This is a genomic window from Burkholderia sp. JPY481 (assembly GCF_038900515.1).
GTDB classification, from domain to species: domain Bacteria; phylum Pseudomonadota; class Gammaproteobacteria; order Burkholderiales; family Burkholderiaceae; genus Paraburkholderia; species Paraburkholderia youngii.
Genome location: NZ_JAYMRT010000033.1, coordinates 1 through 45,471, shown reverse-complemented (window position 1 = coordinate 45,471; position 45,471 = coordinate 1). Strand labels below are relative to the sequence as shown.

Sequence of the window (45,471 nt, the reverse complement as noted above, 5' to 3'; positions counted from 1 at the left end):
AATCCCCATAACCGCCTCGGTACACCCCGCGGTTTCCTCCCTCGAGCGTTGTCCAACGCCTGCCCGCATACGCCGTCGCTTACTCACGCGGCAGCAGACATGGGCAGGCGTCGAACAACGCTTAACGGTTACAGCCGGTCGACGCTCGCTGGTCCACGGGCAGATGGCAGGACCGAAGCGGCCGCGGGGGTGTCGACTTTCCGGAAAGCGCGGACAGCAGCTCTTGGCCGGACTCAAAAGGTCAAATCTGGTTCGAGAAACGCCAAACCTCAAATTCAGTTTCTGGCGGTCTTTCCCTGGCTCCAATCATCCCAGGGCGGATCATTGCCGAACGCTTCGGCAAGATAATCGACGAACCGCCGCACTTTGAACGGTATCCGGTGAGCGCTCGGATAGACCGTCTGCACTACCAGCTCGGTGGCGCGGTATGCCGGCAGCAGCGCGACGAGTTCCCCATTGCGCAGATGCTCCCCAAAGACGAATGTCGGGCCGTACACAATACCGGCGCCCGCGAGCGCGGCCGACAGCAGCATCTGCATGTTGTTGGCCGACACCCGCACGGGTCCTTCGATAATATGTGCACGCCCCTTCGCATCGAACAACGTCCAGTCCCCGGCGGATACCGCTTCGCTGAACGCGAGTCTGGGCGCCTGAAGCAGATCCCGCGGCTTGCGCGGTGTTCCATGCCGATCGACGTACGCGCGCGATGCGCATATAACCATCCGGCAAGGGGCGACCCGGCGTGTTACCAGCGCCGGATTCTCCAGTCGCCCGATCCGGATAGCGACGTCGATGCCCGCATCGAGCAGATCGACATAACGATCCCCGAGCACGACCTCGACATTCGCCTGCGGATGGTCCTCGACGTAGCGCGCAACGACTTGTCCGAGATGCATCGCACCGAACGTGACGGGCGCGGCGACGCGCAGAACGCCCCTGGCCGTGCCGTGTGAATCGCTAGCCTCCCGATTGGCTTCGGCGTACGTCTCGAGAATTTGCTTGCAACGCTCGTAGTAAGCCTGGCCCGGGTCCGTCAGGCTCAGCCGCCGCGTCGTGCGTTGAAGCAGTCGCACATTCAGCCGTGCCTCGATCTCACTTACATGCTTGCCCGCCATCGCGGGCGAAAGCCCGAAACGCCGCGCGGCAGCCGCGAAGCTGCCTTCTTCCACGGCCACAACGAACACGCCAAGACTGGTCAGTCGATCCATATCGTCACCTGATTCGATATCAGGATTATCGACTGTCGCCAAAATTCGAGCAATTATCAAATCACATGCACGACTCTACGATGCTCCTTCCAACCAGCGAGGAGTAGGAAATGGACATCGAAACGAACGGTACACGGATTCACGTCACGCAGCGAGGCAGCGGAGAGCTTGCGCTGGTCTTCCTGCACTACTATGGCGGATCGTCGCGCACATGGGACAAGGTAGCGCAGGCGCTGCCGGACCGATACCGCATCGTGGCCACGGACCATCGCGGCTGGGGCGACTCCGATGCACCCGCGCATGGCTACCGTATCGAGGATCTGGCGAACGACGCCGAGGGCGTGATCGAGGCGCTGGGTTTGAAGCGCTTCGTGCTTGTCGGTCATTCGATGGGCGGCAAGGTCGCGCAACTCATTGCTTCGCGTCGGCCTGAGGGACTCGAAGGTCTGGTGCTGGTCGCGCCGTCGCCGCCCTCGCCCATGCTTCTCTCCGAGGAGGAACGCGTGACATTGTCGGGCGCTTACCAGTCACGCGAATCGGTCGAGTTCGTGATCGACAACGTCCTCACCGCGAGACCGCTCGATGCCGCGTGCCGCGAACAGGTCATCGAAGACAGCCTGAAGGCCGCACCGCAAGCGAAGGCTGCGTGGCCCGAGATCGCGATGCGCGAAGATATCTCCGCAGCGGTGACGTCCATCGTCGTGCCGACCATCGTCATCTCGGGAGAGCGGGATCAGGTGGATCGGGTCGCCACGTTACAGGCTGAACTGTTGCCTCGCGTTCCGCATGCGGCGATGCACATCCTTCCCGGCATCGGGCACCTGTCGCCACTCGAATCACCAGCGGAGGTTGCGCAACACATCGCAAATTTTGTCGCTGCGATTGAAGACAAGTCTGTAGTGTGCAACGCGCCTGCGGACGTCCCGGCCGCCTTCGATACGGCGATGAACGCCAACGATCTCGATGCAGTGCTCCGCCTATTCAGCAATAACGCCACAATGCGAATGACGAACGGTGACCTCGTGGAAAACCCAGGCGACCTACGTCGGTCGCTTGCGGAGTTGCTAGCGATGCGACCGCATGTTCGAAATACCGTGCGCCTCGTACTGTCGAGCGGCGAGATTGCGCTCGTTCTGCTGGACTGGACCCTCAGCATCCCGCGACCCGACGGCCAGAAGCACGTAGAACACGGGACTGCGACCCAAGTCATGGAGAAGGGCCCCGATGGTGGCTGGCGGCTCAGAATCTCGAATCCACATGGGGTGAATTGATGGCGTGTTTCGGGCACTGCTTGTAGGCGGTGACCTGCGTCCGCAAACCTCTGTAGGGCGCGGCGGTCCACGCGGTATTGCTGGAGATCCTGCCGGGACTGTAACTGCCGTTCATGTCGTAGAGCCGATGTGACCACGGCTACGTTGCGATGCGCGGGCCCATAAAGTGCGAACCTCGAACTCCCGGGGTAGCTCAAGCAGCATCGCGCATTGTCTTCACATTGGTCGAGTCCTCTTTGTCTCGTTTGGGTGGTGCGCCAAACATCCGCGCGTATTCCCGACTGAATTGCGAGGGGCTCTCATATCCCACCTCAAATGAGGCGGCCTGGACGCTCATCGACTGTGAGAGCAGCAGCCTGCGAGCCTCCAGTAGGCGCAATTGCTTCTGATATTGGAGAGGGGGAAGTCCGGTCAACGCCTTGAATTGCCGGTGGAATGCCGACGGACTTAGTTGGGCAATTTCAGCCAGATCTTCCACTCGCACTGGCTGCGAAAATTGAGCTCTTATATTTTCCATCGCGCGCAGAACGCCGTGCGAGGCATTCCCGGTCGACGCCAGCTTTGCTATTTCGGCGCCTTTCGGACCTCTTAGCAACCAATAACAAATCTCCCGCATGAGCAGCGGGTACAGAATTCTGACTGCGTCCGGGGTATCCAGCAAGCGGACGACCCGCACCGCGCAATCGGCCAGCGGGCCATCGAAGTCCGCAACGAACACGCCGCGGCTTGCGTCTCCTGCCGCCACAGGGGGCGACGACATCTCCCTTGCAACGGCGCGCATGATCATCAGGTCGAGTTCCAGAACCAGAACCAGGCAAGGATTGTCCGGACTTGCTTCGAACACTCGGCCCTGCGACGGAGTCTCAACGCCGACCACCAGCGCCTGTCCGGCCCGGTACTCCAGTTTCGCGCCACCGAAGCTGGCCCATTTGGCACCCTGTGCAACGATGCACAGTGCTGGGCGCGCCAGGAGAAATGTCGGCGGTTTGGGGTGATCGGAGCGCAGAATCAGAAGCCCGTCCACGGCCGTGCGGTATGGGCTTGTTCCTGTTTGCGTTTCGATATAACGAAGCAGTGCAACGGCCAGTTCGTTCGACATAGCTGCCCTGTATGGAGAATGCGCGTCGATCAAGCTTAGTGAGCGGAGCAGGATCAGGCAAGATTTTGGTAGGTTCGGGTATTAACTGCTCGCGGCTCCGCCCGGAGAATTGAGGTTTTCCAACTTACCGCCAGGTGCCAAATGGAAACAGACAGGGATCGTCACCCGACTTCAAAAATCGCGGTCGTCACAGGAGGCAGTCGCGGGATCGGCCGCGACACAGTTCTGCGCCTCGCGAGTCGTGGCGTCCGCTCGGTGTTCACTTATCACTCAAATCGCGTCGAGGCAGAGAGGGTCTGTGCGACGGTTGCCGAAGCGGGCGGACAGGCGTTTGCCCTCCAGTTGAACGTGGGCGATGGAAGCGCATTTGATGATTTCGTCACACATCTGCGAGAAGCACTCGGGAAGTTGGGCGCGCAACGCTTCGATTATCTGGTGAACAATGCAGGGACGTCTTCAGCGGCTACGTTCGCAGCGGGCACCGAAGCGGAGCTTGACGCTCAGTTCGCGGTGCATTTCAAAGGACCATTCCTGTTGACCCAAAAGCTGTTGCCGCTTATTAACGACGGCGGACGGATTGTGAACATTTCCTCGGGGCTGGCACGTTTCGCGTTCCCTGGGCGGGCGATCTACGGGCCGATGAAGGCAGCCGTTGAAGCGCTGACGCGCTATATGGCCCTTGAACTCGCGCCGCGCCGGATCGCGGTCAACGTCGTAGCGCCAGGCGCGATCGCGACGGACTTCAGTGGTGGCGTCGTACGGGACAATCCGCAGGTCAACAAGGCCGTCGCCGACCATACCGCTCTGGGCCGAGCGGGACTGCCGTCGGATGTAGGGCCAGTGATTGCCGGTCTTTTATCGGATGACTTTGGTTGGGTAAACGCGCAGCGCATAGAAGTGGCGGGTGGCATTCACATCTGACTCGTCTTCACTAGTCGCCGCAGCTCGAGGCCCGGCGCGAAGTCGCTGCTCAGGACACTGATGCACGACGGGATCGCTCTCGCCCCTCGGCCGCACACGATCACCGAACCGCCGTTGCAGCTAGCTGTTCGTCGCGGAGCGTGCCACCAACCATCAACGCCGCGTCGCGGGACGGCACGGTGTTCGTCGCGCCTGCAGTCCTGAACTGGCCGCACGGCCGGTGAGATTCGAAAACCGGCCGCTCGAACTGCTGCGATTGGTAGACCGATTCGGGACGCTCATCGGCCTTTGGGTGCGGCTCTAGTACGACGGCGGCTTTCACGGGGGCTTGAGGGTCCCCGAACTCATCGAGCTTTTCTCAAACCGGGAATTGCGGGCACTGGCTCTGCATTTCTTCCAAAGCCCGCAGCAGTTTGCCTGGCTCATCGATTTTCAACGCAACCTGCAGCCGGCTCGGTCCGCCTTGTTGCGCTAGCGTGACAGAAATTTCAAACCGATGTCCCTGCTCGCGGCCCGCGCGCGGTTCCGCTGCCGCCGCCTGCGCAAATCTGACGGCCAAGTGGCGACAGGCTACATTCCCCATCTGAGCGATGGCGTATGCACCGGGCTATCCCAATGCCGCTTCATTTCGTCGTCCAGCACGCACAAGGTGATCGACGCGCCGGCCATTTCCAGCGACGTCGTAAGCGATCCGACCTGCACGCGCGCGACCGCGAGACCGCGCTGGTGCAGCCACGAGCGTGTTGAATTGAACAACAGATACAGTTCCCCGAGCGGCGTTCCGCCCAGTCCATTGATCAAGACCAGCAACTCGGAGCCGTTCCCCGGCTTCAAATCGGCGATGATCGCCGTCAGCAGCTCTGCCGCGATCGCATCGGCTGTGGCAAAGCGCGCGCGGCGCCGCCCTGGCTCGCCATGAATGCCAACGCCGACCTCGATTTCATCGTCGCCGATCTTGAACGTCAGCGTGCCCGCCGCGGGCACCGTGCAACTGGAAAACGCGACGCCCATCGACGCCGTACGCTTGTTGATCCGGTCGCCGAACGCCTTGCATTGTTCGAGATTGGCGCCGCTCTCGGCGAGACTGCCCACCAGTTTCTCGACGATCACGGCACCCGCGACGCCGCGCCGCCCCGTTGTATAACTGGAGTTTTCGACGGCGACATCGTCGTTGATCAACACCATCGCATTCGGCAACTCCGACATCTCGGACGCCATTTCGAAGTTCATCAGATCGCCGGAATAGTTCTTCACGATGAAGAGCGTTCCCGCGCCCGTATCGACGGCCTTGGCGGCTGCCATCATCTGATCGGGCGTCGGCGAAGTGAATACCTGGCCGGGGCACGCGGCATCCAGCATCCCGTACCCGACGAAGCCGATATGCAAAGGCTCGTGTCCCGAGCCGCCGCCCGAGACGAGCGCAACCTTGCCTGGCTTCAGCGTATTGCGCCGCACGAACACAGGATCGTTGTCGAGCACGACGAGATCACCATGCGCGGCGGCGAATCCAGTAAGACTCTCAGTTAGAAAGTCGTCGACATGGTTGATAAATTTTTTCATGGTCTGCGCTCCTTTCACTCTCTGTCTTGCGCGAGCCGCGCGCATATCGCACTGATCATCAACTGGCTCGACCGTGCGCCGGGATCGATGTGCCCGCGCGCACGCTCGCCGAGAAACGAAGCGCGCCCCTTGGTCGCGAGCATGTCGCGCGTCGCGCGCATGCCCTCTTCGGCCGTCAGCGGCAGCGCGTCGAGCACGGCTTCGGGCGCCGCACTATCTTCGGCTAGTTCCACGAAGCGTGACGAGACGGGGATGAGCACGTCCATCATCGTCTTGCTGCCGATGCCGGCTTTGCCGCGTTGGGCTACGGCGTTGACACCGGCGGCGAAGATCCGCGCCGCGTCCTCCACGCTGATTGTGTCCACGTTCTGCGCGGCCTTTGCCATGCCATGCAGCAACGAAAAAAACAGCGGTCCCGACGAACCGCCCACGGTCGACAGCAATTTGGAAGCGGCCTGTTCCAGCGCGGGCGCAAACGCCTCGGCCTCGATATCGGCGCGCATCGCAAACAGCGCATCGACGCCCCGCAACAGGTTGAAGATATGATCGCCATCGCCAATCTGCTGATCGAGCGCGGCGATCTCATCCGTGTGTTTCTTTAGCGTCGCGTGCGCGGCCTCGATGCACGCCATGACCGTTTTCCCGTTCATGCCGGAATCCTCCTGCCGTCGGAGCGGAAATAGAGAAGGCTGCGCGGAGGCAGCGACACGCCGACTGTTTGCCCAGGCGTGAAATTGCGCTCGGTCATGGTCGTCGCGACGATGGCGGTGCCGTCGCGCTCCATGATCAGCAGATGTCGCAGCGGGGAATATTCAAGCACGCGAAGATTGATCACGTCGCGCGTATCAGGCGCGTGCAGCACGATGTCTTCAGGCCGGATCGCGACCGTCGACGTGCCGGCCGGCATCGTGGAAAGATCGAACAACATGGGTGGCAGCAGATTGATGGGCGGCGAGCCGAGACGTTGCGCAGCGCCAAGTGAAGCGGGATTGCCATACACATCGCGCGGCGCACCAATCTGCACGATGCGTCCGTGCTCGAGTATGCCGATGCGATCCGCAAGCGTGGTCGCTTCGACCTGATCGTGCGTCACGTAGATGATCGTCGCGCCGATCGTGCGATGCAGACGCTTCAGTTCGATTCGCATCTCCTCGCGCAACTTCGCATCGAGCGACGACAGCGGCTCATCCATCAGAAACACCTTGGGCTGACGCACTAGCGCGCGTCCGATGGCGACCCGCTGCATCTCGCCGCCCGATAGATGCGTCGCCAGATTGCCAAGTTTCGACTCGATGTGCAGCATCTGCGCGACCATCTGCACGCGCGCGGTGACTTCCGCCTCGCTCACGCGCCGCCGCGGGGAGCGCAGTGGAAACGCCAGGTTGCCAAACACCGTCAGATGCGGGTACAGCGAATACTGCTGAAAGACGAAGGCGACGTCTCGGTCCGCCGGATGCATGTCCTTCGCGGCGGCACCGTCGATGAATATCTCGCCTTCGTCGGGGCGTTCGAGACCAGCGATGAGCCGCAACGTGGTGGTCTTGCCCGCGCCGCTCGGCCCGAGCAACACGACGAACTCGCCCTCTTTCACGTCGAACGACACATCATCCACCGCGACGATATCGCCAAATCGCTTCGTCACCCCATGCAGGCGAATCTCAGACATAAGCGCCTCCGTTGCTGCGTCCGTTGACGGCCATCTGCCGCACAGCGCCGGGCAGCAGCACGCCGCTGGATGCGTCGTACATCAGCGTGCGCTCCTTGTGAAACGACAACCCGACCTGCGCTCCCGCCGCTCTTCCTTCGTTCTTGCCGACCCGCACGCGCACCACGCCGAGCGCCGTTTCGACGACCAGAATCTGATGCGAGCCGAGATACTCGTCGGCAATCACGCGTCCACGCAACGCACTGTGCTCGTCGATCACGACGTGCTCGGGCCGCACGCCAAGCAGCGCTTTCGCGGCGGATGCAACAGTGCGCGGCACCGACACGGCCACACCGCGGAGCGAGACCGATTCCACGCCCGCTTCGACGCCGCCGTCCACGGCCAGAAAATTCATCGGGGGGCTGCCGATAAAGCTCCCCACGAACACGGTCGCTGGGAAGTGATAGACCTCATGCGGCGACGCGGATTGCAGCACCTCGCCGCCGCTCATCACAACGATGTCGTCGGCCATCGCCATCGCTTCCCGTTGGTCGTGCGTCACGTAGACCGTCGTCGCGTGGAGCGCATTGTGCAGCTTGCGCAACTCAAGGCACATCAGTTCGCGGAAATCCGCGTCGAGCGTGCCCAGCGGCTCGTCCATCAGAAAAGCCTTCGGGTGCCGGACAATCGCGCGGCCCAACGCGACGCGTTGACGATCGCCGCCCGACAGCCCACCCGTCTTTCGGTCCAGCAGACTTTCGATGCGCAGCATATGCGCGGCCGCATCGACACGAGCCGCAATCTCGCGGCGCGAAATGCCTTCGTTCTTCAGCGGAAAGGCGATGTTGTTCCGCACAGTCATATGGGGATAGAGCGCGAACATCTGGAACACAAACGCAATGTCGCGTTGACGCGCCCGCAATCCCGTCACATCTTCGCCGTCGATCAAAATCTGGCCTGAGGTCGGCAGTTCGAGCCCGGCAATCATGCGCAACGTCGTCGTTTTGCCACAGCCGGACGGTCCCAGCAGCACGACGAAGCGGCCATTGCTCACGGTGAGATTCGTATCGTGCACCGCAGTGAAGGCGCCGAAGCGTTTATGAAGGTTGGAGAGAACGATCGTCGACATGGCTCACTCCGGGAAGTGACTGGTGACGACGAAAGCCAGCGCGCCCACCAGAATCACGGGAAACGACCAGGTGTAGAGATCGACCGTGAATGGCTGGACGAGCATCGCAATGCCGAGGCCGATAAGCACGGTCGATGCGCCCTCACAGTAACGCCGTCGGAACAGGCGGCGGCGCGGCATGGCAGGTTGGGCTTTCATTTGCGCACTGCTCCAAAGGTGATCCCGCGCAACAGATGCTTGCGCAGTACGACAGTAAAGATCAGGATGGGCAGAACGAACAGCGTCGTGGCGGCCGCGACGGCCGGCCAGTCCTGTCCGCCTTCGCCGATGATGAACGGAATGAACGGCGGCATCGTCTGTGCATCGCCGCTCGTCAGCAGCAATGCGAACGCGTACTCGTTCCATGCAAAGATCAGACAGAAAATGGCCGTCGCGGCAATGCCCGTGATCGCCTGGGGCAGCACGACCTTGACGAAAGCCTGCAACCGCGTATATCCGTCGACGAGGGCTGCTTCCTCATATTCGCGCGGGATTTCGTCCATGAATCCTTTGAGCAGCCACACCGCGAGCGACACGTTCACAGCCGTATAGAGCACGATCATGCCGAGGTAGCTATCGGAGAGGCCGAGAGCGCGATACATCAGAAAGATGGGAATCGCGACGGCGATGGGCGGCATCATCCGCGTCGACAGAATGAAGAACAGCAAGTCGTCGGCAAGCGGGATCCTGAAACGCGAGAACGCATAGGCTGCGAGCGTGCCGAGAAAAACCGCAAGGAAGGTCGAGCCGAAGCCAATCACGAGCGAATTGACGAAGCGCGGCAAGACCTTCGACGGCCCCGCAATCACCATATTGCGCTTGCGCACATCGCGGTCATACCAGGTTTGAGCGGCTGGCAAGCTCGCGATGAACTCGGGCGTCTGCCGCGAGCGGATGGTGAACAGATTCACATAGCCCTCCATCGACGGGTGGAAAACCACGACGGGCGGATAGGCAACCGCGTCTTCCTGCGTCTTGAAGCTCGTCAGGATGATCCATACGATCGGCAGGGCCGCAATCAGTGCGTAGGCGATAACGATGAAGGCGGCGAACGTCTTGCTGCGCGGCGATGCCGCCACCACCGACTGTTGAAGCGCAAGGTCTGTCATCGCTGTTTCACCCGGTTGAGTGCCTTCACATAGATATTCGCCGCGCCGAAGACCACCACGAACAGGATGATCGCCAGTGCGGACGAGTACCCCGTCTGCCACTTCTCGAACGCAGCGCGCTTGAGCGTGATCGACACAGTTTCCGTTACGGAGCCCGGGCCGCCTGATGTCAGCAGGTTCACCATGTCGAACATCTTGAAGTTCTCGATACCGCGAAAGAGGATCGCAAGCATCAGGAACGGCAGGGTCATCGGCAAGGTGATCGACCAGAATTGCCGCCACGGCGAAGCACGGTCCACTTCGGCCGCTTCGTAGATGTAGTCCGGAATCGAACGCAATCCCGCGAGACAGATCAGCATCACGTACGGCGTCCACATCCACGTATCGACCATCACGATGGTCCACGGCGCGAGCGGCACGTCGCCGATCATCTGAAACGAGTTTGGCGCAATGCCCGTGAAAAAGCTGACGATGTCGTTGAAAAGTCCCGTTTGCGGTTGCAGCAGGAAGGTCCAGAAGTTGCCGACCACAGCGGGCGAAAGCATCATCGGCAGCAGAATCAGCGTGGTCCAGAAGCTATGGCCGCGGAACTGCCGGTTGATCAGCAGCGCGAGCCCGAAACCGAGGAGCACTTCGAGCCCGACCGACCAGAACACGAAGCGCGCCGTCACCTGCATGGCGTACCAGATGTCTTCGTCGGTGAGTATGTCCGTGTAATTGTCGATGCCGACATTGCGCGCAGGCACGCTCGGCATGTTCGACTTGAAGTTCGTGAACGACAACCGCAATGCCCAGATCAACGGAAAGATGTTGATGGCGAGCAGCAGCACGATAGTCGGAAGAATGAACAGCCACGCGATAGTCCGGTCCGACAGCCCGCGCAGGCGCGCGGCAGCGCGCGTCTGCGCTTTCGTCTGCAACCCTTCCGGAGGAAAAGGCTTGTTTGCCAACATGCCTGACTCCTTGTTGTCGCTGACCGACAAGATTGATCGGCTTGCCGGTCCGCGTGTTCATGTGCAATAACGCTAGTTCTTCCCTTCAGCCTTGAAGACCTTGTTCCAGTCCTTGACGAGCAGATCGAGCGCTTCCTTCGAGGTGCCTTTATCGGCAACCACATAGTCGTGCACGCGCTTTTGCATGTCGAGCAGCAGCTCGGCATACGCGGGCTCGGCCCAGAAGTCTTTGACGATCGCCATCGACTTCAGGAATGCAGGCGCAAATGGCGCGCTCTTCGGAAAGTCCGGCGCATCTACCACTGACTTCGCAGCCGAGTAGCCGCCGAGTTGCCACCACTTCTTCTGCACATCGGGCTGCGCAAACCACTTGATGTATTCGAGCGCGTCAGCCTTGTGGTCTGAGTACGACACGACGGAAATGCCTTGCCCGCCGAGCTGTGTGAACTGTTTCGTTTCTTTGGGATTGACGAAGAAGCCGATCTTGTCGCCGCCGACATTCGGGTCCTTGTACAGTCCGGGGAAGAAGGCAAACCAGTTCATCTGCATCGCGACCTGGCCAGACTTGAACGCGTCGAGCCCTTCCTGCATATAGGCGTTCGTCATGCCCGGGGCCGTGCAACATTTGTAAAGCGCCTTGTAGAATTCGAGCCCCTTGATGGCGCCTGGTGAATTCACGAAGCCGTCCAGGCGATAAGGCTTCTTCGGGTCCTCGTATTCAAAGCCAAAGTTATAGAGCATGTTGGTCGCGCCCATCGTGATCCCTTCCGAACCGCGCTCTGTGAAGATATACACGCCATACACGGTTTTGCCGTCGATCTTTCGGCCCTGAAAGAACTCGGCTGTCTGCTTGAGCTCATCCATCGTAGTGGGCGGTTCGAGTTCGCGCTTGTACTTCTGTTTGAACTCCGCGCGCAGTTCGGGCCTTGCAAACCAGTCCTTGCGATACGTCCAGCCGACGGCGTCCGCCATTGCGGGCAGCGCCCAATAATTCGGCGTGTTCTTTGGCCATTCCGAGTAGCCGACGACGGTCGCCGGCACGAAATCGTTCATCGAAATCTTGTTCTTGTCGAAGAAGTCATTAAGCTTCACGTAGTGCCCATTGACCGCGGCACCGCCAATCCACTGACTATCTCCGATGATGAGGTCGCAAAGTTTTCCGTGCGAATTGAGTTCATTGATAAAGCGGTCCGCGTAGCTCGTCCACGGCACGAACTCGAATTTCATCGCAATGCCGGTTTTCGCCGTAAAGTCTTTCGACAATTCGACGAGTGCATTGGCGGGGTCCCATGCGGCCCAACATAACGTCAACTGCTTGCCCTGCGCGTGCGCCGCCGATCCGAAGCTCAGCCCCAGTGACGCCAGCAGCGCCGCGATTACCCTTGCTGTCGTAAGACGTAACATGTCTCTTCTCCTTGTCTCCGTCGGGTCTCCAACCTGATGACAGACAGCGCCCATGCGCCGGACGCTGTATTTAGAGCACTGGCAGACTCAGCGAGCCGTCCGCGTGTCGCGAGCTTCAGGCATGCGCATTCTCACGAAGATAAATACGGGTTTCGGGCGTCGGAATGGCGAGCACGCCGCGCACGTCGTTCAGTAAATTGATGGCGGCGAGCCCCGCGCAATGGACGATGCCGCGCACATCCTGATCGAGGATGACGTCGATCGCCCGCTCCGACAGTTGCGCCCGAGTGTCGGCCGTGCACTCGTGGCCGATCAGCACGACGCGCGTCTTGTCACCCGATTCCTGCAGCGTCGACGCGATGCCGGAAATGCCGCCGCCCGTCACATACACGCCGACCAGATCCGGATGTCCCGCCATCAGTCCTTGCACAGCAAGACCGGCGCTGTCGTCGTCCTCGGCGAAATCGGGCTCCGTGAGCCAGCGCAGGTTGCGAAAGTCCTCTTCAAGCACCTGGGAAAAACCCGTGCGACGCTCGAGCTGATCGTGCAGACGCGACGACGCCGACAACACGGCGACCGTGCCGATGCGCGAACCGACGAAGCGGCCCATCAGCAGCCCCGCCGTTCGTCCGGCAATGCGGTTATCGACACCCACGTACGCCGCGCGCGCACTCGACGGCAAATCCGAGAAGACCGTGACGGCGGGCACGTTGGCATCCGTCAAGTCCTGAATCATCCGCTCGACCCAGGGGTAATCGAGCGGCACGAGCACGAGCGCGTCGTAGTCGATCAGTTGCTGCCCGAGTGAGATTGCGTCGCGCTGGCTGGACAGGTCGCAACGGTAAAACGAGGGGACAAGGCGATGCTCGCGAAAAAAGCTGGCCGACAGTGCGATATCGCGCTCGACCTGATCGAGAAAGCGGGAGTTGATTTGCGGCAAGACGAAGGCGACCCGGAATGACGTGGCTTTCGCAGGCCGGCCGCGACTCGCGCGATCGTCACGCAAAGTGGCCAGTGCGAGATGCACGCGCTCGGCTGTTTCGGGGCGAACCCCTTGATCGTCGCGCAGCACACGATCGACCGTGGCGACGCTCACGCCAGCACGACGCGCAATCATCATACGTGTTGCCGGCATGGGTCTCCTCCGGTGCCAGGCGAAGAATCATTTTGTTAACCAAAGATAGTTTTTCACACGCGAAATGCAAGCTTTTTTGACGCGTTAAATGCGTCAAACCGGACGGTCGCCGAACGCGCTTACCGAAGACGAGCGCAAGCGCATCGCGGTGCATGAGGCGGGTCACGGTCTGGCCGCCGCGCTGCGTCGGATTTGCAGGAGGCCTCGCGTATCGGCCTCGATATGGTGTCGAAGTTCGGCTTCAACACCGATGGGGATCTGTTCAGTCTCGCGGCGCTGCCGTCGCAGTACGCGGGCCTGCAAATGAAGAGCGCAAACGAGCATGCGAACGTGCTGCCCAGGGAACTCAACGAGCTTGGCTACGGCTTGCTGCAAGCGTACGAGCCGGTACTGCGCGACATTTCAGACCCGGTGCTAGAGCACGAGACCGTACTTGGGGATACAGTCTATCGGCTCATCGCCGAGCACAAGAGCACCGTTACCGTCGCGACATTAAATTTGTCACAACGCGGCGGACGACCGACCTGTGCCAACTGGATGGAGCTGAGAAGCGGCCGCGTCAAACTCCGTTTGTCACACGGTGCGAACTGCCGGTGTCGGACCCGTCTTGGAGATTCGCCCTTTCATGTCGAAACGGCTCGATCTGGATGAACTTCGGTCATTGAGCCGCCGAAACAGACTGCCGTCGAATGCAAACTCATTGTCGGCGCGGATATCATGATTTCCCCAGCAAGGCGCCGCTCATGCGCCGTTAGCGAGAGCCGCGCCGAAGCAAGTCGCGGGCTGCAACCGGCCGCGCAAACCAGCACCGGCTCGCGGGCGCGCCGGCGCCCGCAATGGCGAGGCTCAGAATTGCTTGCCGAGCGAGACGCCCACCACGTCTTCGGACAGGTGAACATTCGCATTGCCTCCACCGAAGGCTGCGGGAATCGAGTTGTCGCCGTTCACCGTGTTCTTGAACGCATGTCCATAGAAGAGGCCGAATGATGTTTTCGCATCGGGCTTCCACGTGGCGCCCAAGGTCGCCTGATCCTGCACAACACCCGGTGCGAGGATATTCAGGAATGTTTCCGTGCTAGCCACCGGCTGGCTCGAATGACTGTAGCCTGCGCGGAGCGTGAGATGGCTCGATACATCATAGCTCGTGCCGATCTTGATCACGTTCGTATTGCGCCAGCCAAAGCCTGGGCCGTCGGACGATCCCAACGCATTGCCTGCAAACAGGTTGGCGAGCGGATTCGCGATCGAATTCACGTTGCCATACATAATGCGCTGAAAGTCGGCCGCCACCGTCCATGCCGGCGTAACCTTCCAGGAAAACCCGACACCGTAGTTCTCCGGGATGTCGAATGAGCCGCCGTCCGCGAAGAGACCTTTGTATTTGTCGAAACGGCCATGAATCTTCGATGCCCACGTCACGCCGACGGTCAGTGTCGGCGTAATCTCCCCGGTATAGCCAAGATGCACGCCAACCCCGACCGAAGTGTCGGCACCCTGATCGGTTACGTTGCCGGGCGCGACCGACATGCCAGTGAACGGCTGCAGCCCGCTTGCCGTAAAGCGTTGAAACGCGACGTTCAGGCCGATGCCGAACGCGTGCCGGTCGAGCAGTTTGTAAGCAATTGTCGGCGAGAGGAACATCTGTTCGAGATCCACGCCTGCTGACCCCGTGGCACCGAACGCTTGATAGGGATTATGGGCGTAGCCGGTGTCGAGCCCCCCGTTCGCGTACAGTGCAAGGCCCGCATACACGTTCGGCAGAAACTGATATGTAACGCCGAATTCGGGCAGCACGAAGATCGAGCGATTGTTGCCGTCGTAGTCGCCGTTAGCACCGTAACGGTTGCCGGACACGTTGGCGCCACGATCTGGCAGGAAGAGACTGATGCCGCCATCGATGCGGTTACCAACGAAGGCAATACCTGCGGGATTGGCCGCAGCGGCAAGGGCGTCCTGCGGAAAGCCGATGCCGACGCCGGCCATGCCCTGTGATGCGACGCCGTAGCCGTTGGAAAAATAGCCGTTGGTGGCCCATGCAAAGGTTGGTGCTGCCGCGACGACAGCAATGAGCGCGCGAGTGGCTTGTAGCTTCATTGTTTCCCCGAATAATATTTGGAATAGTCAGGGAGACGGAGTGTATTGATTCGATCTCGCGCCTCAAACCAAGTTTTTCACATAAGCACTAGGTTAAAAACATATAAAGTTTCTCTGCCGATGAGTTTTTCGATTCTTGCATTGACCTTCGGACCATGCAGGCTTCAGCGGAGAAAGCATGCGCCCTACTCAAGGGCTCGCCAATCCTGCAAGAGACATGGTATTCACACCAAAGGCGACGAATTCGGTGGCGGAGGCTGGCGGCTCCATCTCCGAACTCACCATGCGGCTAACGCGCAGCCGATTCACAACACTCGACCGGTTCCCGCTGATTCGCAGCACTCAAATCCATAGAGGCTCATCGCCGGGTTCTGCCGCAGCTGCTTATTGCAATGTTGCTGTCAGGGAGCTTGAAACGGCGCAACACTATCTCGTCGAATTTCGCTCTCAGCGCCGCGCGTAATGCTGTTCGATGCCGTGCGCGAGCTGTGTAACGAGTCGCTGCATCGCCACCTGAGTCCGCCATGCGACATGTGGAGTCACAATCAGATCCGTGCGCGCGCTGGTCAACAGCGGATGACCGATCGCTGGCGGCTCCTGCTCGAGGACGTCGAGCGCGGCGTTCGCGATCAGCTTGCGGTCGAGCGCCTCGATCAGCGCCCCCTCGTCGACGATGCCGCCGCGCGCGGCGTTCACGAGCGACGCGCTGCGCTTCATTCGCTCGAATTCGGCGAGACCGAAGAGATGTCGCGTTTCATCGGTAAGCGGGCAGTGCAGGCTGATTACATCCGCCTCGCGCAGCACCTCGGCGAATGCAGCGTAGCCTTCGCGCACCGCCCTGGCGTGCTTGCGTTCGGCGAAGAGCACACGCATGCCGAACGCGCCGGCCAGTTCGGCGAGTCGCTTTCCACCGTGACCGGCACCGACGATGCCGAGCGTCGACCCGTGCAGATCCGCGATCGGATGCAGTTCAGCGTAAAAAGTGGGTGACCCGCTCCAGCCTCCAGCATAGACGTCCTTCCAGTAAGGAATCAGGTTGCGGCGCAGCGCGAGCATTAGTGCGAACGCGTGCTCCGGCACGGAGATCGTCGAATAGCCCGGACATGCGACTACTTCGATGCTCCGTTGGCGGCATGCTTCCATATCCAGATGATTAACGCCCGCGGCCGGCACGCCGATCAGTTCCAGTTTCGGCAACTGCTCGAGCACTTCGCCCGACAGTGGAACCTTGTTGGTCACGACGATCTGCGCATCGCGGCAACGCTCCAGCACATGTTCCGGCGCCGTAGATGGATATTCGACCCAGCGATGCGAAAACGGAAAATCGGGTAGATCGGCCGACAGCGTCGCGCGGTCCAGAAAGACGATGGTTTTCAACAGGCTGCTCCACTTCATTAACGTTCGGACGTGCTCGTGGACACGGTGTCGAGCATGCGTTTCTTGCCCGTCTGCACGTGATTCTCGAAAGCCTCCGCAGCCGCGTCGGCTTGGCCCGCGCGCAGCGCCTCGAAAAGCTCGCGGTGTTCTTTCGCGGAACGCTGCATCTGCGTGAACGAATACACGCCTTTGTGAATATAGAGCGTCAGTTCATCTGCGACAGCCTGGTTGATCGTGATCAGCCGCGGATTCTTGGTCGCTGCCATGAGTTGACGGTGGAACTCGGTGTTCAGAGTCTGATACAGAGGGCTGTTGCGCTCGGCTACGGCGGAGTCCATCTTGTCAACGAGAAGGCTCAGCGACTGCTCCTCGTCGGTGGTCAGACGCAGAGCGGCGAGACGTCCCGCCGTGCGTGCGAGCCCTGCTCGAATCTCATAGAGATCCATCGCCTCTTCGAGCGACAGCCGCCGTACTTCGGCGCCCCGATTGGGGACGATTCGCACGAGCCCCGCCTGTTCGAGCGAGCGCAGGGCCTCGCGCGCCGAATTGCGGCCGACGCCGATCTGGTTTGCGAGCGCCTGCTCATTCACACGTTCGCCGGGGCGCAAGTCCCCCCGCTGGATCATGGCGCGCACCTGTTCGCGAATGTCGTCGAGCTTCGACGCGATTACCTCGGGCGCGCGCGCGTTCCCCTTGCCGTTCGGTTCACTGTTAAACGCGTTTTTCATGTTGATTGCCCTTTCTGTGTCATTCGATACCATTATTTTGCTTGCAGAAAACCCGTCGATACCCACGGAACCAGCACTATCACGATGAGGGCCACCGCCAAAGCCCCCAGATACGGCCAAACGCGGCGCATCGCGGTGGACGGGTCGACCTTGCTGACCGCGCACGCCGCATAAAAGCCAAGGCCAAGCGGGGGGGCGAACAGGCCCAGTCCCATCGCGAACACCACGACCATTGCGTAGTGCACGTCCGCGATGCCCATCGCACGCGCGATCGGGAACAGGAGCGGCCCGAACAGTACGATTGCCGGAATTCCTTCCAGAAAGCTGCCGAGCATCACGAACGTAATCGCGGAGATCGCCAGGAAGCCGAGCTTGCCCCCAGGCGCAGCCATCATCAACTTGGCGAGTTGCGCGGAGAAGCCTGACTGCGTGAGCGCCCATCCCATCGCGGTTGCACACCCGATGATGATCAGAATCGCGCCAGACAGCGACGCCGCTTCCACCAGAATAGGATAGAGCCGGCTCCAGTCGAAACGGCGATACAGTAGCAAACCCACCACACAGGTGTAAGCCACGCCGATTGTCGCCACCTCCGTCGCGGTCGCGATGCCTTCCACCACGGCCGCGCGGATCACGAAGGGCAGCGCGAGCGCAGGCAGCGAAATCAGGAATGCGCGGCCGACCTGGGCCCGGGAGGCCCGTTGCACGCCTTGCAGGATTTCCCCGCGGCTTCTGAACCAGACGACTGCCGCGAGTGCTACCGCGCCGACCACGGCCGGCATGAAGCCGCCTGTGAACAGCGCGGCAATCGAAACGCCGGTTACCGACCCAATCGTGATCAGCACGAGGCTGGGCGGAATGGTTTCCGACATGGCCGCCGCCGAACTGAGCATTGCGACGAGGTCGCCTTCATTCGCGCCGCGCTTTTTCATTTCCGGGAACAGGCCCGGCGCGAGCGCAGCCATGTCCGCCACCTTCGAGCCGGAGATGCCGGAGACGAGGTACATGGCGCCGATCAGCACATAGGCGAGGCCGCCACGCTTGTGCCCGATCAGCGAAGCGAGGAAACGGATCATCGCTTCGGCAAGCCCCATCGCTTCCATGAGCGCGCCGAGCAGGATGAACAGCGGGACGGCGAGCAGGATCAGGCTGGACATCCCCTGATTCATGGTGCTCACGACGATCGTCAACGGTGCGCCGGTGACGGTTGCGAGATAAGCAAACGTGCACACCCCGAAGGCGACCATGATCGGCACACCGAGACAGATGATCGTGACTACGCCGACGGCGAAAAAAAGGATCATGCTGACCGCGGTCAGTGGCGCGAGCGCTTGCCGTGCGAAATAGAGCGCAATTGCGACCCCGGCCACCAGCGCGAACGCCTTCACGCAATCGCGCAGTGACGAGCGCTCGAGCAACCGCGTAACGGCGAGCACGAGCATCAGCACAGCCGCCACGGGAATCGCGGCTGCGGGGATGGCATTCGGCAGATCGAGCGCCGGCGTGCTGATGATCCATTCGTTCATCGCCCAGTCGGTTGCCGGCCGCACCAGCAGCAGCACGAAGGTCATCACGATGAAATTTCCAAGCGTTTCCGCAAACGCGCGGTTTTGCGGGGACATTCTGGCAACCAACATCGTCAGCCGCAGATGTTCGCCGCGCCGCAACGCCACCACTGCGCCCAGCATCGACAGCCAGATGAACAGGATCGACGCGAGTTCGTCTCCCCAGATCAATGGATCCTGCAGCACGTAGCGGCAGAAAACGTTGGTGAGCAGCAGCACCACTTCGGCCACTAGCAGCAGCGCAGCGGGCACTTCGGTGATCCACTTGATGGCCAGTTCCAGTGCGCTGCCGACGCGCACGACCTTCGATGCCGCATGTCGTTGCTTCGGCGCGCCCATGTCGTGGGCGAACACCTGCTCGGGATGAACTCGGGAAGTCATGACTCGTTCTCCAGAAACTCTTCGGTGGTCCGTGCTCATGCGAGCTTCTGCGTGTACTTCTCGAGCAACGCCCAAGCTTCATCGCCGTACTTCTTGCGCCACTGGTCGTAGAAACCGGCCTTTTGCAGCGAGGCGCGGAATGGCTGGATGTCGGGCTTGTTGAACGCCATGCCGTGTGACTGCAACTTCCCGATCAGCGATGTGCTCAGTGCGGCGACGTCCGCGCGTTCAGCCACTGCGGCCGCATTCAGGTGTTTCGCCACGATCGTCTGCAAGTCAGGCGGCAGCTTGCCCCACGACCGCGCGTTGCCGAGAAACCAGAAGCCGTCCCAGATATGGCCGGTCAACGAGCAGAACTTCTGGACTTCATAGAAGCGTCCGGTTTCGATCAGCGCGAGGGGGTTTTCTTCTGCATCAACGACCTTGGTTTGCAGCGCCGAATACGCCTCGCTGAAGTTGATGCTGGTGGGCGAGGCGTCGAGCGCCTTGAACATCGAGGTCCAAAGGGGACTGACCGGCACGCGAATCTTTAAGCCTTTAAGGTCGGCCGGGCTTTGCACCGGCTTGACCGAGCTCGTGAGATGGCGAAAGCCGTTGTCCCACGGTTTCTCCATCGCGACGAGCCCGACCTTCGAGATCGCCGTGCGGATGTGGCTCCCGAGCTCGCCGTCCATTGCTGCCCATACCTGGTTGTAATCCTTGAACGCGAAGCCGATGCCGTTGATCGCCGAGACTGGCACGAGCGTCGACAGCACCACGCCACCTTGGGTCAGGAAGTCGATGGCGCCCGATCGAACCTGCGACAGCATGTCGGTATCCGTGCCCATCTGACCGTTCGGGAAAATCTGCAACTCGACACGGCCGCCAGATTCCTTCTGGATGGCGTCCGCGGCTTCTTTCGCGCGAACGTTGAGCGGATGGGACAGCGCGAGGTTGTTCGCGTACTTCAGCTTGAACTGCGCGCTCTGCGCCCGAGTGAGCGACGGCAAGGCGCCAGTCCCCATCGCCGCCACCGTGGCGGCCCCGAGCGTTTGAAGAAAGGTACGACGGGAATACGAACTCATTTTCGTCTCGCTCCATGGAAAGCAAATGGTGGATGACGCATTCGGCGGCGCCGGTGGCGTTCTTCTTGTGAACCTCGGTTACTGAAAGTGCATGCGATGAATCATATTTCGCTGACACAAACTCTAAAAGTGTTGACACTTAGATGTCAAGATGTTGATATAAGAAAAAGAGTGCATGCAAAGGAGTCCCCGGGAAAGCACCTACAAAGCCGCGAACATCCGCGATACCTGTCAGGAGGAAGCAAATGGAATTAGAGGCGCACTACCGCGAGCACGGCTTGCTGCTCGGAGGCCGCTGGCAAGCCGCGACGGCTGACAACTGCCAGCTTTCGATCAATCCGGCGACGGAACAGCGGCTGGGCTATCTGCCGCTGGCCACGCAGGCACAGGTCACCGAGGCCATCGACGCCGCGTCCGACGCCTCAGCCGCAATGCGCAAGCTCACGCCGTGGGAGCGCTCAGCGCTGCTGCGCCGGGCTGCGGCGATCGTCCGCGAACGCGTGCCGCAGCTCGCGCGAATCGTCGCGCTCGAAACAGGCAAGCCGATCGCACAGGCCAGCGGGGAAGCGAATGCTTCCGCTGAGTCGATCGACTGGTTCGCCGATGAAGCGCGCCGGGTGTTCGGTATGTCTTACGAAAGTCGCGTCAAGGGCGGACGGTATCTGGTGCATTACGAGCCGCTCGGGGTGGTCGCCGCTTTTACGCCGTGGAATTTTCCGCTGCTACTGCTGGCCCGCAAGATCGGCCCGGCGCTGGCTGCCGGCAACGCGGTCGTGATCCGGCCGTCGAACGAAGCGGCCGGGGCGACGATGGCACTGGTGCGCTGTTTCGTCGATGCCGGGTTTCCCGAGGGCGCGGTCAATCTGGTGATCGGCAAAGCCGACTCAATTACGCCGACGATCATGGCCGACCCGCGCGTGGCGAAGATCAGCTTCACCGGCTCGGTGCCTGTCGGCCGTCAGATCGTCGAAATGTCCGCGAAGACCCTCAAAAAGGTCACGATGGAACTTGGCGGCCATGCGCCCGTGATCGTGCATCGCGACGCCGACATCGGCGCCTTTGCGCACCTCGCGTCACTCGGCAAGTTCCGCAATGCGGGCCAGGCCTGTGCGTCGCCGACACGTTTTTACATCCACGAATCGATCTTCGACAAGACCGTGAAGGCGCTGGTCGAGCGCTCCAAAGCGCTTCGCGTCGGCGATCCGTTGCAGCAGGACACCGATCTCGGTCCGCTAACCACGTCGAAGCGTCGCGACGCGATCGAACGTCTGGTCGATGAAGCCGTGAGTGAAGGCGCCAGCGTGCTATGCGGTGGCCGGCGCCCCTCGCAATTCGGTCGCGGCTGGTTCTACGAGCCGACGCTCGTCGCCAACCCCGCTTCGCACATCGGCCTGATGAACGACGAGCCGTTCGGCCCGGTCGGGACCCTCACCCCGTTCGCGACGATGGACGAGGTCATCACCGAGGCGAACCGGCTGCCGTTCGCGCTCGCGGCGTATGTCTTCACGCGCTCGATGCGCAACACGCTGGAAACCACGGAGCGCTTGCAGGCCGGCGTGGTCGGCGTGAACACGTTCGTGGCGTCGACGGCGGAGACGCCATTCGGCGGCAGCAAGGACAGCGGGTTCGGACGCGAAGGCGGACCGAACGCGATCCGCGACTACATGGACACCAAATTCATCAACCTCGAACTGGCGAACGACGAGCCGCTCGACGGCACCGCCTGAATGGAATCCCTCATGAGAACCATCAAGAATCACGCGAAAGCGCAACTCGCCGCGGGTGAACTGGCACTCGGCATGGGGCTGCGCCAGGCCCGCACCGTCGACATCGCGCAGATCGCGCAGACGGCGGGCTTCGACTGGCTGTTCATCGATATGGAACACAATTCGATGGACGTCGACACGGCCGCACAGATTTGCGCCGCCGCTCTGGTGGGCGGTGTGACGCCGATCATCCGCGTGCCGGGGCACGAGCCGTTCCACGCCACTCGACTGCTCGATACCGGCGCGATGGGCATCGTGGTGCCGCACGTGAGTACGCCCGAACAGGCCGCGCGGATCGCCGATATGTGCCGCTTCCCGCCTGCCGGCGGGCGGTCGATCCCCGGCATGTTGCCGCAGGTCGGCTTCCAGGCTCTGCCGATCGCCGATGTGGTTCGCGCGATCAACGAAGAGGTGCTGGTCGTGGCGATGATCGAGACCCGCGAAGGGCTCGAGAACGTCGACGCGATCGCGGCGGTGCCCGGCATCGACGTGCTGCTGGTCGGCGCGACCGATCTTGCGGCGGATCTCGGCATCACTGGACAACTCGGCCATATGCGTGTAGCGGCCGCCGTCGACGCGGTGTGCGCCGCATGTCACCGGCACGGCAAGGTGCCGGGCGTCGGCGGGGTGTACGACGAGGCACTGATGACCGCCTACGTGCAAAAAGGCGCGCGTTTCATTCTCAGCGGCTCGGATCTTGCGTTCCTGATGACGGGGGCGAAGTCGCGTTCGGAGATGTTGCGTGCAATCCCGCTCGGCCACGCCGAACAAGACATGGCTCAACGCAAGGCGTCCTGATCGGACGAGGAGGAGACAGAGTGAATCCCGAATACGCAAGCAATCTGGTCAACCGGCGCGACCTGAAACCGTATCTGAATGCCGATCAATTCGAATTTCGAGATTCGGTGAATCGGGTGCTGACGCGCCATGCATCGCCGGAATACGTTCGTCAGTGCGACGAAGAGAAGCGCTTCCCACAGGAACTCGTGAAGATGGCCGCCGAACAGGGCTGGTTCGGCATCACGCTGCCCGAAGCGTACGGCGGCGTCGGCGGCTATCTCGACATGGCCGCTTATCTGGAGGTCGTCGCGTATCACACCATCGCGCTCGCGCGCTTCTGGAATGCCAACGTGAACATGGTGGGCGGCGCGCTGGCGCGCTTCGCTCCGGACGACATCAAGGCCGTGGTGTTGCCGAAGCTAGCCGAAGGGCGTGCCTTTCTTGCCTTCGCATTGAGCGAAAACGGCTCCGGCTCGGATGCCGCCTCACTGACGACGCGCGGCGTGGCCGACGGAAACGACTTCATTCTCGACGGCACCAAGATGTGGATTTCCGGCGCGCTGCAGGCCGACTACATTCTGACCGCGGTGCGCACCAATCCGGAAGCGAAGAAGCACGACGGGATCAGCCTCTTCCTCGTACCGAAGGAATCCAGGGGACTGACCATAAATCCGATCGATTTGCTCGGCGGCCACGCTATCCGGACCTGCGAAGTGGTGTACGACGGGGTGCGTGTCCCGAATGAAATGATCGTGGGCGGCCTGCACGTGGGTTGGAAGAAGCTCACCACGGTGCTGTCGAAGGAGCGCATCGCGTTGTCGGCGATGTGCGTGGGCGGCGCACAGGCGGCGATCGATCTTGCGCGCTGGTATGCGAACGACCGCAAACAGTTCGGACAGTCGATCATCGATTTCCAGGCCGTGTCGCATCTGCTCGCCGATATGCAGACGCGCGTGGATGCCGCTCGCCTGATGGCGTTTCGGGCGGCGAAGCTGCTCGACGAAGGCGACAGCTGCGACGTGGAGTCGTCGCAGGCGAAGTACTTCGCGTCGGACACGTACGTGCAGGTCGCGACCGACGGCATCCAGATCATGGGTGCCAATGGCTACTCCGCCGAATACGCGATGCAGCGTCATTACCGCGAAGCCAAGATGTTCCAGATCTTCGGCGGCACCAATCAAATTCAGCGCAACATCGTGGCGCGCGCGCTCAAATCGTAAGCGGAGACAGACGTGACGGCAGTTCGGACATTGGAGAAATTCGGCTTTAGCGTCGACTACGCGCAAGCCGACGTAGTGGTGGTCGGCGGTGGCGGCGCGGCGTCGCGTGCTGCCGTGTCGGCGGCACAGGCGGGTGCGAAGGTCCTCATGCTGGCCAAGGCGCCGGTCGGACAGGGTGGCAGCACGGTGCACGGCGCTAGCGAAATCATGAGCATGGGGGCATCCGGCTACGGCAGTCCCGACGATAGCGCAACCGTGCACTACGAAGACACGATGCGTCCGGCAGCCGCCTTCATCGACCGCGACCTGGTGCGCGTTCTGGCGGAGGACGCACCGAAGCGCATCGCAGACCTGATCGAACTCGGCGTGCCGTTCGACCGCGTCGCTGATGGCTATAAGCTCATCCGCAGCGACTTCGGCAGCTATGCGCGCGCGCTAGGCGTGAAGGGCAAAACCGGCAAGGCCTTCGTGGGCGCGCTTGCCGAGCAAGGCAGAAAGCTCGGTGTCGAGACCCGTCAGCCGGCGGCGTTGATCGACCTTGTGCGCGATTCGACAGGGCGCGTGAGCGGCGTGGTTGCGATGGACCTCGATTCGCGGCGGCTGCTGGTGGTCTCGGCGGGGGCCGTCGTGCTTGGCACGGGCGGCGCGCACGGTCTGTTCTCGCAGCAGGTGTCGACAGCGGAGATGACTGGCGACGGCCAGGCGATTTGCTTCCGCCACGGCGCGGAACTCGTGAACATGGAGTTCCATCAGTTCGGGCCGGCGATGGTGCACCCTTACGTGCAACTCTTCAGCAAGTCGTGCTTCATCCTGCGTCCAAAGATGCTCAATCGCGACGGTCACGAATTCCTCCCGGACTATCTGCCGACGGGCGTGACGCCCGAGGCTGCGATGGACGAGAAAGTGTTCCCGTTCACGATCTCGAACGAGTCGCGCTATATCGATATCGCGATCGCAACGGAAATCGCGCAGGGCAGGGGCACGGAACGCGGCGCGGTGCATTTCTCTTTCGCCGACATCGCCGAGGAACGGTTGGCGGCCACCATTCCGAACACCCTGCGCTGGATGCGCGCCAAGGGACTCGATCCGAAGCGTGATCTGCTCGACGTCGGGATTGCTTTTCAATGCCTGAATGGCGGTGTCCGGATGACCAACACCGACGCGATGTCGACCATCGAGGGGCTCTTCGTTATCGGCGAACTCGCGGGCGGCGTGCGCGGTCCGGATCGTCCGGGCGGCAACTCGCTTGCAGAAGGTCAGGTTTTCGGTCATCGCGCAGGCGTGGGTGCGGCCGCATTCGCACGCGGCAGCGCGGCGCCCGGCACGTCCGATGTGGCGCCGCTTGCACGGCGTCTCGAAACGGCGCTGAAGCCGAATGCGTCGTTCGACGCTCGACGTATCGCCTCCGATCTGCGTGCAGCGATGCAGGCGCATTGCCTCGTCGAGAAGACGGAAAGCGGTCTGAACATCGCGTTAGCGGCCGCTCGCGAGGCGCGCGCGGAGTTTGCCGCAGGGGGCGGGGCCAGGCCGCCGCAGGTGATCGATGCGTTGACGATCGACAACATGGCGACGACTGCCGACGTGATCGTGCAGGCGTGCATCGAGCGGCGCGAGTCGCGCAGCAGCCACTATCGCACCGACTATCCCGAGCGCGACGACGCCCGTTTCGGTCATGCATTGACCATCACGCGCGGTGAGGCCGACCCGTTCCACCTCGCCTTCGACGTGCTCGACTACCCCCGTGCCGAACTCACGGACGCATCGCATTCCCAGGTGGCAAATCATGGATAAGAAGCAAGTCGGCCCGTTGTCGGGCTACCGCATTCTCGATCTCACCGTCATGACCGCGGGTCCGGTCGGTACAGTGCTGCTTGCCGACCTCGGCGCGGACGTGATCAAGGTTGAGGAACCGAAGGCCGGTGACCTCTCGCGCAATCTCGGTAATCAATTCGTCGAAGGCGAAAGCGTGCAGTTCCTGTCGCAGAACCGTAACAAGCGCAGCATCCGCCTCGACCTGAAGTCGCCGAAAGGACGCGATGCATTTCTACGCATGGCGAAGCAGGCGGATGTCGTCGTCGAAAACTTCCGGCCGGGCACGGTGGATCGGCTCGGCATCGGCTACGAGGCCGTGAAAGCGCGCAATCCGATGATCGTCTATGCAAGCGTGTCGGCGTTCGGACAAAGCGGTCCTTACGCCGCTTGGCCCGCGAACGATCCGATCGTGCAGGCCGTGGCGGGTCTCATGGACATGACGGGCGAAGCCGGCGGCAATCCGGTTCGGCTCGGGGCGCCGTTGCCGGACTTTGGCGCGGCTGCGCTGCTCGCGTTCGGCATCTCTGCGGCGCTGTTGCATCGCGAACGGCATGGCGAGGGTCAGCGCATCGATACGTCGCTGCTGTCGGCTGCGCTTTTCAGCACCATCCCGCGCGACGGCGAGACGCTGAGAAGCGGCAAAGCGCCGGAGCGCCTCGGCAGCGGCCATCCGACGATGGTGCCGTATCGCAACTATCAGGGGTCCAATGGCCGCTATTTCTTCGCGGCCTGCTTCACCGAAAAATTCTGGCAGAACCTTTGCCGGGCGTTGGGCCGCGAAGATTTGCTGAGCGATGAACGCTTTGTCGGCAACACCGCGCGGACTGCGAATCGGCATGCGCTCGACGTGATCCTCGAACAGCAGTTTCTGCTGCACACCGCCGAATACTGGGTGGCGCATCTGAGTGCCGCGGACGTGCCATGCGCGATCGTGCAGGACTATCACACCGCGTTGACGCAGGACCCGCAGATCGCGCATAACCACTCGGTCGTCGAGATCGAACATCCGCTTGCGGGCAGGGTAACGAACATCGCGAGTCCGGTGAATTTTCACGGCAGCCCGGTGGCTTACCGCCGTGCGCCGCCTACGCTCGGACAACATACGGCTGAAGTACTTGCCGAGTTCGGTTTCGCCGAGGAGGAGATCGCAGCACTCGAAGGTCGTGAACCGGCCGCTGTCGGAGAGAAGTCATGAAATCGTACACAACGGACTACGTGATCGTCGGCGCGGGGACGGCGGGTTGCGTGCTCGCAAACCGTCTAACCGAAGACCCGAACGTCAAAGTGATTCTTGTCGAAGCCGGCGAGCGCGATCGTCACCCGTTCATCCACGTACCGGCCGGCTTCGTGCGATTGCTCGATCATCCAACCGTGACATGGCGCTATCGCACGCGGGCCGACGCCGAGACCAGCGGCCGTGCAATCCTGTTTCCGCGTGGACGCGGACTCGGCGGGTCCAGCGCGATCAACGGCCTGCTTTATGTGCGCCCGTTTGCGGAGGATATCGATAGCTGGGAGCAGTCGGGCGCCAAGGGCTGGACCTTCGGCAACTGTCTGCCGTTCTACCGCCGCTCCGAAACGTGGACCGAGGGCAACAGTCCTCAACGCGGCAAGGATGGTCCGATCCAGGTCAGCCGGGTGGAGGATCCGCCGGAGATCTGTGGTGCGGTCGTGCAAGCGGCCCAAAAAGCCGGTCTCGAGTTTGTAGATGATCCAAACAGCGATACGCGCGGTCCGTCGATCTGGTACTACCAGCAAACGCGCGACGGACGTCGCCGCTCCAGCGCAGCGCGCGGTTATCTGCGGCCCGCAATGGCGCGGCCGAATCTCACGGTGGTGACCGGCGTCCAGGTGTCTGGGCTCGAAATGAACGGCAAGCACGTGAGCGGCATCAATGCGACGACGACCGCAGGCGTTTCGATGCAGTTTCGCGCGACCCGCGAGGTCATTCTTAGCGCCGGCGTGATCGGCACGCCCAGGCTGCTCGAAATGAGTGGCATCGGCGATAAGGACGTGCTCGACAACGCGGGCATTCGAACACGCATCGCGTTACCGGGCGTCGGCAACAATTTGCAGGATCACTATGTAGTCCGGCTCGGCTATCGGGTACGGGGTGCAGGTACCGCGAACGAGCGCTCGCACGGACTCGCGCTCGCGCGCGAGATGATGCGCTACGTCGTGTCGGGGACCGGCGTACTGACCTATAGCGCGGCGATCGTCGGCGGCTTTGCGCAGACGCGGCTCGCAACGCGGCCCGACGTGCAGTTCGTGATCGCACCAGGCAGCTTCGTCGAGGGACGGATCGGAGTGCTGGAGTCGGAGCCCGGCGTCTCCTGCGGGGTCTGGCAGATGCGCCCGGAAAGCCGTGGGCACGTGCACATCACCAGCAGCGAGATCACGGCAGCGCCGACGATCGCACCGTCATACTTGAGCAGCGAACTGGACCGCAACACGATGGTGGAAGGACTCAAGATCGGCCGCCGGATCTTCGCGCAGCCCGAGGTCGCCCGCTATATCGTCGACGAAACCGTACCAGGCCGTCAGGCGGACACTGATGAGGCGTTACTGCAATACGTGCGTGACAATGGCTCGACTGTGTATCACGCGGTTGGCACGTGCCGGATGGGAGAGGACGAAATGAGCGTCGTCGATTCCGAAATGCGGGTGCGCGGAACGACCGGCCTGCGCATCGTCGACGGCTCGGTGATGCCGTCGATAACCTCGACCAACACCAATGCGACGGTGCTCATGCTGGCCGAGCGCGCAGCTGACATGATCCGTTCGCCGATGACTGCGCGCACGGCTTCGGCATATTCGAAGGAGACGGTATGAAAGTGCTGGTAGGTGTAAAGCGAGTGGTCGACTACAACGTGAAGGTCCGGATCAAGTCGGACGGCACGGGTGTCGACATTGCAAACGTGAAGATGTCGATGAATCCGTTCGACGAAATCGCGGTTGAGGAAGCGGTGCGGTTAAAGGAAGCCGGCGTGGTTAGCGAGGTGGTGGCGGTTTCTTGCGGTGTTGCTCAGGCGCAGGAGACGCTGCGTACGGCGTTGGCGATAGGCGCGGATCGTGCTGTGTTGATCGAGTCATCCGAAGACCTGCAGCCTCTCGCCGTTGCCAAACTGCTCAAGGCGCTGGTCGACAAGGAACAGCCTTCGTTGGTATTGCTGGGCAAGCAGGCCATCGACGACGACTCGAACCAGACCGGGCAGATGCTCGCCGCTTTGGCTGACCTTCCGCAAGCGACGTTCGCTTCGAAGGTCGTTGTGGCTGACGGGAAGGCGACCGTGTCGCGCGAACTGGACGGCGGAGCTGAAACGCTGTCGCTGACGCTTCCCGCCGTGGTCACAACTGATCTACGCCTGAACGAGCCGCGCTACGTGACATTGCCGAACATCATGAAGGCGAAGAAAAAGCCGCTGCAAACGATCAGGCCCGAAGACCTCGGCGTCGATGTCACGCCGCGTCTTAAAACACTGAAAGTCGCCGAGCCGCCCACGCGTTCCGCCGGGGTGACAGTGCCGGACGTAAAGACGCTGGTCGAGAAGCTGAAGACCGAAGCGAAGGTGCTTTAGATAGAACGGCAACTATGTTGCATGGGACTGGAGTAAGCGCTAAAGCGCTAACTCCAGTCGACACGGAGACAAAGCAAATGACGAATCTGGTTAGCCTCGTAATAGCAGAACACGATAATGCGTCGATCAAGGCAGCGACACTGACTACCATTGCAGCGGCGAAGAAGATCGGCGGTGAAGTTCACGTGCTGGTCGCGGGTCACAATGCGCAGCCCGTAGCCGACGCGGCAGCGAACATCGTGGGCGTTAGCAAAGTATTGCTGGCCGATGCGCCGCAACTCGAAGCGGGCCTCGCGGAAAACATCGAAGCGACGGTGCTGACGCTTGTGCAAGATGCTGCGAAGAACTATTCGCACATCCTCGCGCCGGCCACCGCCTACGGCAAGAACGTCGTGCCGCGTATCGCCGCGAAGCTCGACGTCGCTCAGATCAGCGACATCACGGCAGTCGATTCACCCGATACGTTCGAGCGCCCGATCTACGCGGGCAACGCAATTGCGACTGTGCAATCTCAAGATCCGATCAAGGTCATCACGGTACGCACGACTGGCTTCGATGCCGTCGCAGCGGAAGGCGGCAGAGCCTCGGTCGAGAAGATCGAAGCCGCAGCCGACGCAGGCATCTCGCAGTTCGTGAGCCGCGAAGTGACGAAGCTCGATCGTCCGGAACTGACGTCGGCAAACATCATCGTGTCGGGCGGCCGCGGTCTCGGCAGCGGCGAGAACTACACGAGGGTGCTGGAGCCTTTGGCAGACAAGCTCGGCGCAGCGATGGGGGCATCGCGTGCAGCCGTCGATGCGGGCTACGTGCCGAACGACTATCAGGTCGGTCAGACGGGCAAGATCGTCGCGCCGCAACTGTATATCGCGGTCGGCATTTCGGGTGCGATCCAGCACCTTGCGGGCATGAAGGACTCGAAGGTGATCGTCGCGATCAACAAGGATAAAGAAGCGCCGATTTTCAGCGTCGCGGATTACAGCCTCGTCGGTGACCTGTTCACCGTCGTGCCCGAACTCGTCGGAAGCCTATGAGGCCCTTGATGACTGGCTGCTCGCGTTCACTGGCGGAGAAACCATTGGATCTTTCAATCGGGATACACCTGGTGTTCATACCGGCCTCATCGACGCCGTTGCCTAACTGTCGGCTTTGGCCGGTGCCCTTGAGTGACGGCACAGAATGTCCGTTCCCGCTCTGATACCTGCCCTTTAATCTGCGACGGCCCGACCGGGGGAATGGGTCGTGCATGGTCGCTCGATGACAGCGAAAGCTGTCGTTCACCCGGAACCCCGAGCATCCTCAACTGAGGTACCCATTCCAGCTGCTTACAATCCTGAGAAGCTCGGCGTGGACGTTTTTGCCTGGTAGCGGTCACAGACGCTTACGGGGCCAGTCGCAAGGATGGTTGACGAGCTTTTGCCGCGATGGAAGATTTATGGTTGAAAGTTGTTGGTCCTGGAAGTTATTTGAGTAAAAAGACCGTGGCCGAGGCCCCGTTTCTACATCAGGCTCCGCCCAAAGCGGAAGTTATTTGGTTGAATTTTCGGAAGCCAATCGAGTTCTTCCACAAAATCCTCCATCCGGCGTCGCTGTTCATCTGGAACACTCCCACTGCCTGAGCAGCTTTCAGTGTGTTGCGTCCATCGGTTGAATCCGCCGAGAAGATCAGACTCCACGGTAACTCAGAAGAATGTTGGTAAGCCCTTGCAGTCCGCATAGGCCGATACTCTCAAAATACCAGGAGGTTATCCAGCGATGCTATTGGCGCAGAGTCTTGTGGCAACAGTGCTAGGATTGCCATCAGCTAAAGTCTCTTCGAAGTGGTCGGACCAGTGAGATACGCCATGCAGGATGTCAAATCAGAATACCCGTCACAAATCGCGGATGTGGTCGCCGAACGGATAGAAAGCCTGATCGTCGACGGCGTCCTGAAACCAGGTCAAGCCTTACCGTCCGAGCGGCGTCTGATGGTCAAACTGGGTGTGTCGCGCTCCGCGTTGCGAGAAGGGTTGAAGGTGTTGCGGGCGCGCCGAATCATCGACACTGCGCACGGCCGCGGGTCGTTCGTCGCAGCGCTCACCTCGCAACCCGCCCTCACGCCGATGATGCATCTTCTCGGCTCGCAGCCGAGAACCCTCTACGACATTTTCGAAGTACGCGAGATGCTCGAGGCTGAATCGGCGCGGCTTGCCGCGCTTCGGGGAACGCAGGCGGATTTCGCGCTGATCACCCGCCGCTACGAGGAAATGCTCGCCGCGAACCGGAGCGATGTGGACGAATCGACACGTGCGCGGCTCGACTATGCGTTTCATCTCGCGATCTGCGAGGCCTCGCACAACCCGGTGCTCGTGCACACGCTGAGTTCGCTCACCGATCTGTTGCTGAGCTCCGTCTTCGCCTCCGTCAACAACCTCTACCATCGCGAGGCGGAAAAGCGTGTGATCGACAGGCAGCATGCCCGGCTCTACAAGGCCGTCATCGGCAAACAGCCGGAGCCGGCTCGCAAGGCTGCCGCTACGCATATCGCCACCACGATCACCTGTCTGAGAGAAGTCGAAGCGGAGGAGCAGCGTCTGGTGCGGGCCACGCTGCGGCTCGAGGGCTGGGCGTGACGCGAGCCGCGAGCGAGCATGAGTGTGCCGTCCGCCGGGGCACCCGCGTCGGCGTTGATTCGCGCGCGAAACCACGTCCTGGCACCAAAAAATAACTGGTAGGACCACTGCTGAAACGTCTCGACAGTCTCGTACTGGCGCGAAACAATGCGCGCTAGCAAACTCAGCTGCGGCGGCAAGCCGCACAGGAATCAGGAGACTCGCGATGACCTCGCACAACCCGCCAGGCGTGTCCGCCCGGCCCGCTACGGATAGATCCCGCACCCTCGCTTCAACTGCAACGACCGGGTTCGAAAACGCGACTTACGCGAAAGTGACCTGGCGTCTGCTGCCATTTCTCTTCATCTGCTATGTCGCGGCCTATCTGGATCGCGTCAACGTGGGATTCGCCAAGCTGCAAATGCTCAGCGACCTGAAGTTCAGTGAGTCGGTGTACGGGCTTGGCGCGGGGATTTTCTTCATCGGCTATTTCGTGTTCGAAGTGCCGAGCAACATTCTGCTGCATCGCGTGGGCGCACGCTTGTGGATCAGCCGGATCATGGTGACATGGGCGTTGGTGTCGGCGGCGTCGCTGTTCGTGAAGACGCCCGCCATGTTCTATACGATGCGCTTTCTCCTCGGCGTCGCCGAGGCAGGGTTCTTTCCGGGTATCGTGCTTTATCTGACGTACTGGTATCCGTCGGTGCGTCGTGGCCGCATGAACGCGCTTTTCATGATCGGCATTCCGGTGGCTGGGGTGCTCGGCGGCCCGCTGTCGGGTTGGATCATGCAGGCGTTCAACGGCGTGCAGGGTTTGTCGAACTGGCAATGGCTATTCCTGATCGAAGCGCTTCCGTCCCTGGTGCTCGGCATTGTCACGCTGTTCGTGCTGCCAAACGGCATCCGCGCCGCGTCCTGGCTCGACGAACGGCAAAAGCAGCTTCTCGAGGACAACATTGCACGCGACGCAGATGCAGGCGCTGAGGCGTCGCTGAGCAGCGTCGTGTCCAATGGCCGCGTCTGGCGGCTCGCGGCAATCTACTTCTGTTGCATGATGGGCCTCTACGGCGTGAGCTTTTATTTGCCCACGCTGATCAAGGCGGCGGGCGTCAAGGAAGCGCTGGATGTCGGCATGCTGACTGCGGTGCCCTATGCGGTCGCCATCGTGTCGATGATTCTGGTCGCGCGCAGCTCCGACCGTCGCAACGAACGCCGCTGGCATCTCGCGATGGCGGCCGTTGCCGCCGCAGCGGGCTTTTACGCAAGTACGCTCCATGCGGGCAATCTCGCGCTCGTATTGTTCACGCTGTCGCTCGGCACCGCCGGTGTGTTGTCGATGATGCCGGTCTTCTGGACGTATCCGAGCAGCGTGTTGACCGGCACGGCCGCCGCCGCGGGAATCGCGATGATCAATTCGGTCGGCAATCTCGCCGGATTCGTCAGCCCGTCGATCATCGGATGGATGAAGGACGTGACGCACAGCACCAACGCCGGTCTGCTGGTCGTCGCGGCGGCGCTGTTCGTCGGCGCGGTGCTGGCGCTGACTCAGCGCACGCCGTCCGTATCGACATCGGCGGCGCAGCCGAGCCGGGTCTGATGCCACTCTTGCGTTGATATGTGATCGAAGGCCGTTATGTCCGATACAGCCTATTCCGCGATTTCCCCCGGGGATACGCGTAGAACATTGCTCGCGTCGCTCGGCGATATCGTCGGCGCGCGCAACGTGCTCACCAGTGATGCGCAAACGCGCCGCTACCGCACCGGCTACCGCTTTGGGAACGGCCGCGTGCTGGCGGTGGCGCGCCCCGGCACGCTGGTCGAACAATGGCAGGTGCTAGCCGCATGCGTCGCGGCGCGGGCGATCGTCATCACGCAGGCGTCGAATACCGGACTGACCGGCGGTTCGACGCCTGACGGCGACGACTACGACCGCGACGTTGTCATCGTCAGCACGACGCGCATCCGCCGCGTGCATCTGATCGCCGGCGGGCGTCAGGTCGTCTGCATCGGCGGCACGACGCTCGATCAACTTGAACGCACACTGAAACCGCTCGGACGCGAGCCGCATTCGGTGATCGGCTCGTCGTGCATCGGCGCGTCGGTGCTCGGCGGCATCAGCAACAATTCGGGCGGCTCGCTGGTGCATCGCGGACCGGCCTATACAGAAATGGCGGTGTTTGCCGCCGTCGATGCGTCGGGCACGCTGCGGCTCGTCAACCATCTGGGTATCGAACTCGGCAACACGCCCGAAGAGATTCTGTCGCGGGTCGAGAACGGCACGTTCACCGACGCGGACATTCGCAACGACGCGGCGGCTTCGGACCATGAATATGCCACCCATGTCCGCAATGTCGATGCGCCCACGCCTGCGCGCTTCAACGCCGATCCGCGACGCCTGTTCGAAGCTTCCGGTTGCGCCGGCAAGCTGATGGTATTCGCGGTGCGTCTCGACACATTTGCGGCGGAGCAGGGCGCGAAGGTGTTCTACATCGGCACGAACGACACGAGCGTGCTGACCGAGATCCGACGCCATGCGCTCGCGAACTTCGCGCACCTGCCGATTGCCGGCGAATATCTGCATCGTGACGCGTTCGATGTTGCGCGAAAATACGGGAAGGATCTGTTCGTCATCATCGACAGGTTCGGCACGGACCGGTTGCCGATGTTCTTCAATCTGAAAACACGCTGCGATGCGTTGTTCGAGCGCCTCGGCTTCATGCCGAAGCATCTGACCGATCGTGTGCTGCAATGGATCAGCAAACGTCTGCCGGATCATCTGCCTGCGCGCCTCAACGCTTATCGCGAGCAGTACGAGCATCATCTGATGCTGAAGGTGCCGGCGGCGGGCATCGAGGAAGCGCGCGCCTTCCTGTCGGAACGCTTCGCGCAATCCGGCGGCGGGTATTTCGAATGTACCGAAGAAGAAGGCCGCAAGGCATTTCTGCATCGCTTCGCGGCGGCGAGCGCGGCCGTTCGATACCGTGCGGTTCATCATCGCGAGGTCGAGGATATCGTCGCGCTCGATATCGCGCTACGACGCAACGAGCGGGACTGGTTCGAGCGGCTGCCGAATAAAATCGAACGTGCGATCGTGCTGAAGCTGTATTACGGGCACTTCCTGTGTCACGTCTTCCACCAGGACTACATTGTCGCTAAAGGCAACGACTGTGTCGCACTCGAACACGGGATGCTCGAGTTGCTCGACATTCGCGGTGCCGAGTATCCCGCCGAGCACAACGTGGGGCATCTGTACGAGGCCAAGCCGCAACTCGCAGAGTTCTACAAGAAGCTCGACCCGTGCAATTGTTTGAATCCAGGCATCGGAAAGACTTCGAAATTCGCTGCCTATCGCGACTGCACAGTTGAAGCTTGATGGCGGTCTTCGCGGACTCGGCTGTTGAATAAAAGGGGACGGTCCGCCGACTTTTTAGGCGTCCGCATATCAAGGAGACGTGAATTGCATGTCCCTGGCGGCTTCGCGTCTTCCCTAAGGTCGTTTTCGGGGACGGGCAATCATGGCCTCAGCCAGCCACGACTTATCGGCCATGCAAGCAGCATACGATAGAGCGTGACCACCAGACCTGTCATCGCCGTGCCGCCCGTTTGCCACAGCCTCGCGATTGCCGCATAAGCGATGCACGCGACGGCCACTGCCCCGAGCATATCAAGCGGAAAATGCACGCCGAGAAACACCCGTGCCCACGCGACGATGATACCCACGACGAGTGTCACGCCACCGAGCCAGCACATCCGCCCGAAAAGCAGCGGCAGCGCGATGCTGGCAAAGAGGGTGGCGTGATCGCTTGGAAACGACGAATCGGGCGCATGCGCGAGGAACGTGTGGCCAAGCCCGATCATGAACGGCCGGGGGTGCTGCCAGACCAGACCGATCAACTGGTTGACGCCGAGCGCCAGCAGCGCGACGCAGCAGGCACGCAGGGCCAGCTCGCGCCGCTGGTGGTCCCCGGAAAGCCACATCATCACCAGGATGAGCGGGACTAACCAGACCAGATAGTTTGCACAGGCGAGCGCCGCGCTGACCAGCCATCCTGGCGTTGCCGGCGTGCCGTTGATCATCAGGAAGAGCGCGTGGTTGAATGCTTCGATGGTATTCATTGCGTCGTTTTGTGCTGAAGATGAAGAATGCGCCAGCCGCCGTGTGTCTGCGGCCGCGGCGCCTGGCTACACATGGCAACCAGCACCGCAGCGAGCGCGCCCTTGGGTGTTGCGGCGAAACCTTCGCGTCGCAGGCCGGGTCTGAGTCCATTGCCGATCAGCGGATCGTCCTCAGCCAGCAGTATTCGCATCCGCCGTCATCCTGGTCCCGCCGGTTCCCTGACGCGGCGTCGCAAGCTTACCGGCCGGAAGGTTAACACTGCATTAAGAGGCGGACACCGCGCAGCGTCGCCTTCACTCTGGCTTCAGCCTCGGGTCCGTAGACTGCTTTCTGTCGCGACCACGATGTCGCCCGTTCAAGGAGAACCAATGAAGAAGCTCATTGTTGCCTGCCTGATCGCCATGTCCGCCGCAGCGGCCCACGCGGCATACACAGGACCGGGTGCCGAAGCGACGGCCACCACGGTCCAACAGCTCCGCGACGCAGGCAGGGAAGACCAGCGCACCTCGCCGCGCGGCCATATCGTGAAATCTATCGGCGACCGAAAGTACCAGTTCGCCGGCGGCACCGCAGAGATCCCGGTCAAGATCGAGCACGAACGCTGGCCGGCCGGACAGGTCAAGGTCTATGACATCAAGGTGGTGCAGTAATGGTCGCCGGCCCCCTGCACACGTCCCGGCTGTTTGCACGGGAATGGGCGACGGCGCCCTGGTCGGTCGGCGCCATCTGCCCGAGCTCACGGCGACTCGCCGCGCGTCTTGCGCGGGAGGTGCCGGCAGGCAACGGTGTGGTCATCGAACTCGGTGGCGGTACCGGCGCGGTCACGCACGCGTTGCTCGAAAACGGCGTGCCAACCGACCGGCTGATCGTCGTCGAGCGCTCCCCGACCTTTGTGCGGCATCTGCGCGGGCGATTCCCGAATGTGTCGGTCATGCACGCCGACGCTGCCCGCCTGGCCTGGTGTCTGCCACTGGACCTGCGCGTCGACGCGATCGTGTCGTGTCTGCCGTTGCGCTCGTTGCCTCATCGCGAGGTGGATGAGATCGTTGACCAGTGGCGGCAGGTCCTGCGTCCTGGCGGTGTCGTGATTCAGTTTACTTACGATATCCGGCCGGACCGGAACATCGTGAATGCCGGTGGGATGGGCGACTTTGTGATGCTGTCGAGCCGGATCATCTGGGCTAACCTGCCGCCGGCCCGTGTCGTGACGATGCAACTGTGAGCGGCACGACACGCGTCCAGCGGTCATGGCAAGAGCGCCTCGCACGTGCCTTGCCAGGGCTACCCTTCCTCCGCTTCCGGCACGACGAGCGGCGGTAGCGGGCAGTCGAGCGTATCGCAGATGGCGCGAAGCAGTTCGGCTTCGCGGACGGTGACCTGCCGATTTGCCAGGATGCAGGCCGCGCAGGCGGCGACGATCCGGCGCTTGATGGCCGGGACCGATTGATTGAGCGTTTGCAGGGCCGCGTCGAATCCGGCGAGCGAGCATTCTTCGCGAGGCGGCAAGCGGTGGGCGTGCTCGCCGCCGATGTAGCCGCGCATGCCCGTATCGAAAGCCCGGGCGGCCTGGTCGGTTTCCGGCTGGCCTTCCCAGGCCAATAGCGCCAACACCGTTGCCACCGGGTGTGCGAGGCTCTGCAGGGAGCCGCGCACTGCACGCGCCGGGCGCTGAGGGAGGAATTGGGCGTCGAGATGCCGATGCAGCACACAGCGAAGCGTGTACTCGAACAAGCTCAGCCGCTGGTCGGCGACCATCAGCATCTCGACCTGAGCGCGGAATGCATGATGCTGCCGCGGCGACATCTGCCGCAGTGCTGGCAGGCTCAGGTCCAGAAGGGGCAGCCGATGCGTGTCCGGCAGAGCCTGGACAGGGGCGATCAGCCGCAGGGTTTCGGCGAAGTCCTGAGGCTCAGCGCCGACTTTTAGCCGGGTCAGCTGGAGTTCCCGCAGGTCCGACCCCGGGTCCATGAGAAGGGCATAGACCAGGGCGCGAGCACTGAACGGTTCCTGGGCGGCGACCCGGAGCAGGTCTGGCATGCCATCGTGAAGCCCCTGCGCATAGCTGATCAGTTCCGGATCGATGCGGCCGACCCGGGATGCTGTTTCGTCGGCGAGCCCCAGGACCGGCACCGGCACCTGCGGAAGTCCCGGTAGCGTGGGAGCCCCGCCGAACGGCGGGGCATGGCTGCGCCGGGGGCCTTCAGGTTCGTCCCGATCGACACCTACCGGCCGCACCTCCGGGAACCGGCCGTCGAACTGGGGATTGAGCCGGCGAATGCGCTCGACGAGGGGCGGGTGGGTAGCCAGCAGTCCGGCGAGTCCCTCGCCAGCGAAGGCGTTGGCGAAAAACATGTGACCAGCCTCTGCGGCTTGGGGGTTGCCGATGCGTGACCCCTCGGCCAGCCCGCCGATCTTCATTAGCGCCCCGCCGATTCCGTCGGGGTTGCGCGTGAACTGGACGGCACTGGCGTCGGCCAGGTACTCGCGCTGCCGCGACACCGCCGCCATGATCAGCCGACCGAAGAACGCTCCCACGAGACCGAGCACGAACACGCCCAGGCCCAGCAGCACCATGCCGCCCTGGGAATTCTGCCTTCCCGACGAGCGTCCTCTGGAAGCGAACATGAGGCTGCGGCCGATGATGGACAACACCATGATCCCGAAGATCAGGCCGATTAGCCGGATGTTGAGTCGCATGTCGCCGTTGAGGATGTGGCTGAACTCGTGAGCCACCACGCCCTGAAGCTCGTCGCGGGTCAGGTAGTTCAGGCAGCCCTGCGAGACGGCGACCACGGCATCGCCCGGAGCGTAGCCGGCCGCGAAGGCATTGATTCCGGGCTCATCCAGAATATAAACGGGGGGTACCGGCACTCCCGCAGCGAGGGCAATCTCCTCGACGACGTTGAGCAGCCGTTTCTGCCGCGCGTCGGTGGTCGTGCGGGGTACCTCCACACCGCCCAACATCAAGGCGACAGCCTGGCCGCCGGAAGCGAGCTGGCTTACCTTGAATGCGCTGGCGCCACCGACCACAAGGCCCACCCCCAGCGCCGCGAGCAGGAGCATCTCCGGGTGCCACCAGGAGACCGGCGCGTGGGCGCCATAGGTGCTGAGCGCCACCAGCAGCCCGTAGACCAAGGCGATCAGTATCAGGATCGCCAGGACGAAATAGACCACCAGCTGAAAGGTCTTGTGTCGGGCCGAATCCTGCTGCTGAAAGAAATTGGTGGTCACGGTCAGAGCGGCTTGGGGAGCATGAGACGCACAGAGCGATCGCGGTCCCGGCCTACCGGAACGACACCTTGGGCGCTGCGCGCTCGGTCTCTGCGGTTTCCAATAGCGTCGCCTCCTTGAAGCCGAACATGCCGGCCACCGTAACCGCCGGGAAGACCTCGCGCCGGATGTTGTACTCGGTGGCGGCGTCGTTGAACGCTTGCCGGGCGAAGCCGACCTTGTTCTCGGTCGAGGTCAGCTCTTCCTGCAAGGCGAGCATGTTCTGGTTGGCCTTGAGGTCCGGGTAGGCCTCGGAGAGGGCAAAGAGCCTGCCCAAGGTGCCGCCCAGCAGAGCCTCGGCCTGGTTAAACCCTTTGATGGCCGCCGGGTCGCTGGGATTGGCCGCGACTTTCTGCTCGGCAGCCATCGCGCTGTTGCGGGCCTTGATGACGGCGTCGAGCGTCTCCCGCTCGTGGCCCATATAGCCCTTGACCGCTTCGACCAGGTTCGGAATCAGGTCGTAGCGCCGCTTGAGCTGCACATCGATCTGCGCAAAGGCGTTCTCGAAGCGCTTCCGGGCAACCACCAGCCCGTTGTAGATGCCCATTAGCCAGAGCGCGAGCAACAGCCCGATGCCCAGGAGCACGAGCAGGGTGATGATGACGGGACTCATTGGCCGTGACCTCCGACGAGAGCACTGCTGGTTTGGACCATCGCACGACTATGGAAACAGGATAAACGAAATGGCGTTCAATTCAATCGAGTCGCGATGCCGATATATGTAAAACGGCGGAGATTGATGCGCAATGCGCCAATTCCTTGCTTCCGTGATTGTTTCTTTATCTGGTGCCGCGTCCGCATCGAGAGATTATCGTTAGTTATCGGAATCGCGCCGAAAATTGTTTGAGCAGCAACTGACGGGTGAAATGACTCAACGTTTGTGGCCGGAACGAGGCCGGAAGCGGAAGCTATTTGGTCAACTTTCAGGAAGGCAATCGAGTTCCTCTACAAAGCCGCCAGTGGACGGCGTGACACCCAATCTTGCCGCTGCGGCGGAAAAGCTTTTCTGCTCAGCGACGGCAACAAAAGTGGTGATTCCGTCGAGGCGATCCTGTTCCATCACCTTTTGCAAGACCCGATTATCTGTTCTGATCGCTCCTTGCACGGTGCGGCGAAATCGAGTCAGGCTGATAAAAAGAAAATCAATTAAAGACCGTTGGCTGCGCTCTAATGGCGTTAGTCGTTTTGCCGAGGGCGGCGCGCCATTCTGTACCACGGCATCCTTGGCGGGCAAGTCAATTCTATCCTTGCGTCAATTGCTCAGTGTCAGCGCCGGGGCCATGTGTTTTAGTCAGCTCGTGCCCGCAATTGGAACCGATTCCAAAGAGGAGCGCTGACGCCGATCTATAGAAGTTGTCTGGTTGAATCCGGAGAACCTGATCGGCTTCCTGTACACATCGAGTGCCAGCGCCCGAAAACGCCGTAGAATTCCCCAAGCACAGTTCGCCCTCGTGCGATGCAACCGAGTTTGTGCGACCAGCGGTCGCCGCTTATCGGGAGACAGTCATGGCTGCGCGTTCAATTGCGTCTCTGACGCTTTCCTTCGGTCTGGTATCGATTCCGGTCAAGCTTTACTCGGCGACCGACAGCGCTTCAGGTGTGGGATTCCATCTCCTGACGCCTGACGGCGGACGGGTCAAACAGCAGTACATCTCCGAGGCGACAGGCGAGGTCGTGGCGCGAGCCGACATGAAGAAAGGCTATGAGTTTGAAAAAGGCCAGTTCGTCGTTTTCACGCCAGACGAACTGAAAGCGCTCGAGGAAGGCGCAACGCATGTCGTTGAGATTGTTTCCTTCGTGCCGGAGAAATCAGTCGACCCTCTGTATTACGACAAGGCTTATTTCATCGCGCCAGACAAGCGCGGCGGCAAACCGTACAGTCTGCTTCAGCAGGCGATGCGCGAAAGCGAACGGTGCGCGCTCGCAAAATGGTCATATAAAGGGAAGACACGCATCGTCCAGATTCGCCCGGCCGAGGACGGCATGGTGTTTCAGCAACTGTTGTTCGCGGACGAGGTTCGCTCGCTGACTGAATTGCATATCGAGCATGTAGCAGTGACGGGCACCGAGCTTCAGCTCGCGCTGCAAATAATCGACCAGGTGTCCGAAGATTCGTATGACCCAACGGCGTACGAGGATGAGGAAAAGAAGCGGATTCTGGCAGCGATTGACCAGAAGATCGCCGGCAAGCAGATCGTGTCTCCCGCCGAACCAGGCATGGAGTCGGGCGCCGAAGTGATTGACCTGATGGAAGCCCTTCGTGCGAGCCTTGGCCGCAACAAGACCAAGCAGGCCGCGCCCGCCAAAGCCGCGCCCGTAAAAAAGGCGCCCGCAGCGGCAGCCGATGAGCTCGCATCCAAACCGAGGCGACCGGCGAAGCGGGCGCCGGCCAAGGTCGAAGAAGCGGCTCCTGCCAAGGTTCGGGCGCGCAAGTGAAAAGGCGCAATGCCTCGCACGACTACTCGTTGCGCAGTCTCCAGTCGCTGCTGGGTGTCTCACGACGAGTGCTGTCCGGCCTGATAGACGCTGGATTCGTGCAACCGTCGCGCGGTCGCCGTAACGAGCTCCGGTTCACGTTCCGCGACGTCGTGTTATTGCGCACAGCTTTCCAGCTTCAGTCGGCCAAAATCGCGTCGCGAAAGATTCTGCGAGCGCTTGCGCGGCTCAAAGCGGAATTGCCTGAAGAACTTCCGCTGACCGGCATCCGCATTACGGCAGTTGGTGACTCGGTGGTCGTCAAGACCGGTGAATCACAATGGGATGCGACCTCGGGTCAGCTTCTGCTCGATCTGGAAGTGGCGCCTGTCAAGGGCGAAGTCGCGTTCCTCGACGCTGCCCCCCGCAACATCGTTGGCCGGGAAAAGCAAACCGAGGAGTGGTTCGCTCTTGCAGAGGAACTTGCCGATACCGACGTCATCGGTGCTGAGCAGGCGTATAAAAAGGTGCTCGAATTGTCGCCGACTCCGCACTACGACGCTTATAACAACCTGGGCGTCCTGCTTTGCGAAGTCGGCATGAAGTACGACGAGGCATTGTCCGTCTTTGACCGGGCGCTCGAGCATTTTCCGCAGGACGCTCTGTTGCACTTCAATCGCGCAGTCGCTCTGGAAGAACTGGAGCGCTACGACGCAGCGATGCAAGCCTATGAACGATGCATCGAGCTCAATCCCACGCATGCCGACGCTCACTTCAATATTGCACGCTTGAGCGAGATTCGAGGCGACAAGCAGGGACTTGTCAGGCACCTGAGTGCGTATCGCCGGCTAAGCAGGTGACGCGCACTCGACTGCTCCGCGGCGCAGGCACTTACGCGGCGCTATGCCTGCGGGCGGCGCGCCCGCCTCTGCGCGCGGAACCGCTCAGCTCTTCTGCCGTCAGGAAAAATTGACTGTTGTCCGCCAGCCGCGAAACCGCAAAATCGATGAAGGTTCTCACGCGCAACGGTTGCTCGGTTCGGCGGCGGTAGTAGACGTAGATCGACTCGCGCTGGGTCACATGCTGAGTGAGCAAAGGCACCAGTCGTCCGGCGCGGATGTGTGACACCGCTGAGAAGCTTCCGAGCTGCCCGATCACCAGTCCGGCTAGTACCGCTTCGGCTTCCGCGTCGACATCGTTCGAGCACACCGACGCAGCCATCTCCTTGTACACGATCTCTCCGCCGATCATGAATTCCCATGGCGCGTGCTTGCCGGTGTTCGCCCGCCGATACGCTGAGCAACGATGCGCATCGAGGTCATTGACGGTCTTCGGCACGCCGTACCGTTCGAGGTAGGCCGGTGACGCGCACACGATCAACTGAATTGGCAGAAGTCGTCGGGCAATGGCGCCCCCAGATGGCGGCGACCCGCCGCGAAAGCCGACGTCCGCGCGATCGCTGACGAGATCCGTGAAGCGATCGTCGAAACGCACGTCGATCTGCACATCGGGGTATAGCGCCGCGAACTCCAGGATCAACGGCAACAGTACCGTCCGTCCGAGTGCGGTCGGGGCGCTCACACACAGTGGTCCCGCGACTTCCTCTTTTGAACGGCGAGCATCGTCGATCGCCGAAGACAGCATGGCGAGCGCCGGCTCGACGCTGCGCAACAGTCGTTGTCCCTCGTCGGTCAGGCTCAGCTTGCGTGTGGTCCGATGGAAAACCTGGACGCCAAGGGATTTTTCAAGCTGCATCACAGCGTGGCTCGCCGCCTGAGGCGAGATACCGAGATCTACGGCGGCGCGGCGGAAACTGCCGAGTGTCGCCGTGCGGACGAAAACCGAAATAGCGCGGACCTCGTTCATCGTCGCCCCCATTAGCAAATTTTTGTTGATTAATGACTCTAACACCCGTCGGGCTAGTGCATGTTAATCGTGCGTCCCATGCTGCTGTTCACCTTCGCGACGAAATGGGAGGACAGCATGAGCAACGCTAAGAGCCCGAATAGCAACGTTGTGAACGCAGACGCCATGACCCTTAGAGAGGAATTGGAGAAACGCTTGTAAGCGAATGCGGCAAGCTCTGCCGAGAATCGAGTTGGCTCTCCTCGGGTCGCGTGCAGGCAACACTACGGAGACGTGAACATGGGACAAGAAGAGGCCGTCGTTTCGGTAGCCTCAAAGGAAGCGCGGCGGCGCGCGGCACGCTTGCCTCCCTGTGTGTGCTGAGCGTTCTCGCCATCGCGCCGGCGCTAACTGCCGAGTACGCACCGTTGTGGTTCCGCGAATCCGCAGACGCGCATATCGTTCTGACGAAAAAATCGTTGTCGACGCTTATCGCAGACGCCACTCTGGAAGGTATTTTGTTTCTCGGGTGTCTGAGCATGCTGAGTGATTCCACGGACGAAATGACCGACTGGCTGCTTTCCAGTCTCGAACTAAAGAGCACGGTGTTTCACGTTGGGCAGTACTGCGGCACGTGGCAAGCATCGACGGCAGGCCGTCACCTCGCCAGCTTTCATGTCGTGCTGTATGGCGAGTGCTGGCTACATGTCGCAGCCGGACCGGAACGGGCGGCACACAGCATCCGCTTGCAAGCCGGTGATGCAGCGTTTCTGGTGCGAGATGTTCCGCATTGTCTGTCGCCGTCAGCCGAGCCGCCGGCGGCCGGCAGCGAGACCGCGCGCATGGGCGTGATGACGCCACTCGAACCCGGGCAGACTCACGAGCGCACCGCGGCGGGCGTTGGCATTGCTTGCGGTTTCTTCGAATTCGCGTCGGCGCTCGACGGGCTGGTGGTCGGGTTGTTGCCGGAAAGGATCATTGCGCGCCACGACCACCCGTCGATGGAAAAGGCACGCACGATCTTCCGCCTGATCCGGGACGAAGCGTTGGGCGGCGCCGATGCAGTGTCGCCGGTTCTCGCCCGGCTCACCGGTCTGCTTTTTGTGTACGCGTTGCGCGCACATGATCGCGACGAGGATGCGGTGCCAAGTTTCTGGCGACTGTTGCGGCACCCCGCGTTCGCGCAACTGGCCGGCGCCATCGTCGAGACTCCCGAGAAGTGCTGGACGACGCAGACGATGGCCGCCTTCGTCCATATGTCCCGTTCGCGTTTTTGCCGGCTGTTCGGCGAGCTTGCCGGTCAGCCGCCTGCACAGTTCGTCGCCCTCGTCAGGATGAAACTGGCCGCCACCATGCTTGCGCATGGCGCATCGACCGCGAAAGTGATCGAGCAGGTTG

Annotated in this window: 40 protein-coding genes and 1 pseudogene; 19 read left to right on the top strand and 22 right to left on the bottom strand. The window is 61.7% G+C overall.

The annotated features are described in order from the left end of the window. Positions 1-275 precede the first annotated feature (275 nt). Positions 276-1,208 (bottom strand): LysR family transcriptional regulator, encoded by a 933-nt coding sequence (locus tag VSR82_RS36645; RefSeq protein ID WP_429456755.1) that lies wholly within the window; start codon positions 1,206-1,208, stop codon positions 276-278. 110 nt (positions 1,209-1,318) lie between these two features. Between VSR82_RS36645 and VSR82_RS36640 the strand changes: the two genes are divergently transcribed. Continuing rightward, positions 1,319-2,479, top strand: coding sequence for an alpha/beta fold hydrolase (locus VSR82_RS36640; RefSeq protein WP_429456757.1), 1,161 nt, complete (start codon positions 1,319-1,321; stop codon positions 2,477-2,479). Positions 2,480-2,672: 193 nt separating this feature from the next. Here the strand turns inward: VSR82_RS36640 and VSR82_RS36635 are convergent, their stop codons facing one another. Then, on the bottom strand, positions 2,673-3,578 hold the full coding sequence (locus tag VSR82_RS36635; protein WP_429456759.1) for an AraC family transcriptional regulator: 906 nt from the start codon (positions 3,576-3,578) through the stop codon (positions 2,673-2,675). Positions 3,579-3,719: 141 nt separating this feature from the next. Between VSR82_RS36635 and VSR82_RS36630 the strand changes: the two genes are divergently transcribed. Continuing rightward, on the top strand, positions 3,720-4,499 hold the full coding sequence (locus VSR82_RS36630; RefSeq protein ID WP_368582077.1) for an SDR family NAD(P)-dependent oxidoreductase: 780 nt from the start codon (positions 3,720-3,722) through the stop codon (positions 4,497-4,499). 570 nt (positions 4,500-5,069) lie between these two features. Here the strand turns inward: VSR82_RS36630 and dhaK are convergent. The 9 genes from dhaK to VSR82_RS36585 form a co-directional block, all read right to left on the bottom strand. Then, a complete protein-coding gene (gene dhaK / locus VSR82_RS36625) occupies positions 5,070-6,059 on the bottom strand; it encodes a dihydroxyacetone kinase subunit DhaK (protein WP_152767297.1) in 990 nt (329 codons plus the stop codon). A 14-nt stretch (positions 6,060-6,073) separates the two neighbouring features. Further along, complete coding sequence (gene dhaL, locus VSR82_RS36620; RefSeq protein ID WP_429456762.1) at positions 6,074-6,709, bottom strand: dihydroxyacetone kinase subunit DhaL; 636 nt, start codon at positions 6,707-6,709, stop codon at positions 6,074-6,076. After that, a complete protein-coding gene (locus tag VSR82_RS36615) occupies positions 6,706-7,725 on the bottom strand; it encodes an ABC transporter ATP-binding protein (RefSeq protein WP_410850432.1) in 1,020 nt (339 codons plus the stop codon). Before VSR82_RS36615 ends, dhaL begins: the two co-directional genes overlap by 4 nt. Beyond that, the gene (locus VSR82_RS36610; RefSeq protein ID WP_429456764.1) at positions 7,718-8,833 is read right to left on the bottom strand and encodes an ABC transporter ATP-binding protein; all 1,116 of its coding nucleotides are present in this window, start codon (positions 8,831-8,833) and stop codon (positions 7,718-7,720) included. Before VSR82_RS36610 ends, VSR82_RS36615 begins: the two co-directional genes overlap by 8 nt. Positions 8,834-8,836: 3 nt before the next feature. Then, entirely contained in the window at positions 8,837-9,031 is a 195-nt protein-coding gene (locus VSR82_RS36605; protein WP_013094038.1) for a hypothetical protein, read from the bottom strand. Then, on the bottom strand, positions 9,028-9,981 hold the full coding sequence (locus VSR82_RS36600; protein WP_429456766.1) for a carbohydrate ABC transporter permease: 954 nt from the start codon (positions 9,979-9,981) through the stop codon (positions 9,028-9,030). Before VSR82_RS36600 ends, VSR82_RS36605 begins: the two co-directional genes overlap by 4 nt. Next, complete coding sequence (locus VSR82_RS36595; protein WP_368582071.1) at positions 9,978-10,934, bottom strand: carbohydrate ABC transporter permease; 957 nt, start codon at positions 10,932-10,934, stop codon at positions 9,978-9,980. Before VSR82_RS36595 ends, VSR82_RS36600 begins: the two co-directional genes overlap by 4 nt. A 72-nt stretch (positions 10,935-11,006) precedes the next feature. Continuing rightward, positions 11,007-12,338, bottom strand: a complete 1,332-nt coding sequence (locus VSR82_RS36590) for an ABC transporter substrate-binding protein (RefSeq protein WP_152767291.1) — start codon at positions 12,336-12,338, stop codon at positions 11,007-11,009. Between the two features lie 115 nt (positions 12,339-12,453). Beyond that, entirely contained in the window at positions 12,454-13,473 is a 1,020-nt protein-coding gene (locus VSR82_RS36585) for a LacI family DNA-binding transcriptional regulator (protein WP_498858601.1), read from the bottom strand. Positions 13,474-13,650: 177 nt separating this feature from the next. On the opposite strand from VSR82_RS36585, the pseudogene VSR82_RS36580 reads away from it, so the two are divergent. After that, positions 13,651-13,959, top strand: a pseudogene (locus VSR82_RS36580) (cell division protein); the annotation flags it as partial. 360 nt (positions 13,960-14,319) lie between these two features. Here the strand turns inward: VSR82_RS36580 and VSR82_RS36575 are convergent. The 5 genes from VSR82_RS36575 to VSR82_RS36555 all read right to left on the bottom strand — a co-directional run bounded on the left by VSR82_RS36575 (position 14,320) and on the right by VSR82_RS36555 (position 20,682). Continuing rightward, a complete protein-coding gene (locus tag VSR82_RS36575) occupies positions 14,320-15,567 on the bottom strand; it encodes an OmpP1/FadL family transporter (protein WP_368582069.1) in 1,248 nt (415 codons plus the stop codon). A gap of 447 nt (positions 15,568-16,014) precedes the next feature. Further along, positions 16,015-16,944 (bottom strand): D-2-hydroxyacid dehydrogenase, encoded by a 930-nt coding sequence (locus VSR82_RS36570; protein WP_429456771.1) that lies wholly within the window; start codon positions 16,942-16,944, stop codon positions 16,015-16,017. 17 nt (positions 16,945-16,961) lie between these two features. Then, on the bottom strand, positions 16,962-17,738 hold the full coding sequence (locus VSR82_RS36565; RefSeq protein ID WP_498858600.1) for a GntR family transcriptional regulator: 777 nt from the start codon (positions 17,736-17,738) through the stop codon (positions 16,962-16,964). Beyond that, positions 17,705-19,576: a TRAP transporter large permease gene (locus tag VSR82_RS36560; protein ID WP_498858602.1), complete on the bottom strand. Its 1,872-nt coding sequence runs from the start codon at positions 19,574-19,576 to the stop codon at positions 17,705-17,707. Before VSR82_RS36560 ends, VSR82_RS36565 begins: the two co-directional genes overlap by 34 nt. A gap of 77 nt (positions 19,577-19,653) precedes the next feature. Beyond that, positions 19,654-20,682, bottom strand: a complete 1,029-nt coding sequence (locus VSR82_RS36555) for a TRAP transporter substrate-binding protein (protein ID WP_368582065.1) — start codon at positions 20,680-20,682, stop codon at positions 19,654-19,656. A gap of 245 nt (positions 20,683-20,927) precedes the next feature. On the opposite strand from VSR82_RS36555, the gene VSR82_RS36550 reads away from it, so the two are divergent. The 11 genes from VSR82_RS36550 to dld all read left to right on the top strand — a co-directional run bounded on the left by VSR82_RS36550 (position 20,928) and on the right by dld (position 35,799). Then, positions 20,928-22,409: an NAD-dependent succinate-semialdehyde dehydrogenase gene (locus VSR82_RS36550; RefSeq protein WP_498858599.1), complete on the top strand. Its 1,482-nt coding sequence runs from the start codon at positions 20,928-20,930 to the stop codon at positions 22,407-22,409. 12 nt (positions 22,410-22,421) lie between these two features. Further along, positions 22,422-23,246 carry an HpcH/HpaI aldolase family protein gene (locus VSR82_RS36545; protein ID WP_429456776.1) on the top strand — a complete coding sequence of 275 codons (825 nt, stop codon included), beginning with the start codon at positions 22,422-22,424 and terminating at the stop codon, positions 23,244-23,246. A 20-nt stretch (positions 23,247-23,266) separates the two neighbouring features. Next, entirely contained in the window at positions 23,267-24,448 is a 1,182-nt protein-coding gene (locus VSR82_RS36540) for an acyl-CoA dehydrogenase family protein (RefSeq protein WP_429456778.1), read from the top strand. Positions 24,449-24,460: 12 nt separating this feature from the next. Then, the gene (locus tag VSR82_RS36535) at positions 24,461-26,239 is read left to right on the top strand and encodes an FAD-binding protein (protein WP_429456781.1); all 1,779 of its coding nucleotides are present in this window, start codon (positions 24,461-24,463) and stop codon (positions 26,237-26,239) included. Beyond that, a complete protein-coding gene (locus VSR82_RS36530; RefSeq protein ID WP_429456783.1) occupies positions 26,232-27,455 on the top strand; it encodes a CaiB/BaiF CoA transferase family protein in 1,224 nt (407 codons plus the stop codon). The genes VSR82_RS36535 and VSR82_RS36530 overlap by 8 nt, the downstream gene beginning before the upstream one ends. Further along, complete coding sequence (locus tag VSR82_RS36525; RefSeq protein WP_410850420.1) at positions 27,452-29,092, top strand: GMC family oxidoreductase; 1,641 nt, start codon at positions 27,452-27,454, stop codon at positions 29,090-29,092. Before VSR82_RS36530 ends, VSR82_RS36525 begins: the two co-directional genes overlap by 4 nt. Further along, the gene (locus tag VSR82_RS36520; RefSeq protein ID WP_429456785.1) at positions 29,089-29,838 is read left to right on the top strand and encodes an electron transfer flavoprotein subunit beta/FixA family protein; all 750 of its coding nucleotides are present in this window, start codon (positions 29,089-29,091) and stop codon (positions 29,836-29,838) included. Before VSR82_RS36525 ends, VSR82_RS36520 begins: the two co-directional genes overlap by 4 nt. An 86-nt stretch (positions 29,839-29,924) precedes the next feature. Further along, positions 29,925-30,869, top strand: coding sequence for an electron transfer flavoprotein subunit alpha/FixB family protein (locus VSR82_RS36515; RefSeq protein WP_410850498.1), 945 nt, complete (start codon positions 29,925-29,927; stop codon positions 30,867-30,869). An 810-nt stretch (positions 30,870-31,679) separates the two neighbouring features. Further along, positions 31,680-32,447: a transcriptional regulator GlcC gene (gene glcC, locus VSR82_RS36510; protein ID WP_498858598.1), complete on the top strand. Its 768-nt coding sequence runs from the start codon at positions 31,680-31,682 to the stop codon at positions 32,445-32,447. 205 nt (positions 32,448-32,652) lie between these two features. Continuing rightward, positions 32,653-34,023 carry an MFS transporter gene (locus VSR82_RS36505; protein ID WP_368582055.1) on the top strand — a complete coding sequence of 457 codons (1,371 nt, stop codon included), beginning with the start codon at positions 32,653-32,655 and terminating at the stop codon, positions 34,021-34,023. 36 nt (positions 34,024-34,059) lie between these two features. Continuing rightward, on the top strand, positions 34,060-35,799 hold the full coding sequence (gene dld / locus VSR82_RS36500) for a D-lactate dehydrogenase (RefSeq protein WP_498858597.1): 1,740 nt from the start codon (positions 34,060-34,062) through the stop codon (positions 35,797-35,799). Positions 35,800-35,939: 140 nt separating this feature from the next. Here dld and VSR82_RS36495 read toward each other — a convergent pair whose 3' ends face one another. Then, positions 35,940-36,542 (bottom strand): phosphatase PAP2 family protein, encoded by a 603-nt coding sequence (locus tag VSR82_RS36495; RefSeq protein WP_368582053.1) that lies wholly within the window; start codon positions 36,540-36,542, stop codon positions 35,940-35,942. Then, positions 36,539-36,733 carry a response regulator gene (locus tag VSR82_RS36490; protein ID WP_368582052.1) on the bottom strand — a complete coding sequence of 65 codons (195 nt, stop codon included), beginning with the start codon at positions 36,731-36,733 and terminating at the stop codon, positions 36,539-36,541. Before VSR82_RS36490 ends, VSR82_RS36495 begins: the two co-directional genes overlap by 4 nt. A gap of 178 nt (positions 36,734-36,911) precedes the next feature. On the opposite strand from VSR82_RS36490, the gene VSR82_RS36485 reads away from it, so the two are divergent. Together VSR82_RS36485 and VSR82_RS36480 are read left to right on the top strand one after the other, a co-directional pair. Beyond that, positions 36,912-37,193, top strand: a complete 282-nt coding sequence (locus VSR82_RS36485; protein ID WP_368582050.1) for a NirD/YgiW/YdeI family stress tolerance protein — start codon at positions 36,912-36,914, stop codon at positions 37,191-37,193. After that, positions 37,193-37,765, top strand: a complete 573-nt coding sequence (locus VSR82_RS36480; protein ID WP_368582049.1) for a class I SAM-dependent methyltransferase — start codon at positions 37,193-37,195, stop codon at positions 37,763-37,765. Before VSR82_RS36485 ends, VSR82_RS36480 begins: the two co-directional genes overlap by 1 nt. Positions 37,766-37,824: 59 nt before the next feature. Here the strand turns inward: VSR82_RS36480 and VSR82_RS36475 are convergent, their stop codons facing one another. From VSR82_RS36475 to VSR82_RS36465, 3 genes are all read right to left on the bottom strand, one after another. Further along, positions 37,825-39,774, bottom strand: coding sequence for a M48 family metallopeptidase (locus VSR82_RS36475; RefSeq protein WP_429456792.1), 1,950 nt, complete (start codon positions 39,772-39,774; stop codon positions 37,825-37,827). A 52-nt stretch (positions 39,775-39,826) separates the two neighbouring features. Beyond that, entirely contained in the window at positions 39,827-40,426 is a 600-nt protein-coding gene (locus VSR82_RS36470; RefSeq protein ID WP_368582047.1) for a LemA family protein, read from the bottom strand. Positions 40,427-40,729: 303 nt separating this feature from the next. Beyond that, on the bottom strand, positions 40,730-41,047 hold the full coding sequence (locus tag VSR82_RS36465) for a LysR family transcriptional regulator (RefSeq protein ID WP_498858596.1): 318 nt from the start codon (positions 41,045-41,047) through the stop codon (positions 40,730-40,732). Positions 41,048-41,319: 272 nt separating this feature from the next. On the opposite strand from VSR82_RS36465, the gene ku reads away from it, so the two are divergent. Both ku and VSR82_RS36455 read left to right on the top strand, forming a co-directional pair. Further along, positions 41,320-42,249: a non-homologous end joining protein Ku gene (gene ku / locus VSR82_RS36460; RefSeq protein WP_368582045.1), complete on the top strand. Its 930-nt coding sequence runs from the start codon at positions 41,320-41,322 to the stop codon at positions 42,247-42,249. Next, positions 42,246-43,088, top strand: a complete 843-nt coding sequence (locus VSR82_RS36455; RefSeq protein WP_368582044.1) for a tetratricopeptide repeat protein — start codon at positions 42,246-42,248, stop codon at positions 43,086-43,088. Before ku ends, VSR82_RS36455 begins: the two co-directional genes overlap by 4 nt. A gap of 31 nt (positions 43,089-43,119) precedes the next feature. Here VSR82_RS36455 and VSR82_RS36450 read toward each other — a convergent pair whose 3' ends face one another. Then, a complete protein-coding gene (locus VSR82_RS36450; RefSeq protein WP_368582043.1) occupies positions 43,120-44,094 on the bottom strand; it encodes a LysR family transcriptional regulator in 975 nt (324 codons plus the stop codon). 518 nt (positions 44,095-44,612) lie between these two features. Here VSR82_RS36450 and VSR82_RS36445 point away from each other — a divergent pair. Then, positions 44,613-45,471 (top strand): AraC family transcriptional regulator (locus tag VSR82_RS36445; RefSeq protein ID WP_498858595.1); only part of this gene is annotated, 859 nt, incomplete at its 3' end.

Bases quoted from the DNA above. Each gene is read 5' to 3' on its own strand.
- VSR82_RS36645 (WP_429456755.1), bottom strand. From the start codon at position 1,208: ATGGATCGACTGACCAGTCTTGGCGTGTTCGTTGTGGCCGTGGAAGAA.
- VSR82_RS36640 (WP_429456757.1), top strand. From the start codon at position 1,319: ATGGACATCGAAACGAACGGTACACGGATTCACGTCACGCAGCGAGGC.
- VSR82_RS36635 (WP_429456759.1), bottom strand. From the start codon at position 3,578: ATGTCGAACGAACTGGCCGTTGCACTGCTTCGTTATATCGAAACGCAA.
- VSR82_RS36630 (WP_368582077.1), top strand. From the start codon at position 3,720: ATGGAAACAGACAGGGATCGTCACCCGACTTCAAAAATCGCGGTCGTC.
- dhaK (WP_152767297.1), bottom strand. From the start codon at position 6,059: ATGAAAAAATTTATCAACCATGTCGACGACTTTCTAACTGAGAGTCTT.
- dhaL (WP_429456762.1), bottom strand. From the start codon at position 6,709: ATGAACGGGAAAACGGTCATGGCGTGCATCGAGGCCGCGCACGCGACG.
- VSR82_RS36615 (WP_410850432.1), bottom strand. From the start codon at position 7,725: ATGTCTGAGATTCGCCTGCATGGGGTGACGAAGCGATTTGGCGATATC.
- VSR82_RS36610 (WP_429456764.1), bottom strand. From the start codon at position 8,833: ATGTCGACGATCGTTCTCTCCAACCTTCATAAACGCTTCGGCGCCTTC.
- VSR82_RS36605 (WP_013094038.1), bottom strand. From the start codon at position 9,031: ATGAAAGCCCAACCTGCCATGCCGCGCCGCCGCCTGTTCCGACGGCGT.
- VSR82_RS36600 (WP_429456766.1), bottom strand. From the start codon at position 9,981: ATGACAGACCTTGCGCTTCAACAGTCGGTGGTGGCGGCATCGCCGCGC.
- VSR82_RS36595 (WP_368582071.1), bottom strand. From the start codon at position 10,934: ATGTTGGCAAACAAGCCTTTTCCTCCGGAAGGGTTGCAGACGAAAGCG.
- VSR82_RS36590 (WP_152767291.1), bottom strand. From the start codon at position 12,338: ATGTTACGTCTTACGACAGCAAGGGTAATCGCGGCGCTGCTGGCGTCA.
- VSR82_RS36585 (WP_498858601.1), bottom strand. From the start codon at position 13,473: ATGCCGGCAACACGTATGATGATTGCGCGTCGTGCTGGCGTGAGCGTC.
- VSR82_RS36575 (WP_368582069.1), bottom strand. From the start codon at position 15,567: ATGAAGCTACAAGCCACTCGCGCGCTCATTGCTGTCGTCGCGGCAGCA.
- VSR82_RS36560 (WP_498858602.1), bottom strand. From the start codon at position 19,576: ATGGGCGCGCCGAAGCAACGACATGCGGCATCGAAGGTCGTGCGCGTC.
- VSR82_RS36555 (WP_368582065.1), bottom strand. From the start codon at position 20,682: ATGAGTTCGTATTCCCGTCGTACCTTTCTTCAAACGCTCGGGGCCGCC.
- VSR82_RS36550 (WP_498858599.1), top strand. From the start codon at position 20,928: ATGGAATTAGAGGCGCACTACCGCGAGCACGGCTTGCTGCTCGGAGGC.
- VSR82_RS36545 (WP_429456776.1), top strand. From the start codon at position 22,422: ATGAGAACCATCAAGAATCACGCGAAAGCGCAACTCGCCGCGGGTGAA.
- VSR82_RS36530 (WP_429456783.1), top strand. From the start codon at position 26,232: ATGGATAAGAAGCAAGTCGGCCCGTTGTCGGGCTACCGCATTCTCGAT.
- VSR82_RS36525 (WP_410850420.1), top strand. From the start codon at position 27,452: ATGAAATCGTACACAACGGACTACGTGATCGTCGGCGCGGGGACGGCG.
- VSR82_RS36520 (WP_429456785.1), top strand. From the start codon at position 29,089: ATGAAAGTGCTGGTAGGTGTAAAGCGAGTGGTCGACTACAACGTGAAG.
- glcC (WP_498858598.1), top strand. From the start codon at position 31,680: ATGCAGGATGTCAAATCAGAATACCCGTCACAAATCGCGGATGTGGTC.
- VSR82_RS36505 (WP_368582055.1), top strand. From the start codon at position 32,653: ATGACCTCGCACAACCCGCCAGGCGTGTCCGCCCGGCCCGCTACGGAT.
- dld (WP_498858597.1), top strand. From the start codon at position 34,060: ATGTCCGATACAGCCTATTCCGCGATTTCCCCCGGGGATACGCGTAGA.
- VSR82_RS36495 (WP_368582053.1), bottom strand. From the start codon at position 36,542: ATGAATACCATCGAAGCATTCAACCACGCGCTCTTCCTGATGATCAAC.
- VSR82_RS36490 (WP_368582052.1), bottom strand. From the start codon at position 36,733: ATGCGAATACTGCTGGCTGAGGACGATCCGCTGATCGGCAATGGACTC.
- VSR82_RS36485 (WP_368582050.1), top strand. From the start codon at position 36,912: ATGAAGAAGCTCATTGTTGCCTGCCTGATCGCCATGTCCGCCGCAGCG.
- VSR82_RS36480 (WP_368582049.1), top strand. From the start codon at position 37,193: ATGGTCGCCGGCCCCCTGCACACGTCCCGGCTGTTTGCACGGGAATGG.
- VSR82_RS36470 (WP_368582047.1), bottom strand. From the start codon at position 40,426: ATGAGTCCCGTCATCATCACCCTGCTCGTGCTCCTGGGCATCGGGCTG.
- ku (WP_368582045.1), top strand. From the start codon at position 41,320: ATGGCTGCGCGTTCAATTGCGTCTCTGACGCTTTCCTTCGGTCTGGTA.
- VSR82_RS36450 (WP_368582043.1), bottom strand. From the start codon at position 44,094: ATGAACGAGGTCCGCGCTATTTCGGTTTTCGTCCGCACGGCGACACTC.